At 72.5% G+C, this 52,324-nt stretch carries 48 protein-coding genes and 1 pseudogene; 29 read left to right on the top strand and 20 right to left on the bottom strand.

The genetic code is table 11. The features are described from left to right. Window positions 1-299: 299 nt before the first annotated feature. The gene (locus VF746_14005; protein ID HEX8693531.1) at window positions 300-1,667 is read left to right on the top strand and encodes a hypothetical protein; all 1,368 of its coding nucleotides are present in this window, start codon (window positions 300-302) and stop codon (window positions 1,665-1,667) included. Between the two features lie 314 nt (window positions 1,668-1,981). On the opposite strand, the gene VF746_14000 is transcribed toward VF746_14005, so the two are convergent. Then, window positions 1,982-2,686, bottom strand: coding sequence for a D-Ala-D-Ala carboxypeptidase family metallohydrolase (locus VF746_14000; protein HEX8693530.1), 705 nt, complete (start codon window positions 2,684-2,686; stop codon window positions 1,982-1,984). A gap of 733 nt (window positions 2,687-3,419) precedes the next feature. Here VF746_14000 and VF746_13995 point away from each other — a divergent pair. Continuing rightward, window positions 3,420-4,241: a GNAT family N-acetyltransferase gene (locus tag VF746_13995; GenBank protein ID HEX8693529.1), complete on the top strand. Its 822-nt coding sequence runs from the start codon at window positions 3,420-3,422 to the stop codon at window positions 4,239-4,241. Window positions 4,242-4,491: 250 nt separating this feature from the next. On the opposite strand, the gene VF746_13990 is transcribed toward VF746_13995, so the two are convergent. After that, window positions 4,492-4,989, bottom strand: coding sequence for a hypothetical protein (locus VF746_13990; GenBank protein HEX8693528.1), 498 nt, complete (start codon window positions 4,987-4,989; stop codon window positions 4,492-4,494). 194 nt (window positions 4,990-5,183) lie between these two features. Between VF746_13990 and VF746_13985 the strand changes: the two genes are divergently transcribed. Continuing rightward, on the top strand, window positions 5,184-7,787 hold the full coding sequence (locus VF746_13985; protein ID HEX8693527.1) for a PAS domain S-box protein: 2,604 nt from the start codon (window positions 5,184-5,186) through the stop codon (window positions 7,785-7,787). 111 nt (window positions 7,788-7,898) lie between these two features. Beyond that, window positions 7,899-8,384 (top strand): cupin domain-containing protein, encoded by a 486-nt coding sequence (locus VF746_13980; protein ID HEX8693526.1) that lies wholly within the window; start codon window positions 7,899-7,901, stop codon window positions 8,382-8,384. A gap of 173 nt (window positions 8,385-8,557) precedes the next feature. Here the strand turns inward: VF746_13980 and VF746_13975 are convergent, their stop codons facing one another. Continuing rightward, complete coding sequence (locus VF746_13975; GenBank protein ID HEX8693525.1) at window positions 8,558-9,160, bottom strand: hypothetical protein; 603 nt, start codon at window positions 9,158-9,160, stop codon at window positions 8,558-8,560. Window positions 9,161-9,278: 118 nt separating this feature from the next. On the opposite strand from VF746_13975, the gene VF746_13970 reads away from it, so the two are divergent. Further along, on the top strand, window positions 9,279-9,950 hold the full coding sequence (locus VF746_13970; protein HEX8693524.1) for a Crp/Fnr family transcriptional regulator: 672 nt from the start codon (window positions 9,279-9,281) through the stop codon (window positions 9,948-9,950). A 119-nt stretch (window positions 9,951-10,069) separates the two neighbouring features. On the opposite strand, the gene VF746_13965 is transcribed toward VF746_13970, so the two are convergent. From VF746_13965 to VF746_13950, 4 genes and pseudogenes are all read right to left on the bottom strand, one after another. Then, window positions 10,070-11,434 carry a DUF805 domain-containing protein gene (locus tag VF746_13965; protein ID HEX8693523.1) on the bottom strand — a complete coding sequence of 455 codons (1,365 nt, stop codon included), beginning with the start codon at window positions 11,432-11,434 and terminating at the stop codon, window positions 10,070-10,072. Between the two features lie 88 nt (window positions 11,435-11,522). After that, window positions 11,523-12,278, bottom strand: a complete 756-nt coding sequence (locus VF746_13960) for a TetR family transcriptional regulator (protein HEX8693522.1) — start codon at window positions 12,276-12,278, stop codon at window positions 11,523-11,525. A gap of 298 nt (window positions 12,279-12,576) precedes the next feature. Beyond that, window positions 12,577-13,644: a DUF885 domain-containing protein gene (locus VF746_13955; protein HEX8693521.1), complete on the bottom strand. Its 1,068-nt coding sequence runs from the start codon at window positions 13,642-13,644 to the stop codon at window positions 12,577-12,579. Window positions 13,645-13,727: 83 nt separating this feature from the next. After that, window positions 13,728-14,183 (bottom strand): annotated as a pseudogene (locus VF746_13950) (DUF885 family protein). Between the two features lie 549 nt (window positions 14,184-14,732). Between VF746_13950 and VF746_13945 the strand changes: the two are divergent. After that, window positions 14,733-16,415, top strand: coding sequence for a VWA domain-containing protein (locus VF746_13945; GenBank protein ID HEX8693520.1), 1,683 nt, complete (start codon window positions 14,733-14,735; stop codon window positions 16,413-16,415). A 132-nt stretch (window positions 16,416-16,547) separates the two neighbouring features. Here VF746_13945 and VF746_13940 read toward each other — a convergent pair whose 3' ends face one another. Then, window positions 16,548-17,108, bottom strand: coding sequence for a pyridoxamine 5'-phosphate oxidase family protein (locus VF746_13940; protein HEX8693519.1), 561 nt, complete (start codon window positions 17,106-17,108; stop codon window positions 16,548-16,550). A gap of 163 nt (window positions 17,109-17,271) precedes the next feature. Between VF746_13940 and VF746_13935 the strand changes: the two genes are divergently transcribed. Further along, window positions 17,272-18,147, top strand: a complete 876-nt coding sequence (locus VF746_13935; protein HEX8693518.1) for a DMT family transporter — start codon at window positions 17,272-17,274, stop codon at window positions 18,145-18,147. 353 nt (window positions 18,148-18,500) lie between these two features. Here the strand turns inward: VF746_13935 and VF746_13930 are convergent, their stop codons facing one another. Both VF746_13930 and VF746_13925 read right to left on the bottom strand, forming a co-directional pair. Next, window positions 18,501-18,800 (bottom strand): hypothetical protein, encoded by a 300-nt coding sequence (locus VF746_13930; GenBank protein ID HEX8693517.1) that lies wholly within the window; start codon window positions 18,798-18,800, stop codon window positions 18,501-18,503. Window positions 18,801-19,163: 363 nt separating this feature from the next. Further along, the gene (locus VF746_13925) at window positions 19,164-21,509 is read right to left on the bottom strand and encodes a prolyl oligopeptidase family serine peptidase (protein ID HEX8693516.1); all 2,346 of its coding nucleotides are present in this window, start codon (window positions 21,507-21,509) and stop codon (window positions 19,164-19,166) included. Between the two features lie 214 nt (window positions 21,510-21,723). Here VF746_13925 and VF746_13920 point away from each other — a divergent pair, with 214 nt between their 5' ends. The 3 genes from VF746_13920 (at window position 21,724) to VF746_13910 (ending at window position 23,666) form a co-directional block, all read left to right on the top strand. Continuing rightward, entirely contained in the window at window positions 21,724-22,500 is a 777-nt protein-coding gene (locus VF746_13920) for a hypothetical protein (protein HEX8693515.1), read from the top strand. Between the two features lie 123 nt (window positions 22,501-22,623). Further along, a complete protein-coding gene (locus VF746_13915; GenBank protein HEX8693514.1) occupies window positions 22,624-22,986 on the top strand; it encodes a DUF6665 family protein in 363 nt (120 codons plus the stop codon). Window positions 22,987-23,093: 107 nt separating this feature from the next. Continuing rightward, a complete protein-coding gene (locus tag VF746_13910; protein ID HEX8693513.1) occupies window positions 23,094-23,666 on the top strand; it encodes a DinB family protein in 573 nt (190 codons plus the stop codon). Between the two features lie 108 nt (window positions 23,667-23,774). Here the strand turns inward: VF746_13910 and corA are convergent, their stop codons facing one another. The 3 genes from corA to VF746_13895 form a co-directional block, all read right to left on the bottom strand. After that, window positions 23,775-24,845 carry a magnesium/cobalt transporter CorA gene (gene corA, locus VF746_13905; protein ID HEX8693512.1) on the bottom strand — a complete coding sequence of 357 codons (1,071 nt, stop codon included), beginning with the start codon at window positions 24,843-24,845 and terminating at the stop codon, window positions 23,775-23,777. After that, the gene (locus VF746_13900; protein ID HEX8693511.1) at window positions 24,823-25,185 is read right to left on the bottom strand and encodes an SPW repeat protein; all 363 of its coding nucleotides are present in this window, start codon (window positions 25,183-25,185) and stop codon (window positions 24,823-24,825) included. The genes corA and VF746_13900 overlap by 23 nt, the downstream gene beginning before the upstream one ends. A 147-nt stretch (window positions 25,186-25,332) precedes the next feature. Next, the gene (locus tag VF746_13895; GenBank protein ID HEX8693510.1) at window positions 25,333-26,241 is read right to left on the bottom strand and encodes a cobalamin-binding protein; all 909 of its coding nucleotides are present in this window, start codon (window positions 26,239-26,241) and stop codon (window positions 25,333-25,335) included. Between the two features lie 165 nt (window positions 26,242-26,406). On the opposite strand from VF746_13895, the gene VF746_13890 reads away from it, so the two are divergent. Continuing rightward, on the top strand, window positions 26,407-28,275 hold the full coding sequence (locus VF746_13890) for an FAD-dependent thymidylate synthase (protein ID HEX8693509.1): 1,869 nt from the start codon (window positions 26,407-26,409) through the stop codon (window positions 28,273-28,275). 66 nt (window positions 28,276-28,341) lie between these two features. Here the strand turns inward: VF746_13890 and VF746_13885 are convergent, their stop codons facing one another. Beyond that, window positions 28,342-28,887, bottom strand: a complete 546-nt coding sequence (locus VF746_13885) for a hypothetical protein (protein HEX8693508.1) — start codon at window positions 28,885-28,887, stop codon at window positions 28,342-28,344. Between the two features lie 208 nt (window positions 28,888-29,095). Here VF746_13885 and VF746_13880 point away from each other — a divergent pair, with 208 nt between their 5' ends. The 7 genes from VF746_13880 (at window position 29,096) to VF746_13850 (ending at window position 34,134) form a co-directional block, all read left to right on the top strand. After that, window positions 29,096-30,133: a serine hydrolase domain-containing protein gene (locus VF746_13880; protein HEX8693507.1), complete on the top strand. Its 1,038-nt coding sequence runs from the start codon at window positions 29,096-29,098 to the stop codon at window positions 30,131-30,133. A 250-nt stretch (window positions 30,134-30,383) separates the two neighbouring features. Further along, window positions 30,384-31,328, top strand: coding sequence for a Phenylacetic acid catabolic protein (locus VF746_13875; GenBank protein HEX8693506.1), 945 nt, complete (start codon window positions 30,384-30,386; stop codon window positions 31,326-31,328). 77 nt (window positions 31,329-31,405) lie between these two features. Further along, window positions 31,406-31,777 (top strand): metal-sulfur cluster assembly factor, encoded by a 372-nt coding sequence (locus VF746_13870; protein ID HEX8693505.1) that lies wholly within the window; start codon window positions 31,406-31,408, stop codon window positions 31,775-31,777. 36 nt (window positions 31,778-31,813) lie between these two features. Next, window positions 31,814-32,113, top strand: a complete 300-nt coding sequence (locus tag VF746_13865; GenBank protein ID HEX8693504.1) for a hypothetical protein — start codon at window positions 31,814-31,816, stop codon at window positions 32,111-32,113. After that, a complete protein-coding gene (locus VF746_13860; GenBank protein ID HEX8693503.1) occupies window positions 32,110-32,964 on the top strand; it encodes a Phenylacetic acid catabolic protein in 855 nt (284 codons plus the stop codon). Before VF746_13865 ends, VF746_13860 begins: the two co-directional genes overlap by 4 nt. Further along, window positions 32,964-33,158 carry a hypothetical protein gene (locus tag VF746_13855; protein HEX8693502.1) on the top strand — a complete coding sequence of 65 codons (195 nt, stop codon included), beginning with the start codon at window positions 32,964-32,966 and terminating at the stop codon, window positions 33,156-33,158. The genes VF746_13860 and VF746_13855 overlap by 1 nt, the downstream gene beginning before the upstream one ends. 310 nt (window positions 33,159-33,468) lie before the next feature. After that, on the top strand, window positions 33,469-34,134 hold the full coding sequence (locus VF746_13850; GenBank protein ID HEX8693501.1) for a hypothetical protein: 666 nt from the start codon (window positions 33,469-33,471) through the stop codon (window positions 34,132-34,134). Between the two features lie 87 nt (window positions 34,135-34,221). Here the strand turns inward: VF746_13850 and VF746_13845 are convergent, their stop codons facing one another. Both VF746_13845 and VF746_13840 read right to left on the bottom strand, forming a co-directional pair. Continuing rightward, window positions 34,222-34,512 (bottom strand): hypothetical protein, encoded by a 291-nt coding sequence (locus VF746_13845; GenBank protein HEX8693500.1) that lies wholly within the window; start codon window positions 34,510-34,512, stop codon window positions 34,222-34,224. Between the two features lie 106 nt (window positions 34,513-34,618). After that, window positions 34,619-35,800, bottom strand: a complete 1,182-nt coding sequence (locus tag VF746_13840) for a glycosyltransferase family 4 protein (GenBank protein ID HEX8693499.1) — start codon at window positions 35,798-35,800, stop codon at window positions 34,619-34,621. 259 nt (window positions 35,801-36,059) lie between these two features. Between VF746_13840 and VF746_13835 the strand changes: the two genes are divergently transcribed. Together VF746_13835 and VF746_13830 are read left to right on the top strand one after the other, a co-directional pair. Further along, the gene (locus tag VF746_13835) at window positions 36,060-36,881 is read left to right on the top strand and encodes a class I SAM-dependent methyltransferase (GenBank protein ID HEX8693498.1); all 822 of its coding nucleotides are present in this window, start codon (window positions 36,060-36,062) and stop codon (window positions 36,879-36,881) included. Window positions 36,882-37,078: 197 nt separating this feature from the next. Beyond that, window positions 37,079-38,299: an MFS transporter gene (locus VF746_13830; GenBank protein ID HEX8693497.1), complete on the top strand. Its 1,221-nt coding sequence runs from the start codon at window positions 37,079-37,081 to the stop codon at window positions 38,297-38,299. A gap of 28 nt (window positions 38,300-38,327) precedes the next feature. Here the strand turns inward: VF746_13830 and VF746_13825 are convergent, their stop codons facing one another. Next, a complete protein-coding gene (locus tag VF746_13825; protein ID HEX8693496.1) occupies window positions 38,328-38,783 on the bottom strand; it encodes an RES family NAD+ phosphorylase in 456 nt (151 codons plus the stop codon). Between the two features lie 6 nt (window positions 38,784-38,789). Next, window positions 38,790-39,215 (bottom strand): antitoxin Xre/MbcA/ParS toxin-binding domain-containing protein, encoded by a 426-nt coding sequence (locus tag VF746_13820; protein HEX8693495.1) that lies wholly within the window; start codon window positions 39,213-39,215, stop codon window positions 38,790-38,792. A gap of 372 nt (window positions 39,216-39,587) precedes the next feature. Between VF746_13820 and VF746_13815 the strand changes: the two genes are divergently transcribed. Continuing rightward, the gene (locus VF746_13815; protein HEX8693494.1) at window positions 39,588-39,959 is read left to right on the top strand and encodes a hypothetical protein; all 372 of its coding nucleotides are present in this window, start codon (window positions 39,588-39,590) and stop codon (window positions 39,957-39,959) included. Window positions 39,960-40,402: 443 nt separating this feature from the next. Here the strand turns inward: VF746_13815 and VF746_13810 are convergent, their stop codons facing one another. Further along, the gene (locus VF746_13810) at window positions 40,403-40,735 is read right to left on the bottom strand and encodes a DUF5335 family protein (protein HEX8693493.1); all 333 of its coding nucleotides are present in this window, start codon (window positions 40,733-40,735) and stop codon (window positions 40,403-40,405) included. Window positions 40,736-40,998: 263 nt separating this feature from the next. Here VF746_13810 and VF746_13805 point away from each other — a divergent pair, with 263 nt between their 5' ends. Next, window positions 40,999-43,089: a PAS domain S-box protein gene (locus VF746_13805; GenBank protein HEX8693492.1), complete on the top strand. Its 2,091-nt coding sequence runs from the start codon at window positions 40,999-41,001 to the stop codon at window positions 43,087-43,089. Between the two features lie 134 nt (window positions 43,090-43,223). Here VF746_13805 and VF746_13800 read toward each other — a convergent pair whose 3' ends face one another. Next, window positions 43,224-45,161, bottom strand: coding sequence for an ABC-F family ATP-binding cassette domain-containing protein (locus VF746_13800; protein HEX8693491.1), 1,938 nt, complete (start codon window positions 45,159-45,161; stop codon window positions 43,224-43,226). Window positions 45,162-45,468: 307 nt separating this feature from the next. On the opposite strand from VF746_13800, the gene VF746_13795 reads away from it, so the two are divergent. The 7 genes from VF746_13795 (at window position 45,469) to VF746_13765 (ending at window position 52,066) form a co-directional block, all read left to right on the top strand. Further along, entirely contained in the window at window positions 45,469-45,756 is a 288-nt protein-coding gene (locus VF746_13795; GenBank protein HEX8693490.1) for a hypothetical protein, read from the top strand. Between the two features lie 246 nt (window positions 45,757-46,002). Beyond that, on the top strand, window positions 46,003-47,190 hold the full coding sequence (locus VF746_13790; protein HEX8693489.1) for a TPM domain-containing protein: 1,188 nt from the start codon (window positions 46,003-46,005) through the stop codon (window positions 47,188-47,190). Between the two features lie 35 nt (window positions 47,191-47,225). After that, window positions 47,226-47,627, top strand: coding sequence for a hypothetical protein (locus VF746_13785; protein ID HEX8693488.1), 402 nt, complete (start codon window positions 47,226-47,228; stop codon window positions 47,625-47,627). Window positions 47,628-47,638: 11 nt separating this feature from the next. Next, on the top strand, window positions 47,639-48,475 hold the full coding sequence (locus VF746_13780) for a DUF4105 domain-containing protein (GenBank protein HEX8693487.1): 837 nt from the start codon (window positions 47,639-47,641) through the stop codon (window positions 48,473-48,475). A 491-nt stretch (window positions 48,476-48,966) separates the two neighbouring features. Further along, window positions 48,967-50,823 (top strand): M1 family metallopeptidase, encoded by a 1,857-nt coding sequence (locus VF746_13775; GenBank protein ID HEX8693486.1) that lies wholly within the window; start codon window positions 48,967-48,969, stop codon window positions 50,821-50,823. Between the two features lie 7 nt (window positions 50,824-50,830). Beyond that, the gene (gene crcB / locus VF746_13770) at window positions 50,831-51,220 is read left to right on the top strand and encodes a fluoride efflux transporter CrcB (protein ID HEX8693485.1); all 390 of its coding nucleotides are present in this window, start codon (window positions 50,831-50,833) and stop codon (window positions 51,218-51,220) included. 246 nt (window positions 51,221-51,466) lie between these two features. Beyond that, window positions 51,467-52,066, top strand: a complete 600-nt coding sequence (locus VF746_13765; GenBank protein HEX8693484.1) for a hypothetical protein — start codon at window positions 51,467-51,469, stop codon at window positions 52,064-52,066. Window positions 52,067-52,324 lie beyond the last annotated feature (258 nt).

Below are 52,324 nucleotides of genomic sequence, written 5' to 3'. Positions count from 1 at the left end.
AGAGACTATTGAGGAACCGCTCCTTTGGTGTTTCAGCACGCGAAATCAATCCCAAATCCGTGGCTGATTCCCTCTGCGGAGGCTCTGTAGACCACCCAGTAGGACCTCCGAGTGCGCCAAAGTGACGTTTCTCAAAAGTCTCTAAGGCGGCGGGTGAGGGCCCCCGCCGCCGCCCGGACTCACCCGCCGTCCCGCATCTCCCCCCTCGCTCGTTCTCTCCGGACGAACTTCCACCCAGCCGCGGCCGTGGACCGAAGCGTCCACGACGGCGAATCCGTCCATCCACCGGAGAAGCGAACATGGCCCGACGGCTCGACGCGCTGCTGGGGCCGCCGGCGCTCGGCGCGCTGGCGCTGCTGCTGCTGAACGACTTCGTCCTCAAGGCCGCCTTCCCGGGCGCGCTCACGGGCAAGCTCTCCGACTTCGCCGGCCTCTTCCTCTTCGCCGTCTTCTGGTCCGCGCTCTTCCCGCGGCACCGTGCCCAGGTCGCGCTCCTCGCCGCCGCCGGCTTCGTGCTCTGGAAGTCGCCCCTCGCGCAGCCGGCGATCGACGCCTGGAACGCTCTGGGCCCCTTCCCCGTCGCCCGCGTGGTGGACCCCACCGACCTTGTCGCCTTGCTCGTGCTCCCGCTCGCCTGCGCCTGGCGACCCGGGCCGCGCGTCGGCCCGGCGGCGCGGCGGCTGCTGGGCCCCGCGGCGGCCGCGATGTGCTTCTTCGCGTTCGCGGCCACCTCGCGGGCGCTGCCGCAGATCCTCGTCCCCGACGCCACCTACGACTTCCCCTTCTCCCGCGCGGAGCTGCTCCGGCGCATCTACGAGCTGCGGCTGTCGTACGAGGACCTGGGCACTCCCCCCGAAGCCAGTCCGGAAGGCCCCGACCGGTTCCTGCTCTCGCTGCCGCCCGTCGGCACCCCGCGGCAGGGCGGCCACGACCTGGACGCGGTGCTCCTGGAGCTGGAGGCGAGCAGCACGCCCACGGGGAGCGCCCTCTACGTGGTGAGCGCGGGGAGCTTCGGCGCCAGGCTCCACCCCGACTCGGTGCGCGCCGCCTTCGAGCGCCGGGTGGTGGAGCCGCTGCGCCGGGGCGAAGCCGCCACGGTGCACGCCGGGCCCGAGACCGCGGGCCGCGACGAGCACTTCCGCCCGCGGGTGCTTTCGCCCGCCGCGCTCACCGAGCCGCGCGGGCGCGTCACTGTCTCGCTGGCGCGGCCGGCGTACGTGGCGCTGGTGGAGGTCACCCCCGAGGAGCGCTGGCACCTGATCTACCCCACGGGCGACGCCGACAACCGGCTCCTCCCCGCCGGCACCCACACGCTCGTGACGACCTGCGCGAGCTCCACCGTCCGGCCGATCCCCCCCGAGCAGGACGTGCCGGTGTGCGGCGTGGCCCGGCCGGTGAGGCCCGAGGAGGTCCGCCTCCGCACCGCGAGCCTCCGGCACTGCACGCAGGCCGGACCGCCGCGGGGGCGCGTCGTCTGGCCCGGGAAGCTGATGATGCTGGCGGCCGAGAAGCCGATCCGCCGCGAAGAGCTCGCGCGTGCCGTCGAGGGGCGCTGCCTGACCAGCCTGATGGTGGAGAACGTCGGCGTCGGCGGCCCGCTCCACATCCTCGGCAAGCGTGCCGACGCCGGGGCCTGGGCGGGGGCGGAGTACGTGCTGCGCCGCTGATCCCATTTTGCGGAGGATCGTTCGGAATCGAGATCCGTAACGGAATGCCTCACACGGAGGAAACGGGGAAATCGGCGCGGGTGCCGAAAACGCTTGTAAATCCTTGATGTTCCGGAAGGCCTACCGGACTTTCCGCGCTGAAATGCCGCGTTTTCGCGGCAAACCTATCCTAGGACCTATCCCATCAAGGCCGCGATTCGCGTCTCGGACCACCGGTGCGCGGGGGCGGCGGGGACAAAGCCCCTTCGCGCCCGTCGGAACATCCCACACCGCGGCGCATCCACGAGATCGGCCGGGCGCGATGAATCGCGCCGCTACTTATGATATCGGGTGATTTTCCCGATCTCGGGACCTCTGGATGGAGCCGGGACGTCGTTGGCCCGACAGGGAAATGAAGCACCGCGATGATCGGCGCCCCAACCGCGATAGCTGCGCGCGTCGATATGAAAACGCCGGCCGCCATAGATTCCAAGGCCAATCCCAGCGCGTGCGCCTTCTCGCTGGTGAATGGCGCACAATGTGGAAATCAAACGATCACGCGTGACCGCGCGGTCTACGGGAAGCAGATCGATGGCATAGAATTCCTTGTGTGCACTGGCCGGCGCCCCGCCCACGCAGGCATTGAACGCCGGATCGCGATAGGCCGAGACGACCCGCACATCACCAATCGCCGGCTCGACGTGATCGCGGATGAAGCGCAGCACCGGGATAATGTTCGGCCAGTCCTTGTCGGGTGGAGCGACAAAGGGCTCGACGAGGCACTTCGGTTTCAAACGGTCGGCGATCCACAGATCGTACGCAGGAACGACGCCTCCCACGCCAAGCGCGCTCAGCATTGCCTCGAAACGAGCAAAGGCTTCAGCCCTGGCGGGGGCCTCACTGCTCCACCGGCGGAACTCAGCCTCGGTCGCCACGGGACGGCGCGCCGCGACACACCCTGCAGCGAGCACCGCGAGCAACACAACCCATCGCGACCATCGGCGTTCGCGCATCAAATCCCCCTGTTCCAGCCGCTCCACCTTCCGCGCGAGCCACATCTGGCAATGACGCGTCAGCCGTTCCGCCGCCCCCGCCGTAGCCGACGAATATCTCCGCCTGGTGACGGAAACGCCGTGGTTTGATCTGAATCGAACGAGCATGGTAGACGCTGCAAAGAACCGATGAACGCTCCGCCTCCGTCTCGAGCACCTCCGACGTGTGCTCGTCGGGGAAGCAGAAGTGCATGTCCGCGCCCAAGTGCTACACCAGCCGTACACCGGCTCTGCAGGCGGCGGTAGCAGGGGCGCGCGTCCAGCGCTCGCGGTCCACCGCGCCGAGCAGCCTCCCGGTTCCCGGCGCCACCACCAGCAGGAAGCGGCTGCATCCGCTCCGCCACCCGGGGCCCCCGTGCGGCCTCCGGCACTCGCAGGGGCGCGGGCGGCAGAGGCGCGCCGCAGCATGCGGGCCTTTCTCACCGAGGCCGAGCGAGGCCAAAAGAAAGCCGCATGAACCTATCCCATACCTATCCCAGCCCGGCTGGGTGCCGGATTGTTCCGGGTGGCGCAAGTTGCGGCCAGAGCGCTGCTTAGCGGGTTGCGGAGCGATTGCTGAAACGGGTTCGGCGGTGACACGGAGTCAACGGAGTTGACGGAGGAACTTCATTGCTGTTCTCCGTTGACTCCGTTAACTCCGTGTGAGACCCCTATGATCCGTCACCGTAGGCGGGAAGGGGTATCGTCAGCTCCTTCCTCTCATGCGCGAGGAGAGCAAGCGGTGGAATTCAGGAGAGCGAGCGAGTACGGCGCGAACGAGCTGCTGGCGCTGTGGAACGCGGGGTACACGGGCTACTTCGTGCCGGCCGAAGCCACGGCCGAGCGGTTCGCGCGGCACTTCGAGTGTGCGCCGGCTGACCTGGAGCGCTCGGTGGTGATGACGGTGGAGGGGCGGCCGGCGGGGTTCTCGTACCTGGCGCAGCGCGGCCACCGCGGGTGGATCGCCGGGGTGGGGATCGCGCCGGAGTTCCGCGGGCGCGGGCTGTCGTACCCGCTGATGGAGGAGCACGTCCGCCACTTCCGCGCGTGGGGGCTGCGCCACGTCCAGCTCGAGGTCTTCGTGCAGAACTGGGCGGCGCGCGTCTACGAGCGCGTGGGCTTCCGCGCCACCCGCCGCCTGCCGCTCCTGCGGGGCGCCACGCCGGTGGCGGGCGAGGCGCTCCCGGCCGTCCCGCTGGCCGCGGCGCTGGAGCACCACGCGCGGCTGCACGGCGAGTGGCCGGCGAGCTGGAACCGCGAGCCGCCCTGGCTCGCCTGCGCGGCGGGGATGAACGCCCCGCCGCACGTCGTCGTAACGGGCCCGGAGGAGCGGCCGGCGGGCTATCTGGCGGCGGCGGCCGAAAGTGACCCGCTGTGGATCATGGACGCCGCCGCCCTGGACGAGGCCGCCGCGGCGCGCCTGCTCGCCTCGCTGGGCGCCGCGCACCCGGGCCGGCCGGCGGTGATCGTCAACGAGCCGGAGGGAAGCCCCGTGCACCGCGCCCTCCTCGCCGCCGGGTGGGCGGAGGAGTCTGCGCAGCTCGAGATGCACTGGACGGGGTGAGACTCACGGGTTGCCCTCTCGGAGCCACGGGAGAAGGAGACACCTGGAAGGCGCGCGGCGAAACGGATGCGGAAGGGGATGCGGTTGAAGCCTCGCGGGGTCTGCGAGGCTTTCCGTTGTCCCGGCGGGTGTCTTCAGGCACTCGCCGCCGGGACACTCGCGCGCCCCGGCATTCGCGCCAGGCGCGGAGGACGCGTCCGAACGAGCGGTTTGCGGGGGCCCTTGCACTTCGCCTTGCCGGACCCGCCGCTCAGCCCCGCGCGTTCCGGACCGCGATCATGGCGTTCTCGTGGCGGGCGCGCGAGGCGTCGGAGAGCGTCTGGAAGCGGCGGCTCTCCTGCTGGATCGCCTCCTGGAGCGCCAGGAACTCGCGGCTGAGCTCCGCGACCCGGCGCGCCGTCTCCCGCGGGTCCGGCGCGGTGTCCGGGGCGCGGCCGGCCGGCGGCTCCACCAGGGCGGCCAGGGCGGCCGCGTGCTCGCCCAGGCGGCGGCGCACGTCCGCGAGCCAGCGCATGTGCCGGGCGTCGCGCGGGCCCTGGCGGGAGTCCAGGCCGGGCACCGGCCGCAGCAGGCTGTCGAGCGCGGCCACCGCGGCGCGCAGCGACTCCAGCCGCGCGCGGGCCGAGTCGAGCGCGGCCTGCGTCTGCGGCGAGGCGGTCCGCTGGGCCGCCGCGCGGGCGGGCAGCGCGGCTAGAAGCGCGAGCGCCGCCGGGATTGCGGCGCGGAGCAGGGACCGGGACGTGGGCATGAAGACCTCCGGGAGGGAAGCGGACGCGAGCGTCCCGGGGCAAAGGTAGTCCGTTTCCAGGGGAGGGGCCAGCTTCCGCACGGGCGCCCCGTCCCCGACTCCGCCGCGGGGCACGCCCGGATCTTGCAGGACGTTCCGCCCTTCCCAACGGGCTCCTGCCCTCTCCCACCGACGGATCAGCGCACCGACGGAAAATGACCGACGCGCCCGCGGCCTCGGACGCAACCCCCTCTGCCGGCCCTCCTTCCGCCGGCCCGCACCGCCTCGCGGACCTCCCCCGCACTCCCGCGCTCGCCTGGGTCGCGGCGGTCCTCGCACCCGCGGCCGCCCTGGGAGTGGCGCTGGTGCTCCCCGGCGTCTTCGAGACCAACTTCTTCTTCCTCTTCCTGGCCGGCGTGGTGGTGTCCGCCTGGCTGGGCGGGCTGGGCCCGGGGCTGCTGGCCACGCTCCTCTCGGCGCTGGCCATCCCCTTCCTCCTGGAGCCGCGCCACCGCTTCGCCATCCACGACGCAGGCGATGTGGGAAAGCTGGCCGCCCTGGCGGTGCTGGGCGGGATCGTCTCCCTCCTCTGCGACCGCATGCGCCGGGCGTGGCAAAGCGCGGAGCGGCAGGCGGAGGAGAACGCGCGGCTGGCGATGCAGCTCCAGGAGCAGACGGTGGAGCTGGAGACGCAGAGCGAAGAGGCCCAGGCGCTCAACGAGGAGCTGGAGCAGCAGATCGAGGAGGCCACCGCGCTCCGGCTGGAGCTGGAGGCGGCCAACCGGCAGCTGCGCGCCGCCGGCGCCGAGGCCGACGCGTCGCGGCTCAGGCTGGCGAGCGTCCTGGAGACGATGGTGGAGGGGGTGGCGCTGGTGGACCCGGAGGGGCGCATCACCTACGCCAACGCGGCCGCCGCGCGCATCCTGGGCGCCGAGCGGCCGCGCGAGCTGCACGGGGTGCGCTTCGACGACCCGCGCTTCCACCCCGCGGGGCCCGACGGCGCGCCGCTTCCCTCCGACCAGGCCCCGGTGGCGCGGGTGCTCAGCACCGGCCGGCCCGTGGCGGCACAGGAGGTGGAGATGCGCGCCGACGCTCGCCGCTCGTTCCTGCGCGTGGGCGCCGCCCCGCTCCGGGGTTCCGAGGGGGCGCTCACCGGCGTGGTGGTCTCGTTCGACGACGTGACGGCCGATCGCGAGGCGGAGGCCGCGCTGCGCGAGAGCGAGGCCCGCTTCCGCGCCATGGCCGACAGCGCCCCGGTGCTGATCTGGACCGCCGGGCCCGACGGGCGCTGCGACTACTTCAACCGCCCCTGGCTGGAGTTCACAGGCCGCGCCCTGGAGCAGGAGCTGGGCGACGGGTGGATCGAGGGGGTGCACCCGGACGACCGCCCGCGCTGCCTGGCCCTCTACCGTTCCGGCATCGAGGCGCGGCGCGCGTTCCAGGTGGAGTACCGCCTGCGCCGCCGGGACGGCGAGTACCGCTGGGTGCTGGACCACGGGGCGCCGCGCTTCGCGCCCGACGGCTCGTTCGCGGGCTTCATCGGCAGCTGCATCGACATCACCGAGCGCCGCGAGGCCGAAGAGCGGCAGCGCTTCCTGGCCGAGGCGGGCACCGTGCTGGCCTCGTCGCTCGAGTACGAGGAGACGCTGCGCCAGGTGTGCCGCCTGTCGGTGCCGGCCGTGGGCGACTTCGTGATCGTGGACCTGCTGGACGACGACGGGGGAGTGCACCGGGTGGACGCCGTGCACGCCGACCCCGCCGCGGAGCCGCTGATGGCGGTGCTGCGCCGCCATCCTCCCGACCTCTCGCGCGGCTCGGGGCACCCGGCGGCCGGGGTGCTGCGCACGGGGGTGCCGAAGGTGGCCAACGACCTCGCCCCGGGCGCGCTGGACCCGGTGCTGGGCGACCCGGAGCACCGCGCCGCGATCCGGCGGCTGGCGCCCACGGCGTACATGGTGGTGCCGCTGGTGGCGCGGGGGCGCATCCTGGAGGCCATCACCTTCTCGGCGGCCGGCTCGGCTCGGCGCTACGACGAGGCCGAGCTGGTGCGGGCCGAGGAGCTGGCGCGGCGGGCGGCGTTCGCCATTGACAACGCGCGGCTGTACGAGCGGGCGGTGGAGGCCAACCGCGCCAAGGCCGACTTCCTGGCGGTGATGAGCCACGAGCTGCGCACGCCGCTGAACGCCATCATCGGCTACACCGACCTCTTCCTGTACGGCGTGCCGGCGCCGCTCCCCGACGCGATGCGCCCGCAGATGGAGCGGGTGAAGAGCGCCGCCCGCCACCTGCTGGAGCTGATCGAGGAGATCCTGACCTTCGCGCGGCTGGAGGCGGGGCAGGAGGAGGTGCGCGCGGCCCGCGTGAGCGCGGCGGCCGTCGTGCAGGAGGCGGCCGCGCTGGTGGAGCCGCTGGCGCTGGAGCGGGGGATCGCCTTCCGGGTGGAGGGCCCCGAGCCCGACTTCGCGATGGTGGCCGACGCCCGCAAGGTGCGGCAGGTCCTGGGCAACCTGCTGGGCAACGCGGTGAAGTTCACCGAGCGCGGCCGCGCGCTCCTCCAGGTCCGCCGCGAGGGCGGCGAGGCCGTGTTCGTGGTGAGCGACACGGGGATCGGCATCGCCCCCGGGCAGATGGAGCGCATCTTCGAGCCCTTCTGGCAGGCCGACCAGGGGCTGATGCGCTCGCACGGCGGCGCGGGGCTGGGCCTGAGCGTCGCGCGCCGCCTCGCGCGCCTCATGGGCGGCGACGTCACCGCGGAGAGCGCCGTCGGCGAGGGGAGCCGGTTCACGCTGCGGCTGCCGGTCGAGTACGGAAGTACGTGAGTACGGAAGTACGAGGTACGGGGTACGAAGTACGGGGTACGAGACTGCACCTCCACCCGGACACCTCGCCTCGCCTAAATTCGCACTTCGCACTTCGCACTTCGTACCCTTATGCACCCCCGCGCCGCCAGCCTGATCCGCGAGCTCGCGCTCCAGCCGCACCCCGAGGGCGGGTTCTACCGCGAGGTGTTCCGCTCCGCGCTGGGCGTGCGGCCCGACGACGGGCGGCCGGCGCGCTCGGCGCTCACGGTGATCTACTTCCTGCTCGCCGGAGGCGGGCACAGCCGCTGGCACCGGGTGGCCTCGGACGAGGCGTGGTGCTGGATCGAAGGCGACCCTCTGGAGCTGTTCCGCGTCGACGCCGACGGGGAGGACTGCATCCGGGAGATGCTGGGCGCGCCGGGCGAGGAGTGCGAGGGGGTGCGCGTGGTGCCCGCCGGCCAGTGGCAGGCGGCGCGGACCACGGGAGATTACACGCTCGTCTCCTGCGCGGTGGGCCCCGGGTTCGACTTCGCCGACTTCGCGCTCCTCGCCGACCACCCGCTCGAGGCCGACGCCGTCCGCCACCGCTTCCCCCACGTCGCCGGGATGATCTGAGCGGATGGTGGGTGATCCGTAGGGGCGAGGCATGCCTCGACCGGCGGATGCCGGCTCACGCGCGGCAGGCGGCCTCTTGCGCAGGGGCCGCCTGTGCTCGGACTCGCATGCTCGCCCCTACGAGTCACAGCGCGTCCAGAAGGCAGGGCGCTAGCCTTCGCTTCCGCCCCGCGTCAGTGCTCCCGCCCGCCCGCGCGGTGGTCGCCGCGCTGGAAGGCCAGGAACTCGTGGACGGCCCGGAGCGCCTCGGGGTCGGCGGTGCGGATGCGGACCTCGCCGCCGCGCGGGAGGTCGCGGTAGGTGTAGGTGATGACGCCGCGCCTGGCCGCCATCGACGCCGCGCCGGGGACCTCGCGCATGTGCACCGCCGCCGGCGCGCTGAAGTCGCCCCGCGAGAAAGCGCCGGCGATCTCCCGGAGGTGCCGGCGGATCGTCGCGACCCCTTCCGGATCGTCCGCGTCGCGCTGCAGCTCGATGCGGCCGCCGTCCGGCAGCGCGTCGAAGCAGTGCGTCGACGTGTACTGGTCCACGCCCATCACGATCTTCCCCCGCGCCTGCACCCCGGCGAAGGCGCTGTCCGCCGCCCCGCCCGCGTGCTGGTGGCCGCCCTGCGCGTGCGCCGCGTGCCCGGCGTGGGCCGCGTGATCCGCGTGGCTCATGCTCCCGCCCTCCCCCTGCATCCCGCCGCACCCGCCCGTGTGCCCCCCGTGCTCCTGCGCGGCGGCGGGGGCGGCGGCCAGCAGGAGCGCGGCGGCCAGCGTCAGTGTCGTCCGCATCGAGATCTCTCCGGATCGAAGTCTTCGTTCAGGTTCGCATGCGCCGGGCCTTTCGTCCCGCGCGATCCCGAATGTAGACTGCGGGGCCCCGTCGCGAAGGAACCTGGGTTCCATCCCCGTGATCGACGAGACGCTGCTGGACCGCGCGCGGATCTTCCGCGACCTGAACGCCGCCGCCCGCCGCGAGCTGGCCGCGCGCGGCGTGGCGCGGCGCTTCGCGGCGGGGGAGCTGCTGTGGGCCGAGGGGACGCCGGCGCGCGGGCTGTTCGTGGTGCTCGCCGGCCGCGTGCGCGTGGTGCGCGCGCCCGGCGGACGGCAGCACGTGATCCACGCGGAGGGAGCGGGCGCCACGCTCGGCGAGCTGCCGCTCTTCGAGGGCGGCGCCTACCCGGCCACGGCCGTCGCCGCCGAGCCGACGCTCTGCCTGGTGCTGGACCGCGCGACGATCGAGGCCGCCATCGCCGCGGACCCGTCGCTCGCGTTCGCGCTGCTGCAGGGGCTCGCCCGCCGCGTCCGCACGCTCATCGCGCGCCTGGGCGCCGTGCGCGGTAAGAGCGTGCGCGCGCGGCTGGCCGGCTGGATCGTGCACCGCGCGGAAGCGGAGGGCGCCTTCACCCTCGGCGCCACCCAGGCCGAAGTCGCCGAAGAGCTGGGCACCGTCCGCGAGGTGGTGGTCAAGGAGCTGCGCGCCCTCCGCGCCGCGGGCATCCTCCGCTCCGCCGGCCGGGGCCGCTGGGAAGTGGCCGACCCCGCTCGGCTGCGGGAGATCGCGCGCGACGGCGAAGGCTGAGCATCCCACGAAAAGACAACCGCATTTCTCACGCAGAGTCAGCAGAGGAAGCAGAGAGCTCACCGCTTTCTGTGGTTCTCCTCTGCTACCTCTGCTTCCTCTGCGTGAGGCAAGGCCGTTCAGCCGTTGACGGCAGCCTCCGACTCGCGCTCCACCTGCTGCAGCACGCGGGCGTGGATGCGGTGCAGGAGCCACTCCGCGATCGGCCGCCAGTACGCCTGCGGGTGGATGTCGAGCGTGTACCAGGTGCTCCCCTCCAGCCGCGTCCGCCCCCCGGGGAGCTCCACCAGCCGGAACTCGCCCCGCACCGAGCGGAAGAAGCCCCGCACGTGCGGCGCGTAGACCGTGCGGTACGGGCTCCACTCCTCCAGCGCGGGCGGCTGCTCGGTCACGTCGAACGCCAGGCGGCGGGGCGCCTCCCACGCCGTGATCGGCTCCACGAAGGCGCCCGTCGAGAACTCGCAGTGCCGCACCGCGCCCACCCCCGAGCCCACGATCCGCGCGCGGACCGGGTACGCCACCCCCAGCCGGAAGGGGAGCCCGGGGCGCGCCTCGATCTCGCGGAAGCGGATCACGTTCTCCCACACCCGCTCCGGCGGCGCCTCCACCACGATGCTGGTCACCGCCTCGTAGACCGGCGGGGGCGGCGCCGCCCGGTCGCCCACCGCCGCCATGGGGAGGAGCAGGAGGCTGTACGCCGTGCTCGCCGGACGCACCCGGCCGTGGACGGCCACCGCCCGCCCCACCGCGCCGCCCAGCAGCCCCACCACCGCGCAGATGGGGAACGCCATCACCAGGCACACCGCCCCCTCCAGCGCGAAGAGGATGAGCGAGCCGCCCACCAGGAATAGGCTCAGCAGCACCACGCTCCGGGTCTCCCGGCGCGTGCGCGGGTGGCCGTGGTTGTGGATGTAGGCCGAGAGCAGCCCCAGCACGAACGGCGTGGCCAGGAAGAGCGAGAGCCCGTAGCTCTCCAGCGCCAGCGCGTTCAGCGCCACCGCGGCCACGCCCACCCCGATGCTGACCGCGACGGCCAGCAGCGCGCTCCGGAAGCGGTCCGCCACGGTGTCGGGAGCGGGGTGCATCGCCCACACGACGCCGGGGCGGCCGGGCGCCGCCGCCAGCCACAGCATCAGCGCGTAGTTGGCCACCGGCGCGAAGAAGAGCAGCGCCAGCCACGGCGAGTGCCCCGCGTCCACCGCGCGCCTGAGCGTCATGCTCACCCCGATCCACACGAAGGGGAGCGACCACGCCACCAGCGCCACCGCCAGCCAGGCGGGGAACGCCGCCACCTTCTCGGAGCGCAGGCTCATCAGCGGGCTCAGGTAGTCCAGCGGCGTCCACACCTGCCGCGTCACCAGCCAGACCACCCCGGCGTCCACCGCGTACTTCGCCAGCATCAGCGACGCGCCCGTGGTCAGGTACATCCGCCGATCGACGCGCTCACGGAAGCCGAAATAGCGCTGCAGGGCTCGCGTGGTCACAAATTCCTCCCGGTCAGCTTGGAAGAATCAACTGCGGTTCTGGGCGTGTCCCTCCGCTGCGCTCCGGGCCGGGCTGCGCGCGCATCCCTCACGCGGGTGGCACATCCGCAGGTATCGTCGTGGGAGCGGCCGGCCCTGTCCCGTCGTCGCGCAGCTCGCGCAGCAGGCGCAGCGTCGTCTTGCGCAGCGGAGCCAGCAGCAGGTTGCCGGCCAGCCTCACCAGCCGGGCGACCAGCTCCACCGTGCGCTCCATGAGCCTCCAGGTGCGCGCCCGCCCCGGCGAGGCGTCGTGGATCCAGAAGAGCACGATCCCCATGTGCCAGGTCCACAAGAGGCCGGGGAGCTCCGCCGCCAGGTCCGCCGGCACGCGCACGTCGTCCGCGCCGCGCACCACCTCCGCGAACAGCGCCGTGGCCTCGGCGCGCACCGCGGCGGACTCGGGGCTGAAGGGGTTGAGCGGGCTCTTCGGGTCGGCGGCGGTCTTGAAGAGGATCCCCGCGAAGCGGTGGTACGGCTCGATCGTCTCCAGCTTGGCGCGCATCAGCCCCAGCAGCCGCCGCTGGAAGCCGCGCTCCCCCGCCAGCACCCCCCGCGACGCCTCCAGGTGCTCCTGGTGCGTGCGGGCGTAGAAGCCCTGGATCAGCTCCTCCTTGCTGCGGAAGTAGTAGTACGCGCTCCCCAGGGCCACCCCCGCGCGCTCGGCGATGGCGCGCATGGTGGTCTCCTCGTAACCGCGGTCGCGGAACAGCTCCAGCGCCGTCTCCAGGATCAGCGCCCGCGTCTGCTCCCCGCGAACCGTCCGGGCGGCCGTCGTCGCCGTCTCCGTCGTGCTCGAGTCGACCAACTGGCCCTCTCCTGATTTTGAACACGTTCAACTCTCCCGGCACGCAGGATAATGCGCGCTCTCGCCGAGGTCAAGAATTCTGTTGAACGCGTTCAAGCCCATCCCCTGACCCCTTCCGAAACGCGAACGCCGCCCCCGCGGGGACGGCGTTCCGTGATGGCCATCGTCGCGCACTCGAAGTTGAAGCCTCGCCCGCACCGAATCCCGCGTTGCACGGAACCCGGCCAGGCGAGGCTTTCTGCAGTGGTTGCCGCGGCTTCAGCCGCCTTCGACCATCTCTTCCCCCGCCCTCACCCCTCTACAGCGACGGCCCCGTGTCCCCCGGGATCATCACCTGCCGGGCGAGGGAGACCGGGAGCCCCAGACGCAGGAAGCGGTCGTGGAACTCGCGCAGGCTGAAGCGCTGGCCGCGCGACTCCAGCCAGCGCCGGTAGTCCTCGCGCAGCTTCAGGATCTGCATCCTCCCCAGCGCATAGTAGAGGTAGGTGGGGTCGCCGGTGCCGCGCTGCGTCTCGCGCAGCGCCGGGAAGGGGGCGAAGAAGGCGATCTCCTCGAAGCGCTTCGCCGCGTCCTCCACCGAGCCGCCGAAGGCGTGCATGGAGAGCCCCGCGTGCCAGCGCGCGTGCCGCTGCAGCGCGCGCCGCAGCTGCGCCAGCCGCACCGCCGGGTCGCCCCCGCCCAGGCCCTCGTCCACCATCATCTGCTCCGCGTAGTGCGCCCACCCCTCCACCACCGAGGCGGGGATGAACACCTTGCGCACCTCGGTGGGGATCTGCGGCATGTACAGCAGCTGCACGAAGTGGCCGGGCATCGCCTCGTGCACCGTGATCCCCAGCAGCCCCGGGTAGTTGAAGTAGGTGAGGTGCTGCTCCTTCTGCTCGGGCGTCCAGGCCGGGTCCACGTTGGTGATGTTGAAGAACGCCTCGGTGGCCACCGTCTCGAAGGGCCCCGGCGTGTCCATCGAGGCGAAGCCCAGCCGCGCGTACGGCGGCGTCTCGCGCACCACCGGCATGCGCTCCGACGGCAGGGTGACGATGCCGCGCCGCACGATGAACGCCTTGATCGAGTCCAGCTGCCGGCGGGCGGTGGGGATCAGCTCCTCGGGCGTGGGGTGCACGCGGACCAGGGAGTCCATCACCTGCGCCGGAGTCCGCCGCGGGTCGATGCGGGCCGCCTCGCGCGCCACCCGGGCGTGGTAGTCGCGGATGGCGCCCTCGTTGATGCCCTGCAGCTCCTCGGCGGTGAGCGCCACGTGCTCGTCGTAGCGGAGCTTGCGCTCGAAGAGGTCCTTCCCCAGCCGGAAGTCGCCCTCCGCGCGCGGCACCACCTCCAGCTCGATCCACCCCGCGAAGCGCTCCAGCTGCACGATGGCCTGCCCCGCCGCCACCGACCAGCGGCGCCGGAGCTCCGGGTCGACCGTGGCAGCCCCTGCGCGGCGAGCGCCTGCTGCAGGTCGTCGCGGACGAACGTGGCGGTGCCGCGCACGTCGCCAACGGCCTGCTCGGCCCAGAGGCGGGGGACGGCGGCCGGGTCCAGGTTCTCGCGCGCGGCGGCGAGGATCGCGGGGAGCGCGGCCAGGCGCGCCATCATCGCCTCCAGCCGCTGGGGGAGCGGCGCGAACTCGCGCGAGGAGAGGGTCGAGATCCCGTACGCCACCTGGCTGTTGTAGAAGCCGGGGTCCTTCCGCCAGGGGCGCACCTCCTCCACATCCAGCAGCTGCGCGCGGATGGCGTGGTCGAGGATCTGGTAGTCGAGCGCGGCGTCGCCCGCGAGCGCCGCCCGGTCGATCCGCCCCAGCCGCTCCAGCCACCCGCGCAGCTCCGCCGTGCGCCGCTCGATCCCGGCGCGCGAGACGTCCGGCATCCGCGCGTCGTGGGCGTGGACGCCCAGCGAGGTCGCCTCCACCGGGTTGCTGGCGTAGTGCCAGTCCAGGAACTCGCGGGCGAAGCGCTCGTACTCCGCCTGCGCGGCGCCGGGCGCGGCCGGCGCCGGGGCCGCGGGCGCCGCCGCGGCGCGCTCCGGCCGAGGGGAGGCGCACGCGGCGGCCAGCAGGAGCGCGGCGAGCGTGGATGCGAGTCGGAGCCTCACGGATCTTCCCTTCCGGTGGTCGAGAATCGTGACGGGGATCCGCGGAAGCGCGCCGGCTGTCCCCTGTCCCCTGTCCCCTGAAGTTAGCCGTCCCGCGCCCGCCCGCCACCCGCGTCAGATCGAGGCGCCCCTCTGCGTTCATTGAACGCGACCCGGGTCCACTGAACACCGTCCGAACGCCGCGGGCAGCGGCCGCGCCCGCGGGGCCAGATCACACGCAAGTGCTGGAGGACGCAGGAGTTGCGGGCGTCCGCGCCGGAGGGCCGGCGCGGGTACGCCCGATGCCCCCTCGCGCGCCGCTCCGCCGCGGCATCGACCCCGGCGGGAGGCGCCAGCCCGACTCCCACTCGAACGGAGAAGGCACCGATGTGGACCAAACGACACCTCACGCCCCTGCTGCTGGCCGGGGCGCTCGCCGTCCTGGGCGCCTGCGCCTCCGAGCGCGGCCGCTCCGACACCGCCACCGTCACCCAGGAGAGCGTGGGTGCGGCCGCCCCGCAGCCCATGGTCGCCGCCGACATGATGGAGGTCGCGCCGCCCGTGGACTACGACGCCGCCGTGCGTGGCGTGCCCGGCGCGGCCGACACCGCCGGGTTCAATCGAGAAGGGTACCGCCTCATCCGCGAGAACGAGTTCCAGGACGTGACGCTGCACCCGCTCTCCACCTTCGCCATCGACGTCGACGCGGCCTCGTACAGCAACGTGCGGCGCTTCCTGACCGAGGGGCGGCTGCCGCCGGCCGACGCGGTGCGCCTGGAGGAGCTGATCAACTACTTCGAGTACGACTACCCCGACCCCGAGGGCGAGCACCCCTTCTCCATCACCACCGAGGTGTCGGCGGCGCCGTGGAACCCCGCGCACCGGCTGGTGCACGTGGGGCTGCAGGGCCGGCGCATGGAGCGGCACAGCCTCCCGCCCGGGAACCTGGTGCTCCTGGTCGACGTCTCCGGCTCGATGGACGAGCCCAACAAGCTGCCGCTGGTCAAGGAGAGCCTGCGCCTGCTGGTGGAGCAGCTCCGCCCGCAGGACCGCGTCTCCATCGTGGTGTACGCGGGCGCCGCCGGGCTGGTGCTGCCGCCCACGGCGGGCTCCGAGAAGGGGCGGATCATGCGGGCGATCGACGACCTGCAGGCGGGCGGCTCCACCGCGGGCGGCGAGGGGATCGTGCTGGCCTACCGCACCGCGCGCGAGGCGTTCATCCAGGGCGGCAACAACCGGGTGATCCTGGCCACCGACGGCGACTTCAACGTGGGCGTCTCCAGCGACGCCGAGCTGGTGCGGCTGATCGAGCGCGAGCGCGAGGCCGGCGTCTTCCTGACCGTGCTGGGCTTCGGGACGGGGAACTACCAGGACGCCAAGATGGAGCAGCTGGCCGACGCCGGGAACGGCAACTACGCCTACGTGGACGGCGAGGCCGAGGCGCGCAAGGTGCTGGTGCGCGAGATGGGCGGCACGCTGCTGACCATCGCCAAGGACGTGAAGGTGCAGGTGGAGTTCAACCCGGCGCGGGTGCGGGCGTACCGGCTGATCGGCTACGAGAACCGCGCGCTGGCGCCGGAAGACTTCCAGGACGACAAAAAGGACGCGGGCGAGCTGGGCGCCGGCCACTCGGTGACGGCGCTGTACGAGGTGGTCCCCGTGGGCGCGCCCACCCCGGTGCGGGGCGCGGGCCCGCTGCGCTACCAGGAGACGCGCCCGCGCGCCGGCACGCGCCAGACCGGCGAGCTGCTGACGGTGGCGCTGCGCTACAAGCAGCCCGACGGCGAGACGAGCCGGCTGATCGAGCGCCCGGTGGCCGACCGCGGCGCCGCGCTGGAGCGCACCTCCGACGACTTCCGCTTCGCCGCGGCGGTGGCCCAGTGGGGGCTGCTGCTGCGCGACTCGAAGTTCAAGGGCACGTCCAGCTGGTCCGGCGTGCTGGGGCTGGCCCGCGGCGCCCTGGCCGACGACCCGGGCGGCTACCGCGCCGAGTTCGTGGGCCTGGTGGAGCAGAGCCGCCAGATCGCCGCCCGCGAGCGGCGGGATGAGGATCGAGTCGCGGGGAACTGATCAGTACGGAAGTACGGAAGTACGGAAGTACGTGAGTACGAGGCCGGTCGGCGCGAGGAGGGACGCTCCTCGCGTCGACCGGTTTCGCTGTTCGTACTTTCGTACTTTCGTACTTTCGTACTTCCGTAATTCCTACCGGTGCAGCTCGGCGTGGTCCAGCGTGCGCACCGAGCCGATGCGGGGCTCCTGGCCGGTGACGATCCCCTTCACCACCTCGAAGAGGACGACCGGGCGCGGGGTGTCGCTCTTCATGTAGACCACGCTCTCGGCCTCCACCAGCACCAGGGTGATGCGCGGGTCCTCGGGGCCGCCGTCCCGCTCGCCGCCCTCGTCGGCGAACCAGGCGCGCCAGTCGGGCTGGTAGAGGCGCCGCACCAGCTCGCGGTCGCGGGTCGCGCGGGCCGTGCCGCTCACCGACACCCACTCGCGGGTGCGGTCGCGGTAGTAGGCCAGGTTCACGTGCGGGTCGTGCTCCAGCTCGTCCAGCTTGCTCGCATCGCCGTCGGTCACGAACCAGAAGTCCGCCACGCCGTCGCGCTCCTGCGTCTGCATCGGGCGCGAGACCAGGTGCCCGTCGGGGCGGCGGGTGGTGAACATGGCCACCTCGATCCCGTCCACCAGCGCGTAGAGATCCTCCAGCTTCTTGTCGGTCGGGACCGCCTCGGCCCCGTGCGGCGCTTCGTCCATAGCCATCGTACATTCCGCCTGTTTAATGTTTGCCAAACGTTGTGAGGACGAAGACTGTCGCAGCATGCGTGCCGGGCGCGGTCCAGCCTTGCCGCGGGACGGCGGGCCGAGCATCGTACCGCCTCGCCGCGCGACCGAACCCCCACCGCCGAACCGGACTCCAGCCGCCGTGGCATCCATCCGACACCGACTCGAGATCCTGGGGGCCGCGCTCCTCTTCTCCACCGGCGGCGCGGCGGTGAAGGCCACCGAGCTCACCGGCTGGCAGGTGGCGGGGTTCCGCTCGGGGGTGGCGGCGCTGGCGCTCTTGCTGCTGGTGCCGGCCGCGCGGCGCGGGTGGACGTGGCACGCGCTCCCGGTGGGCGCGGCGTACGCCGCCACGCTGGTGCTCTTCGTCACGGCCAACAAGCTGACCACGGCGGCCAACGCCATCTTCCTGCAGGCCGCGGCGCCGCTCTACGTGCTGCTGCTGTCGCCGCTGCTGCTGCGCGAGCCGATCCGGCGGCGCGACCTGGCGTTCATGGCGGTGGTGGTGGCGGGGCTGGTGGTGTTCTTCGTGGGCGCCGAGGAGCCGGCCGTCACGGCGCCCGACCCGCGCACGGGGAACGTGCTGGGGTTCCTGAGCGGCGTCTGCTACGCGCTCACGCTGATGGGGCTGCGCTGGATGGGCCGCCGCGGCGAGGACGGCAACGGGCTCCCCACGGTGGCGGCGGGGAACGTGATCGCCTTCCTGGCGTGCCTGCCGATGGCGCTGCCGGCGGCGGCGCGCCCGGTGGACTGGGCGGTGGTGGGGTACCTGGGCGTCTTCCAGGTGGGGGCCGCGTACGTCCTGCTCACCGCGGGGATCCGCCACCTCTCGGCGCTGGAGGCGTCGGCGCTGCTGCTGCTGGAGCCCGCGCTCAGCCCGTTCTGGGCGTGGCTGGTGCACGGCGAGCGCCCCGGCGCCTGGGCGCTGGCGGGCGGCGCGCTGATCCTGGGCGCCACCACCGTGAAGACCTGGCAGGACGCCCGCCGCGCCCCCGAGCCGGACGCGGCGCCGGCGTAGAAGCCCCCTTCGGCGCCCGTCCGGCGGCTGCGCCGCCGGGGAGACCCCCTCCCCCGCGCGGTCCTCGGCTGCTCGTTCCTCGCAGCCAGAGGACGCGCTCCCCTCCCCCGCTGCGCGGTAGAGGGGAAACACCTCGGCGCTTCGCGCGACGAAACCGGGTGCGGTATTTGGGGTTACGCGGTTGAAGCCTCGCGGGGTTTGCGAGGCTTCTGCAGTTGTTGCCGCGGCTTCAGCCGCCCAGCACGCAAACGCAGCGGCGGCACCCGCCCGGGTGCCGCCGCTTTCCTCGTCGTCGAGGGAGAAGACCAGTTTTTTACCGTCCGGCGCCCGTCAGGGAGGGGGCGCCGCCGCCGTCAGACGCGGTCGTCGCGCATGGCGCCGGCCAGGATGCCCACGGCCCGGAAGCACTTGTGGCAGTACAGCGCGGCCGCGTACTCGCCCTCGGGGTTGGTCACCGAGGCGAACCCGTTCGGGTCGATCTGCGGCTCGATGAACGCCAGGACCTCGATGGTGTCGGGGCCGCAGAGCGGGCACGGCACGTCCGACGGGTCCTTGCGATACGCCATCAGCAGCTCCAGAGCCTCGGCATCGGTGAAAGGCCCCTTCGGCTGCGGCAGCGTCTCGGAGAGCTCCTTCGCGATGCGGTTGGTCATGGTCTTCCCTCCTCTAAAGAGGCCCTCGACTGCGGGTCCCTGAATCTCCCGTGTCGTCGTCTCCCGACCTTTCGCAACCCGCGTGCCACGCCCGGACCATCTAACCCCTTGCCTGACAACTGTTTGCTTCCTGAACAGCGAACGCGGGCGGGGCGTGTTCGCCCACCCGCGCGGTGCCCCCGACGCTCTCGCTATCTGTTGGACCGGAACGGCTATGCGTAAAGCGTGCCAATCAGGGCGTGTTCTAGAGTACGGGAGTACGAAAGTACGAGGTACGGAAGTACGAACGGCGGGCCGGCGCGACGCGAGGCTCGGCGCGCACCGAACCGCTTTCGTACTCACGTACTTCCGTACTTTCGTACTTCAGTTCCCTGCCGCCGCCGCCGGCGCCCCGGGCCGCAGCGTGCGCTCGAACAGCTCCAGGATCCGGCGGTACTCGTCGGTCCACGACTCGGGGCGGGTGAAGGCGTGGTCCTCCACCGGGTAGACGGCCAGCTCCCAGTTGGTCTTCCCCAGCTCGATCAGGCGCTCGGCCAGGCGCACCACGTCCTGGAAGTGCACGTTGACGTCCACCATCCCGTGCGCGATCAGCAGGTCGCCCTTGAGCCCCTCGGCGAAGTAGATCGGCGAGGAGCGGCGGTAGGCCAGGGTGTCGTCCTGCGGCTGGTTCAGGATGCGGCTGGTGTACCAGTGGTTGTAGTGCGCCCAGTCGGTCACCGAGCGCAGCGCCGCCCCCGAGCGGAAGACGTCGGGCTCGGTGAACATCGCCATCAGGGTGATGAACCCGCCGTACGAGCCGCCGTAGATCCCCACGCGCCGCGGGTCGACGCCCTCGTTCGCCACCAGCCAGCGCACGCCGTCCACGTGGTCGCTCAGGTCCTTGCCGCCCATGTGGCGGTAGATCCCCGTGCGCCACGCCGCGCCGTAGCCGGCCGAGCCGCGGTAGTCCACGTCCAGCACCGTGTAGCCGCGCGAGGCCAGCAGGTGGTGGAACATGTACTCGCGGTAGTAGGTGCTCCAGCCGCGGTGCGCGTTCTGGAGGTAGCCGGCGCCGTGGACGAAGAGCACCGCCGCGCCGTTGGGGGCCGCGCCCAGGTCGCGCGGGCGGAAGATGCGCGCGTGCACCCGCGCCCCGTCGCGCGCGGGGAAGGTGACCACCTCCGGGCGGATCCAGGGGCCCGCGCGGAACTCGGCGGTGGTGGAGCGCGTCACCCGGCGCGGCTGGGCCCCGGCGCGGTTGGGCATCAGGTACAGCTCGGGCGGCTCGTTGGCCGTGGAGTGCAGGAGCGCCACCCAGCGCTCGTCGGGCGAGACGAACGACTCGGTCCACCCCTCCAGCGGCGTCACCCGCGTCCGCGCGCCGCCGGCCGCGGACGCCGCGTACAGGGCCCGCTCGCCGCGGTGCGTCTCGCTGGTGGTGATCCAGAAGGTGCGCCCGTCGCGCGAGCGCTCGACGTCGGTCACCTCCCACTCGCCGGCGGTCACGGGGCGCGCGTCGCCGCCGCCGGAGGCGGCGGTGTAGAGGTGCGCCCAGCCGCTCCGCTCGGAGACGAACCAGACGCGCTCGTCGGGGAGCCAGCCGGCGGAGAAGAGACCGGGGCCGCCCACCCAGGCGTCGTCGCGCAGGTGGTCGACGGTGGCGGTCTTCCCGTCGGGGCCGGCCACGTAGATCCAGCGGTCCTTGTAGTCGAAGGGGATCCCCAGGAGCAGCGCCCGGTCGGAGCGCGGCGCCCAGCCGACGGCCGTGAGGGTCACCTTGCGCTCCTTGGCCTCGGGCTCCACCCAGGCGAGCTTTCCCGACGCCAGGTCGACCACGGCGACCTTCTGGAACGCCTGCACGTCGCCCACCTTGGTGCGCACGTTCTGCGGCTCGGTGTAGCCGGTCTCGGTGACGAAGTTGGGGACCAGCGTCTGCCGGTCGCCCTCGGCGCGCTCGCCGACGCCCAGCAGCAGGTAGCGGCCCGAGGGGGAGACCTCGGCCGAGGTCAGGGAGGCGTTCTTCCCCAGCCAGAGGGGCTGCACCTGGCGCCGGAGCGAGTCGACGGCCTCGCGGTGGAGGCGCTCCTCGCGGCGGTCGCGCACGGCGTCGAGCAGCTCGCGCTGCTGCTGCTCCAGGAAGCGCCGGTTCCCCTTCGCCGTGTCTGGCCGGGGGGCGGCGTCGAGCCGGATGTCGGTGAGCTGGCGCAGCGGGCCGCCGTCCACCTCCACCGCGAACAGGTTGTTGCTGGAGACGAAGTAGACGGTGCGCCCGTCGGGCGAGAGGTGCGGCCAGCGCTCGCGCACCGGGGTCTGCGTGATGCGCCGCTCACGGCCGGTGGCGTCGACCACGAAGACGTCGCCGCGGCGCTCGACGGCGCGGCGGGTGCGGTCCGCCGTCCAGCGCCCCTCCTGCGCGGGGGCGATGCGCTCGGCCACGGAGTCGGCCAGCGGCTCGGGGGCGCCGCCGGACGCCGCGGCGCGGTAGACGTGCGTGGCGGTGTCGCGCGCCTCGGGGTCGCGCCAGCGGAAGTAGACCCAGCGCGAGTCCTCGGACCAGCGCACCTCGTCGGGCGAGCGCCCCACCAGCAGCTCGCCGCGCATGATGTTGCGCACCGACAGGTCGAAGGTGCGCGCCGGCGCGGGCGCCGCCTGCTGGGCGCGCGCGGCGGAGGCGCAGCAGAGGACGGCGGCGGCCGCGAGCGCCGCGCGCGGGTGTCTCGGGAAGGTCATGGCCACTACAGAAATCGGGGGACGGGAAGCACTTCGGCCGGCAGTATACGGAATACGGGCGCCTGATACAACGAGCCCCCGCCGGGGTTCGCCGGGCGTGCGAAGAAGCTTGCGAGGAGGGGAACGGGCGATTAGAAGAACAGGAATCTCGCCGCGGGCCGCGCTCCACTCGCATCACGGCCCCGTCTCCCCACTCCACACCGGAGCGTCCGCCATGAACACCTACGACGCACTTCGGTCACTTTCCACGCGCGGAACGAGCCGCGCGGGCCTCGGCAGCCTGCTCTTCGCCGCGCTCCTCCTCGGCTCCGCGGGCTGCGGCGGGGACGACTCGGGGCAGGCGGACTCGCGGGAAAAGCGCACCGTCGGCGGGACGGCCGAGGGGACGGTGGAGGCGCCGAAGGAGGGGGCGGCGCTGGCCGAGAGCGGCGCCCGCGCGGCGGAGACGCGCACCTACACCAATGGGCGCGAGGCGCTGATCCCGAAGCTGGCGGAGAACTTCGTCCCCTTCTCGTTCGAGTACCCGGCCACCTGGAAGGTGCTGGAGCGCGGCGACCAGCCCGACGACGTCAACTTCGTGAAGGTGGAGCGCGGCACGCCGGACGGCTTCACCTCCGAGAACTTCGCGGTGGGCTACGTGTCGCTGCCGCCGGGGACCGAGCGGAACCCGGCGGTGCTGAAGCAGTTGCTGGACACGTTCGAGGCGCAGTTCAGCACGGGCTTCCCCAACTACCGCCGGGTGTCGGACGACCGGACGACCGTGGGCGGGCGCGAGGCCACGGGCTTCCGCTTCGCCGCGCACGCCGAGAACACCCCCCGCGGCCCGGTGGACCTGTGGGGCCGCATCCTGGTCCTCCCCGGCGACGACGGGCGCGGCGTGGTGCTGATGATGATCGGCAGCCCGGTCGAGTCGGTGCTGCGCGGCCCCGAGGACGTGGGCGAGAAGGGCGATCTTCCCACCATCCTGCGCTCGTTCCGCATGGGCCGGTAGGATACCGCCGGGGATCACCAGGACGCGCGCCGCCCGGCCCAGCCCGGGCGGCGCGCGGTTTTTGCCTCCACACGGGCTCGCGTCGCCACGTGTCGACGGTAGATCTCATGAGCAGGTGATCGGATGGTCTTCCGGAAGCCGCGCAACCTCCCGGTGCAGCCGGGCTCGGGAGGCTTCGACGTCCTGGAGTACGAGCTCCGCCAGGAGATGGCGGCGACGCTGGCGCGCCTGGGCCGGCGGCTGGACGCGGCGCTGAGGGAGCTGGAGGCGTTCGACGCGTCGCGGCGGGATGGTCGGACGCCCGCGGCGGGAGATGCATCTGAACGGGAGGCGCTGGTCGCCGCGGCGGGCGAGGCGCTGTGGTACTACGTGGTCCAGCGCGAGGTGTGCGGGATCGGGGGGACCGACGCGATGCTGCGGGAGCTGCGCGTCTCGCGGGAGGTGCAGCTGCGGATGGGGTTCTTCCCGAAGGACCGGGGCAGGTAGGTCGCGCCCCGTCCCACGTCCGAGCGCACCCTTGCGCTTCCCGGCCCCGTCGCTCGAGCTTGGGATCGTTACGATGGATTCCCGCTCCCCCGCCTCTGCCTGACGCCATGCTGAGCGTTGACCCACCGACCACCCGAGCGGAGATCGTCGCCGGGCTGGAGCGGCTGCACGAGGAGAGCACGCGCTACTGGAGCGCGTTCTCCACCGAGGCGTTCTTCCGCCCCCTCGGCGCCGCTTGGTCGCCAGCGGACAACGTGCGGCACCTCACGAAGGGGAACCGGGCGGTGGCGCGGGGGCTCTCGCTCCCGCGGCTCTTCGTCCTGGTCGCCTTCGGCCCGTCGTTCCGCCCGTCCCGCACGTACGCGGAGCTCGTCGAGACCTATCGCGCCGCGCTCGCCGCCGGGGGGCGGGCGGGCCGCTTCGCCCCGAGCCCGCGCACGCCGCCGGCCGACCTGGAGGAGTGGAGGGAGGAGATCATGCGGCACCGCGAAGAGGCCGCCCGGGCCCTGGTGCGCGGCGTCGAGCGCTGGAGCGAAAGGGCGCTGGACCGCTGCCGCCTCCCCCACCCGCTGCTGGGCAGGCTCACCGTCCGGGAGATGCTCTTCTTCACCCTCTACCACAACCTGCACCACGTCCACGTGGTCGAGCGGCGGAAGAGCGAGGCCGCGGCCGGCGCCTGACGATGCCTGCCGGTCGCGGTCGAAAAGCGGTTGAAGCCTCGCGGGGTTTGCGAGGCTTTCCGCCGTTGTAGCCGCGGCTTCAGCCGCCCGACACCCCTCGGCGACTCCTCAGAGCCAGCGCTTGCGGCGGAAGTAGAAGACGAGGACGGTCCCCACCACCAGCATCAGCCCCAGGGCCCACGGGTAGCCCGCCCGCCACTCCAGCTCCGGCATGTGGCGGAAGTTCATCCCGTAGATGCCGGCGATCCAGGCCATCGCCATCAGGATGATCGACCACGCCGCCATCAGCCGCATGGTGATGTTGAGCTGGTTCGAGGCGATGGAGAGCTGCCCCTCCATGGCGGCGGAAAGCAGGTCGCGCAGCGTGTCGAGCTCCTCCACCACGCGCATGGAGTGGTCGTGCACGTCCTGGAAGTAGAGGGTGAGCTCCGGGCTCAGGAAGGGCAGGTCGCGCCGCAGCATGGTGGAGAGCAGGTCGCGCTCGGGGCCCACCACCTTGCGGAAGAGCGTCAGCTCGCGCCGGATCGCCAGGATCTGGTCCAGCTCCGCGGTCTTGTCTTGGCGGAACACGTCCAGCTCCGCCTCCTCCACCCGCTCGGCGAAGTGGTCCAGGATCGGGAAGTAGTCGTCGACGATGGCGTCGATCAGCGCGTGCGCCAGCGGGCCCACGCTGCGGTAGCTGGCCGGGGCGGCCCGCCAGCGCGCCAGCACCTCGCCCAGCTCGCCGATCTTGTGGTCGTGCACGGTGACGATGTAGCGGCGCCCGAGGAACATGTGCACCTCGTGCAGCGCCATGCGGTTCCGCTCGCGGTTGATGGCCGCCGCGTACATCACCATGAAGTAGTAGCCCGGGTAGCGGTCCAGCTTGGGCCGCTGCCGCCCGCTGATGCAGTCCTCCACCGCCAGCGGGTGGAAGTGCAGCCGCTCGCGGAGGAAGACGGCCTCGGCCTCGCCGGGCGAGGCCACGTCGATCCACACGATCGGGATGTCCGTCTCGTCGGCCGAGCGCGCCTGCCGGCAGCGCTCGAAGCGCTCGAGCGCGTCGTCCAGCGGGATGGCGTGGACGCCGGTGGCGGTCTCGGCGTAGGCCTGGACGCGGGCGCGCGGCTCGGGGACCGCGGCGTCGGTGAGCTCGCCCTGCGCCAGGAGGAGGTCGTTAGCCTGCGCGGCGTCGGTCATAGGCGGGGATGGTGTCGGTGACCACCGCGGCGGCGATCTCGAAGGCGCCCACGACCACGTGCGGCACCCACACCTCGGTGTCGAAGCCGAGCGCCCAGGGCGAGACGGCCAGCAGCACGCCCGAGAGCCCGTCGAGCCAGAGGTGATAGGGCATCTGCAGCCGCTTCACCACGCCCAGCTCGTAGTCGGTGAAGAAGCTGTAGACCAGCGCCGCGGCGCCCAGGACCACGAAGATCCACGTCTGCGCCCCGCCGCCGAACCCCAGGAGGAAGGGGAGCGCGATCATGAGCGCCCCCACCGTGTAGTCCAGGATGCCGTGAGTGCGGGTGGGAAGCCGCATGCTCTTCATCTCCGTTGCGGTACGCGCGTTTTCGTCCGGACGCGCGTCGCGATTGCAAGGACAGTGCGAGAGTGCGGAGTGCGGGAGTGCGAGAGTACGGGGTACGAGGTACGGAGTACGGTCTCGGGGCGGCGCCGCCGCGGCCTCTCAGCTCCAGCGCTCGACGATGCCTTCCGCCGCTCCGCCGTCGAGCGCGTCCGGGTGCAGCGCGGCGGCGAGCGCCTCGATCCCGGCGACCACGCGCGGGCCGGAGCGGCTGAAGTACGCGCTGTGGCCGATCGCCGCGCGGCCCTCGCGGACGGCGCGCGGGGCGAGCGCGTGCAGGCGGGCGCGGGCGCGCGCGGCGTCGTCGCGGGCGTGGTCCAGGTCGTAGCCGCAGGGCACCAGCAGGAGGAAGTCCGGGTCGAGCCCCTCCACCTCCTCCCACGGGACCTCCACCGAGTGCCCGCCCGTCCTGCCGATCAGGCTCCGTCCGCCCGCCAGCTCGATCATCTCCGGGATCCAGTGCCCCGGCGCGAACGGCGGGTCCAGCCACTCCAGCGCCAGCACCCGCGGCCGCGGCCTCCCGGCCACCGCCCGGCGCACGCGGTCGATCCTTCCGCGCAACCGCGCGGCCGTCTCCCCGCCCCGCTCCGGCTCGCCCGCCGCGTCCGCCACCTGCCGCAGCGACTCCAGGATCTCTTCCAGCGTGTGCGAGTCGAGGGAGAGCACCCGCGGCTGGAACGGCAGCGCGGCGACCGCCTCGTTCACCGAGCCGGTGGGGACGGCGCACACCTCGCAGACGGCCTGGGTGAGGATCAGGTCCGGCCGCGCCTCGCGCAGCGCGTCCACGTCCACCTGGTAGACGCTGCCGTGCTCGGCCATGCAGCGGCGCACCTCGGCGTCGATCTCGCCGCTGGTGAGCCCCGCCGGGTCGAAGCGCGAGCGGGAGAGCCGCGGCAGCCGGAGCGCCTCGGGCGGCCAGTCGCACTCGTGCGAGATGGCCACCAGGCGGTCCTCGAGCCCCAGCTCGTAGACGATCTCCGTGGCGCTGGACAGGAGGGAGGCGATGCGCATGCGCGAAAGCTAACCCCGCGCCGCGCCGGAGCAACCTCGGCTGTAGAGGCGGAAGGGGGCGCCGTCCGCCGCATGCGTTCGGCCGGGTTCCCTTCGCCTTGCCGCCCGGGGGGCCGGCGTCTACGTTTTCGCCGCCGGCCGACCCCCACCTCCGGAGCGCCCCCGATGCAGATCATCCGCCAGCCCCGCGTCACCGTCATCGCCCGCCAGCAGTTCACCGTGCCGCCGCACATCCGCTGGCAGAGCGACAGCCAGGTGGCCGGCGAGGCGCTGGCGGAGTTCGCGGGACGGCTGTGCTACCTGAGCTTCGGGGCCGATGCGGGGCTGGAAGGCGGGCACAAGACGATCCCGGGGCGCACGACGAACGAGGCCTACCTGCACAACATCCTCCACACCAAGCACGGCTCCGTGCTGGAGCACGCGGTGTGGACCTTTCTCTTCGAGGGCGTCAGCCGCTCGCTCACCCACGAGCTGGTGCGGCACCGGGCCGGCATGGGATACTGCTTGACGGGAGACACGCGGGTCTACAGCGAGCACCGCCAGCGTGGAAAGCCGAATGGAACCAAGAAGCGTTCGATCCAGCGCCTGTTCGAGATGACGCAGACGCCGCATGGACGCTCCCGTCTGAAGCTGCTACGCCTGCGCTGCCTTGACGTGGTGAGCGGGACGTTTACTACGGGGCGGGTGCGCGCCGTCGTCCAGTCCGGGGCGAAGCCGGTTTTCCGCGTTGAGCTCGAGGATGGGAAATCGATCACCTGTTCGAAAGATCACCGATTCCTCACCGCGAACGGATGGAAGCCGCTGGACGAGATCGTCGGCGGGCTCGCCGTCTCGCCGGGAGGGCTGGCGACGTACGGGCGCTCAGGCGCCGAGATCATGGTCAACGGCCTTGCGGCCTACAAAGACCGGGACTGGCTGAAGCTTCACTACCACGACCGCAACCTCGACCAGAGCACGATCGCACAGCTTGCGGGTGTATCTCCACACACGATCCGTGCGTGGATCCGGAAGCACGGTTTGCAGAAGCCGGTCGGATCGTGGACCGTGGGTCGGAGCCCGTGGAACCGCGGCAAGCGCTACCATGCCGGATGGAGGCACACGCCCGAAACTCGCGCCCGCCTCTCGGCTCAGAAGACCGGTGAGGCCAACCCGCAGTGGAAGGGGGGAATCACTCCGCAGGGACTGGTCTTACGCAAGCCTTTGATGGATCGACGGGAGGAAATCTACGAGCGTGATCGGCATACCTGCCGGCGTTGCGGCGAGCGCGGAGGCACGCTGACGCTCCACCATGTTCTCCCGGTGTGGGCCCGGCCGGACCTTGCCGACGACGAGACGAACGTGGTAACCGTGTGCCATTCCTGTCACCTGACGTTGAACGGGCGCGAACTCGAATACGTAGAACGCTTCGACCGGTCACTCAGCGAGATCCCATCGAACGCCCGCCCGCCACGCGGACGCGGCAACGTTCTCGTCGCCCGTCCGGCACGGATCGCGAGCGTCACGTACGTGGGCGAGCAGATGACCTACGACCTGGAGATGGAAGGGCCGAACCACAACTTTGTCGCCAACGGGATTGTCACGCACAACTCGCAGTTGTCGCAGCGCTACGTCGACGAATCGGAGATCGGCTTCGTGCTGCCGCCGGAGATCGAGGAGGGGAGCGAGGCGTTCGAGGCATGGCGGCGGGCGTGCGAGCAGTCGCTGGAGGCGTACCGGGCGCTGCTCGCGGGCGTGACGGACAGGGTGGGCGAGAGCGGCACCGCCACCATGCGGAAGAAGCGGGCACGGCAGGCGGCGCGCGCGGTGCTCCCCAACTGCGCCGAGACCAAGATCGTGGTGACGGGCAACGCGCGCGCGTGGCGGCACTTCTGTGAGATGCGCGGCAGCCCCACCGCCGAGGTGGAGATCCGCCGCCTGGCCGTGGAGGTGCTGCGCCAGCTCCGCGAAGAGGCGCCGCACATCTTCGGCGACATGCAGGCCGTCGAGCACGAAGACGGCATCCCCGTGGTCGAGACGCCGCACAGCAAGGTCTGACGGCGGTGGAAGGCTGATGCACGGAGAGGAGCGGAGGGCGCCGGCCTTCCGCTCCTTCGTCTTCAGTCAGCCGCCCCGCCGCAGCGCCGCGAGCTCGCGGACGTGCGCCGCCAGCTCCGCCACGGCCTCGCCGACGGAGCGGCCGGCGGTGTCGACGATCGGCAGGCCCAGCGCGTCGGCCTGGCCGCGGAGGTAGGCGGCCCAGCAGTCCATCTGCCCGCACGCGAGCTCCGGCTGGCCGCGCGGACCCCGCAGGCGCTCGTTCCGCTCGTCGTGGCCGCAGTCGACCAGCACGATGCGCGCGTGGCGCACGCCCAGGCGCTCGAGCGCGGCGCGCACCTCGCTGGGCCGCGTCTGGCCGTCGAACACCGCCACCTCCACGCCGTCGTCGTTGCGCAGGAGGCGCTCGACCCAGTACTCCGTGGCGTGCGCCTGCCACTGCCCGGGCCCGCCCCAGCGGCGCTCCATCTCCTCCGGCGAGGGGACGCCGATCGAGTCCAGCTGGTAGCACCCCACGCCGGGGAGCCGCAGCGCCTCCAGCTCGCGCACGAGCGTGGTCTTCCCCGCGCCGGATGCGCCGGTCACCACGAGCAGGGCTGGCTGGTCCGTCATGCGCCGGCGGGAGACAGGGTTCGGAGGGCTGGAACGTGCCCGCCGTACGTCTAGCCCTGGCGGCGCGTTTCAATCACCGCGCCGCGGTGTGAGATTAGGATAACGTGAGCACGAGGGCGCGCTCGCCGGGACGGGCAACGGTGGACTCGAATGCCGTGCTCCAACCGGGCCGTGAGCCGAAACGTCCACCTCAAGGCTGAAGATTCTCATGCCGATCCGACCCTCGCTGCTCCTCGCCGCCGCGCTCCTGCCCGCGGCTTCGCTCGCCGCGCAGACGCCGCAGACGCCGCAGACGCCGATCTCGCAGGAAGAGCTGGTCCGCCGCCTGTCCGCCACGCTCGACTCCCTGGCCGCCCAGGACCGCTTCTCGGGCGTGGTGCTCCTGGCCCGCGGCGGCGCGCCCGTCTTCGAGCGCGCGTACGGCCTCGCCGACCGCGAGGGGCGGCGCGCGAACGACGTGGAGACCGCGTTCAACCTGGGCTCCATCAACAAGATGTTCACGCAGATCGCCATCCGGCAGCTCGAGGCGCAGGGGAAGATCCACCTCGACTCCACGCTCGCGCACCACTGGCCCGACTACCCGAACGCCGAAGTCGCCCGCCGCGTGACCGTCCGCCAGCTCCTGCAGCACCGCTCCGGGATCGGCGGCAACATCTTCGCCCCGCCCGCGGGCGGCACCATGGGCGACCTCCGCCACAACCGCGACTTCCTCCCCCTCTTCGCGAGCGAGCCGCTCCTGTTCGAGCCGGGGACGCAGAGCCGCTACTCCAACGCCGGCTACGTGGTCCTGGGGCTGCTGGTGGAGCGGCTCTCGGGCGAGGACTACTACGACTACGTGCGCCGCCACGTCTACGAGCCCGCGGGGATGGCGCGCACCGCGCACTACGCCTCCGACTCGCTCCCGCCCAACACCGCGCTCGGCTACACCCGCGGCGGCCCCGGCACCCCGGGGACGGGGCCGCTGCGGCGGAACGACGAGACGCTTCCCGGGCGGGGGAGCGCGGCCGGGGGCGGCTACTCCACCGCGCGCGACCTGCTGCGCTTCGTGCAGGCGCTCCGGGAGCGGCGCATCGCCAACGGGCCGCCGGCGGGGATCGGGATCGCCGGCGGCGCGCCCGGGATCAACGCCAGCCTCGACGGCGACCTCCCCGGCGGCTACGACCTGGTGGTGCTGGCCAACCTGGACCCGCCCGCCGCCGAGGCCATCGCCCGGCAGGTGCGCGCCTGGCTCGGCGCGCAGGATTGATTCGCTCCCCGCCGTCCCGGCCCCGCCGCCGTCCCGCCGCGCCGGAGCTTGACAGGCCCCGGTGCGGCGGGATAGGTTTTTCGCCTCGAACGAGCGTTCGAACGAGAAGCGCCGCCGGAAGGCCGGACGACCGGCACAGGGCTCGCAGCAGGCACGGGCCGGACGTAGAATACCGCCGTCCGCCGGGGAGCAGATCCCGGCGGACGGTGCACGCGCGCGGAGAAGGCACCATCCCCCACGGAGGCCACGGATGGCTCGCTACACGGAAGAGGAGCTGAAGGAGAAGGTCCACTCCGGCTTCATCGTCGAGTACCCCGACGAGATGACGGAGGGCTACAAGAGCGCGCTGATCGTGCAGCTCCTGGTGCAGGCGGACACGGAGCTGATCTCGGCGCCGGCGTACTATGGCGCGGCCAAGGACGCCCCGTCCACCAACACCATGGTCAGCGCCACGGCCATCATCCAGGACGAGCTGGCGCACGCCAACATCGCCTACCGGCTGCTGGAAGACCTGGGGCTCGACAAGGAGCAGCTGGTCTACGGGCGCGAGCCGCACGAGTTCAAGCACCCCTACGGCTTCGACCACCCGCTGGAGAACTGGGCCGAGCTGGTGGTGGCCAACGGGCTGTACGACCGCGCCGGCATCACCCTGCTGGGCGACGTCTACAAGAACACCAGCTACGGGCCGCTCAAGCGCGCGCTGGTGAAGGTGGACCAGGAGGAGACCTTCCACCTGCGCCACGGCGAGATGTGGATGAAGCGCCTCTCGGCCGCCGGAGGCGAGGCGAAGGAGAAGATCCGGCGCGCGGTGGACTGGATGTTCCCCATGGCCGTGGAGTGGTTCGGGCTCCCCGACGACATGAAGCGCCACTCGGGCCAGCTGGACTACAAGCTCAAGGGGATGACCAACGACGAGCTGCGGCAGACCTGGATGAAGTCCACGGTGCCGCTCTGCGAGGGGATCGGCATCCGGGTCCCCGCGCACTGGGACGACGGGCAGCAGAAGTTCGTGCTCGACTACCCCTTCCCCTGCGAGTACGACGAGGACGAGAAGCGCTGGCTCTTCGACGAGGGCGAGATCCCCTGGTCGCAGGTGTTCGAGCGCTGGAAGGGGCGCGGCCCGGCCAACTGGCGGTACGTGGAGATGATCCAGGAGGGCCGCGGCTTCCGCCGCCAGCTGGAGGTGGCGGCCTGATGGCCGGAGCCGCGGTGCGAAAGTGCGAGAGTGCGAGAGTGCGGGAGTGGGAGGCTCGCGCCCCCGCCGATTCGCGCTTGGAGGACGGTACGGGGACGGCGGTGCTGGAGGCGCCCGCCGCCTACCCGGTGCCCCCCGAGGCGCGCGTGGGCCCGCTGTGGGACGCGCTGCGCGAGGTGATGGACCCCGAGCTCCCGATCTCCCTGGTGGACCTGGGGCTGATCTACGACGTCCGGCGGGACGGCGGCGTGGTGGAGGTGGACCTCACCTTCACGGCCACGGCCTGCCCGTGCATGGCCTTCATCCACTTCGACATCCAGGACCGGCTGATGCGGGAGCCCGGCGTGGAGCGCGTCGAGGTGAGGGAGGTGTGGGACCCCGCGTGGACCAAGTCGCGCGTCAGTCCCCAAGGCCGCGAGATGCTGCGGCAGTTCGGCATCTCGATGTGACTTCCGTACTCTCGTACTTCTGACCGACGCACTTCCGTGAAAGAGCCCGTCTACGAAGTGTTCGCCCGCAAGACGCGCGAGGAGCCGCTCCGGCACATCGGCTACGTGAACGCGCTGGACGGCGACCTGGCCCGCGTCTGCGCCTGGAAGACGTACGACGAGCAGAACTGGGTGGAGATGTGCGTGGTCCCGCGCGCGGCCATCCTCCCCGTGGACCCCGAGGAGAGCCAGTTCGTGACCGCGGCCATGCTCCAGGACAGCGAGGACGAGATCGTGCACAGCGCGGGCACCGGCAGCTACGGCGGCGGCGACCTGGCCGTCAAGGAGGCGCGGTGACGGAGACCCTCCCCGCGGCCGCCGCCTTCGACCGGGCCGGCCAGCTCCCCGACGACGTGCGCGGACACCTGCGCGACCTGGTCCTGGCGCTGGCCGACAGCAAGCGCGTGCTGGGGCTGCGCTACAGCGACCGCATGCTGGGCGCCCCCACGCTGGAGACGGGGATCGCCGCCAGCTCCATGGCGCAGGACGAGTGGGGGCACGGCCGCCTCACCTACGCGCTCCTCTCCGACCTGGGCGACGACCCCAAGGCGCTGGAGCACGAGCGGCCCGGCGCCGAGTACCGGAGCATCGCCGCGCTCGACCGCGCCTTCTCCAGCTGGAGCGACCTGGTGGCCGCGGGGCTCCTGGTGGACACCGCGCTCACCGTTCAGTACGGCGCCCTGGCCGAGAGCCGCTACACGCCGGTGCGCAACCGCGTGCAGAAGCTGCTGGACGAGGAGCGCTTCCACTTCCAGTACGCCGCCGGCTGGGCCCGCCGCATCGCCGCGGTGCCGGGCCTGCGCGCGGAGCTGCGAGACTCGCTGGGGCGCTACCTCTCCGAGGCGGTGCGCTGGCTGGGGCGCGACGAGGCGCCCGGCGCCCGCCGGCTGGTGGAGGAGGGGATCGTGCGCGCGGAGCCGTCGGCGCTCCGGGCGCGCTTCCTCCAGCGGGTGGGGCCGGTGCTGGAGGAGGCCGGGATGGCCGAGCCGCTGGGGCTGGCCAGGGACGACGGGGGAGGGTGGACGTACGCGGGCCCCCTGGACTGGGCCGCGTGGGACGACGCGGCCCGCCGCGCGGGCGGCGCGCTGGACGAGGAGACCGCCGCGCGCGCCCGCGGCGACAAGAACCGCGCGATGCTGCTGGACTGATGCCCGGGCCCCTCCGCCCCGCCGCCGAGCCCGGCACCCTGCCGGACGCCGTCCCCTGCCCGTTCTGCGAGGGGACCGACACGCGGCTGCTCAACCCGTTCGGGGGGCAGCTCTCCGTGGCGCAGTACTGGTGCAACCGCTGCCGCACCGGCTTCGAGTACCTCAAGTGGGACGACGCGGACGAGCGGAACTGATCCTCGGAAGCGGTTTTGCCGCAACGGAGCGCCGGCCCGGGAAGGCCGGCGTTCTTCGTTCCAGGCCGCCCCCGGCCCGGAAGGAATCACATGGTCTCCAAGTGAGCGGAAGTGTCGTGCACGAGCGCGAGCGCCGCCTGGACTTGCTCCCCGTTGTTGCACGCCGTTTTCCACAACGAGTCCGGAAAGGTGAAGAAGGACGCGACGAGACACTTTACAAGCCGGTCATTTCGCGCTATGATGTTTTCGTGAATGTAGCGTCCGGAAGGGTGTGGACGCGCTCCCACCTCGAATTCCCAGGAAAACTCGCATGGAGTTGTTCGCTCCGCTCCCGGTGAGCGGCCGGGGGGCCGCGGCCGATTGGGTCTCCAGCCTGCCCGTGCGCCGCCCGGCCCGGGTGGCGGTGGCCGTCCGGGCCCGCGCGGCCGCGGCCGCGCAACGCGCCGGCGAGGCCGCGGCGCCCGGGGCCATGGTGCGGGGCGGCTGCGTCCGCTCGGTGCTGGCGGCGCTGGGGCCGTTCCAGCGGCGCGGGCAGTTGATGCTGGCCGAGCACGGGATCGGCGTGGTGGACGCGGAGGAGTGGTACCCGCTGGCCGCGTACGCCGCCGCGCTGGAGACCATCCGCGACACGCTGGGGCCCAACACGCTGGTCCAGATCGGCCGGCAGATCTCCCGCCACGTGCCGCTGCCGCCCGCCTGCGGATCGCTGCGCGAGGCGCTGGAGGCGATGGCGCACTGCTTCGAGGCCACCCACCGCGAGCTGGAGCCGGGGTCCGTGTCGGTGCGGGTCACCAGCCACCGCTCGGCGAGCGTGACCACCAGCGCGCCGTACCCCTGCGAGTTCGGGCTCGGGGCGATCGAGGGCTTCGTGGAGACGCTCCTGGGGACGCGGGCCACCGTCCGGCACGACCCCGGCGGCTGCCGGGAGTCCGGCACCGGCAGCTGCACCTACCTGGTGACGCTCCCGATCGACTGACCTGGCGGGGAATTGGACGACACGAGAGAGGGCGGGCGCCGCACCGGCGCCCGCCCTTCTCGCATTCTCGCGAATCGAGGCCGACGGCTAGCCGCCGGTGCCGATCCGCGGCGTCTCGGGCTGCTGCTCGGAGAGGCGGCGGTAGAACTCGCGCTCCTCGGCGAGGTGCTGCACCTCGCTGCGCACCGCCCCGAGCTCCTGCTCCAGGAGCGCCAGGCGCCGCTCCACGAGCTGCAGCTCCTCCGTCCCCTGCCTGGCCTGCATGTACTTGGCGAACGCCTCGGCCACCGGCTTCACCGCGATGCGCAGCGTGATGCCGGCCACGGGGACGAACACGACCAGGAAGGTGGCGACGATGGCGATGATGTCTTCATCCATGGCGGTCTAGCGGGGTCTCGGGTGGTGGGACGGCGGACGTCCGGGACCGATCGGGCTCACGATCCGAAGCACTTCGCACCTCGCACTTCGCACTTCGCACTTTCCCTCAGCGCCCGGACGCGGCCCGGGCCACGGGCGCGGGGCGGGCCTCGCCCAGCCGCTCGCGCAGCACCTCCACGAAGCGCTCGGCGACGGCGCTCCACGAGAAGTCGCGCGCGGTGCGGCGGGCGGCGGCGCGCGAGGCGGCGGCCAGCAGCTCGCGGCTGCCGCGGTAGCGGAGCACGGCCTCGGCGAAGGCGGCCGCGTCGCGGCTGGGGACCAGGTGGCCGTTCTCGCCCTCGCTCACCACGTCGCTGATCCCCTCCAGGTCGGCCGCCACCACCGGCATCCCGCACATCCCCGCCTCCAGCATCACCACGCCGAAGCCCTCGATGTCGCCGGGGACGTGCACGTTGGGCATCACGAACAGGTCGCCGCCGCGGTACAGCCGGCGCAGCATCTCCTCGGGCACCTTCCCCAGGAGCCGGGCGCGGCGGCCCAGCCCGTGCCGGTCGATGGCCGCCTGGATGTGCGGCGTCATCGGCCCCTCGCCCGTCACCAGGTAGAAGACGTCGGCGGGGAGCCGCGGCATCACCTGGTCGGCGAACCACTGGAAGCCCTTGCGCTCCTGGTGCCGCCCCACGCTCACCAGCAGGAGCGCGTCGTCGGGAACGGTCCCGGGCGACTCGCCGAGGGCCGCCAGCAGCTCGCGGCGGGCGGCGGCGCGGTCGCGCGGCGGCGAGAAGAGCTCCGTGTCGACGCCGCAGGGGATCACGCGCATGCGGGCCGGGTCCAGCCCGCGCGCCAGGCACTCGGCCCCCGTGGCGCGGCTGATCGGGAAGACCAGGTCGAGCGCGTGGAACACCTTCGGCACCAGCCACTGGTAGCCGGGCGTGGGGAGCGTCACGTCGCGCCCCACCGGGATCGCCGCCAGGAGCGTCCCCCGTCGGGCCAGGCGGCGGCGCAGCAGCGGGGCCAGCGCGGCGGTGACCATCGACGAGAAGAGGACCACGTCGGCCTCCTCGCGCTCCGCCACGCGCGGCACCGAGCGCAGCAGCCCGGCCAGGTAGCCGGGCATGCGGTACGGCGTGGCCTTCCACGAGGTTTCGAGCACCAGCGAGGAGAGCCGCACCCCGGGGTGCGCGGCGAGCGCGGCGTGCAGCCCGGCGGCCACGCGCTGCATCCCGCCCACGTTGGAGAGGGGCCGGCCCGGCAGCGGGAACGAGTGGGAGACGTAGAGAAGACGCAACGTTCTCGCGGTCCGTGCAGGGTGCGAGGGGTCTGGTGAGGTCCGGGTTAACCGCCGAACATACAGCGGGTTGCGCCGGGAGGCCACCCCTTCGTGGCGGCGGGGCTCGCGCGCGCGCCGCTCCCGATGCCGGCCGGCCGGCGGCCCGGCGCCGATGGGGCCGTACCGCGGAAAGGTGCGACGAAACATTGGACAGCGGGCCGCCGGCGCCGCATCCTCATGTCCGCACGGATCCGTCCTCCCGGCGAACAGGAGACCCATGCTGAAGCGGGCGTTCGACCTCGGCGTGTGTGCGTCCCCGGCCCTGAAGCGCGCGCTGATCCAGCGGCTGTACCACACGATCTCGACGCTCGACCGCGACGCCGACCTGCCGCTGATGAACTACGGCTACGCCTCGCTGAACGGCGGCCGGCCGCCGATCCTGCGCCCCGAGGACGAGGAGCACCGCCTCGGCATCCAGCTCTACCACCACTTGGCGGGCGCGGTGGAGCTGGCGGGGAAGGAGGTGCTCGAGGTGGGGTCCGGGCGCGGCGGCGGCGCGGCGTACGTCGCCCGCCACCTGGGCCCGAAGTCGCTGCTGGGGGTCGACCGTTGCCGGAAGGCGGTGGAGTTCTGCGCCCGCGCCTACGCGGTGGACGGCCTCTCCTTCCGCGAGGGCGACGCCGAGGCGCTCCCGGCGGCGGACGGCAGCTTCGACGTGGTGATGAACGTGGAGTCGTCGCACGGCTACGGCTCGCTGGCGCGCTTCCTGGCCGAGGTGCGCCGGGTGCTGCGGCCGGGCGGCCACTTCCTCTACGCCGACCACCGCAACCGGCACGAGCTGGAGGGGTGGCGGAAGCAGCTCGGCGCGTCGGGGCTCTCGCTGCTGAAGGAGGAGGAGATCACGCCGCAGGTGGTGCGGGCGCTGGAGCTCGACCACGACCGCAAGGCGCGGCTGATCGCGGAGAAGTGCCCGCGCTGGCTGCGGGGCGCCCTCCACGAGTTCGCCGCCACCCGGGACTCCAGGGCCTTCGAGCGCTTCCGGACCCGGGAGGTGCGCTACCTCAACTTCGTCTTCCAGAAGCCGGGCGGGGACGCGTAATCACCGGATCGGGTCCCGAGGCGTCCGGAAAACACCAGGCTCACGCGGAGCAGCAGAGTCAGCAGAGAACCCCTCCGCTGATCCTGCCGACCCCGCGTGAGATTGCTTTCCAGGTGCAGGATCATCCTTTCGCGTCCGGCGCGGCGCGCGTACTCTGTGCGGACCCTTTGCTCCCGACCCGCCGCCGCGATCCTTCCTTGCCTCCAGCCGTCCCCGAGCCCGACCGCGACCCCCGCCGCTGGCGCGTGCTGGCGCTGGTGGGCGCCGCCGAGCTGATCGGGATGTCGCTCTGGTTCACCGCCAGCGCCGTGGCGCCGCAGCTGCGCGCGCTGTGGGGGCTGGGCGAGTCGCAGGCGGGGTGGCTCACCGCCACGGTGCAGCTCGGCTTCGTGGCGGGGACGGCGCTGGCGGCGCTGCTCAACCTGGCCGACGTGCTCCCCAGCCGGGCGTACTTCGCCGCTTCGGCGCTGCTGGCGGCGGGCGCCAACGCGGGGCTGCTGGCGGCGGACGGGTACGGAGCGGCTCTCGCGTGGCGCTTCCTCACCGGCCTGTTCCTGGCCGGCGTCTACCCGCCCGCCATGAAGATGGTCTCCACCTGGTTCCGCTCCGGGCGCGGCCTGGCGATCGGCACCGTGGTGGGCGCGCTCACGGTGGGGAAGGCCACGCCGTACCTGCTGCGCGCCTTCCCCGCGCTCGGCTGGCGCGAGATCGTCGCCGCCGCGTCGGTGGGCGCGGTCGTCGCGGCCGTGCTGGTGGGGGCGGCGTACCGCGACGGGCCGTTCCCCTTCCCCCGCCGCCGCTTCTCGCCGGCGCTGCTGGGCGATGTGGTGCGGCACCGGCCCACGCGGCTGGCGGTGGGCGGCTACCTGGGGCACATGTGGGAGCTGTACGCGGTGTGGACCTTCATCGCTCTCTTTTTCCAGGACCTCTTCGCCGCGCGCGGGGCGGACCCGGCGGCGGCCGCGGCGCGCGCGGGGCTGGTGGGCTTCGGGGTGATCGCGATGGGCGGGGCGGGCTCGGTGCTGGCCGGGCGCTGGGCCGACCGGCTGGGGCGCGAGAAGGTCACCATCGGGGCGATGGCGGTGAGCGGCGCCTGCGCGCTCGTGGTCGGCTGGCTCTTCCGCGCGCCGGCGCCGCTGGTGATCGCGGTCGCCCTGGTGTGGGGCTTCGCCGTGGTGGCCGACTCGGCGCAGTTCAGCGCGGTGGTGACGGAGGTGGCCCCCGAGCACGCCGTGGGCACCGCGCTCACCTTCCAGACGGCGCTCGGCTTCCTGCTGACCACGGTGACCATCGCCGCCGTGCCGCACCTGCGCGACGCCGGCGGCTGGCCGCTGGCGTTCGGCATCCTGGCCCTGGGCCCGGCCGCGGGGATCGCCTCGATGCTGCGGCTCTGGCGGATGCGGGCGGCCGCGAGGTGAGGGGGCGGATCGGCGGGATCTGGCTGGATCACTCCAGCAGGCGGGGATCGAAGACGAAGTCCCGCACGGAGACAACCCTGATCCGCGCAGCGTCGGGATGCTTCGGGTTCAGCAGGTAGTTGGATTCGTGGGGAATGACGGCGGAAGGCGCGCGGAGCACCAGCGCCCTGCCGTCCCGAACCCAGCGGTCGCCGATGGAGGCGCAGGCGGGGTGGTCCTCGACCCGGTTCCAGTCCTCGGGCAGATCGTCGAGCCGGACCTCGTCCGCGGGCACGTCGTCCGGCACGTCGATCTCCAGCGCCACGAGGTCGGCCGGCGCTTCTTCGACGTCGACGTGCACCAGGTACTCCAGCGCGGCGAGGGAGAGCGCGAAGGAGGTGTACACGACCGCCACGCCCTCGGAGTTCCAGCGCCCGCCGTTCAGGCGGGCGCCCTCTCCGTCCAGCGCCTGGAACGGTCGCCTGGTGATCCGCCAGACGCGCATCCGGGGTCAGCTGTAGACGCCGTGCTCGATCCGGCCGAGGATCCGCTCGACGACCCGCGCGCCCGTGTCGCTCTCCAGCAGCTCGATGGGCCGCTTTCCGCCGAGCGCGCGGTTCTCCTTGCGCAGCCAGCGCGCCGCCTTCTCCACCGTGCCCAGCGCCTCTTCCGCGCGCACCAGTACGCGAACCACGCGCGCCAGGCGGTCGGACTGCTCCCGCGACAGGGTGTTCTGCTTCTCCTTCCGATGGGCGAGCGTCCGCCGCGGGATGACCAAGCCGTACAGCTCGGAAGCGTCCAGGAGCCCGGCCTTGAGGACGAAGTCCACGACGCGGATCGGGAACCCGGCGTGGATCACCTCGGCGAGCTCCAGGTCCGACCGGATGTCTCTCTGGAGCACCCTGGCTCCCCCGAGCTTCTCCGCAATCGCGTGCATGTCGTCGTCCTTTGCGCAAATGGCACCAGGACTATGCGCAGATGCCACTCACCACGTCAAGTGCTCCCACGCCGCCTGAGACGACGCGCACCAGCGGTTCCAGGTGTGGACCGCGGCGATTGAGGTGGGGCGGTGGGGCGATCTGACTTTCAGCATACCTGGAATAGACGGAGTTTACATTTCTCATGTTAGGGCGTATAATATCCGCGGCCAGGGGCTTTCCCAAGGAGAGCGCTCGGTGAGCGGGGGCAGGGCAGAAACGCAGAATCCCCGCGACGAGGCTCGTCGCGGGGATTCCAACCTCGGCGTCATGCCGCACCCGAAGGCGACTGCTCCAGCAGAGGACGACCCGAGGAATTACGCCTCCAATTTATGCCCAAAGCCGGTTCAGAACAACCCCTTTCCCTCCACGCGATCTACCACGCGTTCTCCATCGAGCGCCTGGACGCGTACCGCACAGCCGCGGATGCCGACGACCTGGACATGGTTGCGCGGTACTTCTGGAATGTGGCGCTGTCATGCGCATTCCATCCGACCTTGCACGCGCTGGAAATCACCTTCCGCAACGTGCTCTACAGCGGGTCCCTCAAGGTGCTGAGCGGCCGTTCACTCGCGTTCGCTGACATTCCATGCTGGCTTGACGCAACGCCGCCGCTGCTGATGCCACGCGAACAGGCTACGGTCGAGGAGGCGAAGGAACGGCTTCGCAAGCGTAGTCAAACGAAAAATCTTACGCCGGGGTGACTGATCGCGCAGCTCGGATTCGGTTTCTGGACCGCGCTCTGCCAGTCTCCCTATGAGCAGACACGCCGTTCGGGGCCCGGCCTGTGGCCGGAGATTCTAACGCACACCTTCGTTTTCGCACCCAGGTCCGTCCGGAGCCGCCCTGCGATCCTGCACCGCTTCGATGAGATCCGCGAGTTTCGGAACCGAATCTCACACCATGAGCCGATCTGGGATCAGGACCTTACAACCTGGCACGCGAAGATCCTGGAAACGCTGTCGTGGATGAACCAGAGCGTCGAGCGAGTCGTGCGTGCCGAGTCCGTGCTGGAGCCTGTCTTCAACGCGGGCCCGGACGCGTATCGCCCTCGGGCCGAAGCGTACTTCGGAGCGAAGAGGTGAACAAGAGCGGCCTCCCGGGATGACCGGAGAGGCCGCCGTGTCCGTCGTCCGGGCGCCGCGGGCTACGTGGCCGCGAGGCGCAGCAGGGTCTGGCCGCCGGGGTAGCCGATGCGCAGCACGCGGTCGCGCCCGTCGGCGCCCTGCCGGACGGCGATGTCCGTCACCGCCTCGATGCTGTGCGTGAGGGGGCCGGCGGGCCCGCCGCCGTCGACGAGCAGGATCTCCACCCGCCGGAAGCGCGGCTCGTACGCGGCCCCGCGGAAGCAGAGCTCCAGCTCGCTCCACTGCGCGCCCAGCTCGGGGTCGTCCACCTCCAGCCGGGAAGCGCGCCCCGCGTTCTTCCGGCTGAAGTCCCTGAGGATCTGCGGCCACTCGGACCGCTGCGCGATGGGCACGGGCTCCTCCACTCGTCTCGGATCTGCGGCGAGGACCCGCGGCGGAACGGCGGCGGGCTCTCCTGAGGTGGAAAGATGGGCGGGCGGCGCCGCCGCGTCTGTCGTCGGCGTATGGGGAGCCGCGTCGGGCCCGGGCCGCAGTATCTGTCGGGTGATTCCCGACGCGGGCGGGCTACCGGGCGGGTCCGGCCGCACGTAGGTTGGGACACCGTTCCCGGCTTTCCCGCCGATCCGCGACCACCCCGGCACCCGCGACGCCGCAGATGAGCACCGCCCCGCCCTTTCCCGCGCACGGGATCTCGCGCCTGCTGCTGGACGGCCTGCGCGACGAGGCCGTCTTCGCGCTGGACGCGGGCGGGCGCGTGGCGTTCTGGAACGCGGGGGCGGAAGCCGTGATCGGCTACCCCGCGGCCGAGGCGGCGGGGCTGCACTGCTCGGCGTTCTACGTTCCCGACGACGTGGCGCTGGGGATGCCCGAGCGCGACCTGCGCCGCGCCGCGCAGCACGGCTCGCTGGAGACGGAGGGGTGGCGCGTGCGGAGGGACGGCACGCGCTTCTGGGCGCAGGTGCTCACCACGGCGCTGCGCGATGAGGGGGGGCGGCTCACCGGCTACGCGCGGGTGGTGCGCGACGTCACCGAGCGCATCCGCGCCGAGGAGGCGCTCCGGCTCTCCGAGGCCAAGTTCTCGGGGATCATCTCCATCGCCACCGACGCGGTGGTCTCGGTGGACGAGGAGCAGCGCATCGTGCTCTTCAACCAGGGGGCGGAGCGGATCTTCGGCTGGACGGCCGCGGAGATCATCGGCCAGCCGCTCGCCGCGCTGCTGCCGGAGCGGGTGCGGGAGCGGCACGAGGGCCACCTCGAGCACTTCGGCCGCGGGCCCGTGGTGGCCAAGCGGATGGGGGAGCGGCAGGAGATCTTCGGCCGGCGCAGGAACGGCGAGGAGTTCCCGGCCGAGGCGTCGATCTCGCGGCTCGAGCTGGGGGGGCAGCGCCTCTTCACCGCGGTGCTGCGCGACATCACCGAGCGCAAGGAGGCCGAGCGGCGGGTGGCCGGGGCGCTCGCGCGCGAGACGGAGGCGCGCGCCGGGGCGGAGGCCGCGGAGCGGCGGATGCGCTTCCTGGCCGAGGCGGGCGCGCGGCTCTCGGAGTCGCTGGACCGCGAGGCGACGCTCGGCACGCTGGCCCGCGCGGCGGTGCCCGAGCTGGCGGACTGGTGCGTGGTGTTCCTGCGCGACGACGACGGCGGTGTCCGGCGCCTCGCGGCGGCGCACGGCGACCCGGCGCGCGAGGAGCTGGCGCGCGCGCTGCTGGGGCTGCCGGTCGACGCCGTGGCCGCCCACCCGGTGCTGCGCGCCCTGCAGGCGCGCGAGCCGGTGCTGGTCGAGGAGGCGGGGGAAGACTTCACCTCCTCGCTGGCGGGCGGCGAGCAGCGGCGTGTGATGGAGGAGCTGGGGATCCGCTCGGTGCTGGTGGTGCCGCTGGTGCTGCGCGACCAAGCGCTGGGCGCGCTGGAGCTGGTGATCTCGCGGTCCGGGCGCCGCTTCGACGCGGTGGCGGTGGAGACGGCGCGCGAGCTGGCCGGGCGGGCGGCGCTGGCGGTGGAGAACGCGCGCCTCTACGGCGCGGCGCAGGGCGCCATCCGCGCGCGCGAGGACGTGCTGCACGTGGTGTCGCACGACCTGGGCAACTCGCTCTCGGCCATCGTGATCACCACCACGGTGCTGCTGCGCACCCTGCCCGAGGACGGGGAGAACGCGGAGCTCAGGAAGCGCATCACGGGGATCCGCGACCTCGCGCGGCGGATGCAGCGGCTCCGGCAGGACCTGCTGGACGTGGCGAGCATCGAGGCGGGGCGCCTGGCGATCGAGTGGGACCGCTGGGATCCCGGGGCCCTGGCGCGCGAGTCGCTGGAGGCGTTCGCGCCGCTGGCGGCCGAGAAGCGCCTGCAGCTGGCGAGCGACATTCCCCCGGGGCTCCCCGCGCTGGAGGGCGACCGCGAGCGGGTGCTGCAGGTGCTGGCCAACCTGCTGGGCAACGCGGTGAAGTTCACCCCCGAGGGCGGGCGCGTGGAGCTCGCGGTGCGCGCGGACGAGGCCGAGGTGCGCTTCGCGGTGTCCGACACCGGCCCCGGCATCCCGCCCGAGCACCTGGGGCACGTCTTCGACCGCTTCTGGAAGGTGCGCTCGGCCAACCGCCAGGGCGCCGGGCTGGGCCTGGCCATCGCCCGGGGGATCGTGGAGGCGCACGACGGGCGCATCTGGGTCCGGAGCGCGCCGGGCGAGGGGAGCACCTTCTTCTTCACCCTGCCGCTGCGGCCCGAGTACGAGGAGATCGAGGACGAGGAGGAGTAGTCCTGGGCGGGTCCGCTGGCTATCGTCCTGGTCCCAGGCGCCTGACAATCGCACGCAGAGCAGCAGAGTCAGCAGAGAACTTCGGAGTTTCTCCGCTGACTCTGCTGCTCTGCGTGAGACATTCGGTTCGAATCCTACTTCGCGGCCGCGGCGGCGATCTCCTCCAGCTCGGCCCAGCGGGCGTAGAGGGCGTCCACGCGCTCGCCGGCCTCGCGGTACTCGGCGGTGAGGCGCGCCACCTCGCCGGGGGCCGAGGCGTAGAGCGCGGGGTCGGCCAGGCGGGCGCCCAGCTCCTCCTTCCGCGCCTCGGCCTCCAGGATCGCCGCCTCCATCCCCTCCAGCTCCTTCTGCTCCTTCCAGGTGAGCTTGCGCGGCCGGTCGGCCGAGGCGGCGGTCTTCGCCGTGGGGGGCGCGGCGGGCTTCTTCGGCGCGGCGGCGGACGCGGCGGCGGCTTCGGCGTCGCGCTGCTCCTTGAGGCGGCGGTACAGGTCGTAGCCGCCCGCGTGGCGCCGCAGCTCTCCGCCCCCCTCGAAGACGATGAGGCCGGTGGCCACCTTGTCCAGGAAGTAGCGGTCGTGCGTCACCATCAGCACGCACCCGGGCCAGCCGGCCAGCACCGACTCCAGCACCTGCAGCGTCACCAGGTCCAGGTCGTTGGTGGGCTCGTCCAGCACCAGCAGGTTGGCGTCCTTCAGGAACAGCTTGGCCAGCAGCAGCCGGTTGCGCTCGCCGCCGGAGAGCGAGGAGACCTTCTGCCGCTGCTGCTCGGGCGGGAAGAGGAAGCTCTCCAGGTAGCTGCGCAGGTGCATCCGCTCGCCGCCCACGCTCACCCAGTCCTGCCCGGCGGCGGCCTCGTAGACGCTCTTCTCGGGGTCCACGTCCTCGCGGCGCTGGTCGAAGTAGGCCACGCGCGTGTTCTTCCCCAGCTCCACCACGCCGGCGTCCGGCTCCTCCAGCCCCAGGACGATCCGCAGCAGCGTGGTCTTCCCCGCGCCGTTGGGCCCGATCACCCCGATGCGCTCGCCGGCCTGCAGGATGGTGCTGAAGTCGCGGATCAGCGTACGCCCGCCGTAGCCCTTGCCGACGTGGTGCAGCTCCAGCACCGTCCGCCCCAGCCGCGGCGCCTCGATCGGCGCGACCTCGACGGTGGTGCGCCGCGGGAGCCGCTTCTCGCGCTGCTCGGCCTGCAGCGCGGCCGCCCGGTCCAGGCGCGCCTTGGCCTTCCCCGTGCGCGCCGGCGGCGAGCGGCGCGCCCACTCCAGCTCCTGCTCGATCAGCCGCTTGCGCTTCTGCTCGGCCGCGGACGCCTGCGCCAGCCGCTCGGCCTTGGCCTCCAGGTACTCGGTGTAGCCGCCGGGGTAGGGCGCCAGCTCGCCGCGCGAGACCTCCAGCATCCGCGTGACCACGCGGTCCAGGAAGTAGCGGTCGTGGGTGATGAGCATCACCGTGCCGGGGTAGTCGAGCAGGTGCTCCTCCAGCCAGGCCACGGTGTCGGCGTCCAGGTGGTTGGTGGGCTCGTCCAGCAGGAGGAGCCCAGGCTCCTGGAGGAGGACGCGCGCCAGGGCCACGCGCTTCTGCTCGCCGCCGGAGAGGCCGGCCACGGGGCGCTCCCAGCGGTCCACGTCCAGGCGGGTCAGCAGCGCCTCCATGCGGTGCTCGTAGTCCCACCCGCCCAGCGCGGCGATCTTCGCCCCCGCCGCCTCCTGCCGGGCCAGCAGGCGGCCCGAATCCCCCCCGCCGCGCGCCAGCTCCTCGGCGACCGCGTGGTACTCGCCGATCGCCTCCATCAGCTCCGGGCGCCCCGAGGCGGCGGCGGAGAGGATCGTCGCCCCTTCCTCGAACTCCGGCTCCTGCGCCAGGTAGCCCACGCGGACGCCGCGCTGGAAGGCGAGCGTCCCCGCGTCGGCCCCCTCCACCCCGCCCACGATGCGGAAGAGCGTGGACTTCCCCGAGCCGTTGACGCCGATGAAGCCCACCTTCTCCCCCTCGTCCACGGCGAAGGAGACGCCGTCGAACACCACGCGGGGGCCGTACGACTTGTGCAGATCCTGGACGTTGAGGACGTTCGCCATCTACCGGTCTTGCGGGTGAAAGGAGCGGCGAATCTACACCCGCGCGGCGGGGGAGTGCGAGAGGGGCGGCGGGGAGTCGGCAGATGTTTCCGGAGCGGCACGGCGTTGGCGTCAGACGGGCGCCCGCTCGCCCGTTCCGGAGGGCGGACGGCGTGCGGGCGCCGGGCCGGCCCGTGGGGAATTTCCCTCTCCCGTGAGGGGCGGCCTCCGGATACTTTGAGAAGGAGGTCCGGAGAGCCTGCTTCTTGCACGGCGGGCGGACGGGCCGGCGCCGCGGCCGACGGGGCACTTCGATCAGGGCAGTCCCATGCTGACGTGGATCTTCCTCTTCTTCGTCGCCTTCGGCGCCAAGGTCCTCCTGGCGTTCGCGATGATCTACCTGATCTTCCCGGCGGACCGCGTCTGCAACGAGTGCGACGGGGAGACGCTCCCGATCCAGATGGGCCCCGTCGGCCGCTTCCTCTCCGCGCTCAGCCTGGGGCGCGTGCAGCGGCGCTGGTGCCCGCGCTGCGGCTGGGAGGGGCTCACCCGCACCGGCCGCCTCAACCGCCCCGCCTTCTCCGGCGTCAGCCGCGAGGCCACCACCCGCCGCTGACGGCGCTGCTTTCATCCCATGGAAGAACGCTCGCGGCCCGATCATTCCGGGCCGCGAAAACTTTTCGGCCGCATCCCTCGTAATCGGGCGCCGCTTCCGCGGGGGCTGTACGCGGACGGCGCGGAACGGTAGATTCGAGCGGAACTTAGGCGAAGCTGGGCAGTCCCCCTCCCGCCTTCCGCGGATCTCCCCTCCCGCCGCCGCGCGGCCTCCCTGATCTTCCCCCGCGAACGAGGAAGACCCGAGATGAAGCCGACTCCGCTGGCGCTCGCCGCCGCCGGCCTGCTCCTCGCCGCGCCCGCCCGCGCGCAAGGCGCGTATCCCGAGAACACCGGCGCGGCCGTCACCGACCTGGCCGAGGTGCTCACCCGGGCGCAGGAGGACAGCGTGCGCGCGCTGCTGGCCGGCGTGCGCAACTCGGGCGCGGACGTGCGGGTGGTCACCATCGGCAGCGTCCACGACTACTCGTCGGGCGCCGCCAGCATCGAGGCGTTCGCCACCGGGCTCTTCAACGCCTGGCGCGTGGGCGACCGGGCGGAGAACGACGGCGCGCTGCTGCTGGTGGCCGTCCGCGACCGCAGGGTGCGCATCGAGCTGGGCGACGGTGCGCCCCCCTCGTTCGACGCCCGCGCGAAGCAGGCGATCGACGAGCGGATCGTCCCCGAGTTCCGCGCGGGCCACTTCGCGGCCGGGATCCTCGCCGGCGCGGGGGAGATCGCGCGCTGGTACCGCGAAGAGCCCGCGTCGTCCCCTGCCGCCCCGCCCGCGGGCGGCGGCTACGCGCCCGCGCGCGAGCCCTTCGCCGGACAGCCCGCGGCGCCGCAGCCGTACTACGTCCCGCCGCCGCGCGACTCCAGGTCCCCGGACGGGGCGGGCGGGGGAATCGGCCTGCTGCTGGGGCTCGGCGGCCTCGGCGCGGCCGCGGTCGGCGCGGCGGCGTACGCGCGGAACCGCAAGCGGAAGTGCCCGGGCTGCGGCACCGAGATGGAGCGGCTGGACGAGGTGTCCGACGACGTGTACCTGGATTCCGGGCAGAAGATGGAGGAGTGGCTGAAGTCGGTGGACTACGACGTGTGGAAGTGCGGGAGCTGCGGCAACCACCTGCTCCTGCCGTACAACGCGTGGTTCACCTCGGCCAAGCCGTGCCCGGGGTGCCGCTACCGCACCTGCCAGGTGAGCCGCCGCACCCTGGAGCGGCCGACCTACCACTCCACCGGCACCGACCAGGTCACCCAGCACTGCCGCCACTGCGGCTACCACCACGAGCACCTGGTGACGCTGCCGCGCCTGACCCCGCCGCCCGAGCGCGAGGAGTCCTCGTCGTCGTGGAGCAGCGGGTCGTCGTCCGGTCGCGGCGCCTCGGGCGGCTGGTCGTCGAGTGGGTCGTCCGGGGGGAGCCACTCGTCCGGGCGCGGCGCCAGCGGGAGCTGGTGAGGGTTGGTTCGACATCGCACAACGGAGTCGAAATCATGCAAGACATGCGACAGCACCTGAAGATCGCCGGCTGGCTCAACATCGTGAACGGCGCGCTGGCCATCGGCATCGCCGTACTCGTCGCCACGCTGATGAGCGGCGCCGGGATCCTGGCCGCCGCCGAGGAGGGGGCGGGGATCTTCGCGCTCATGGCCGGCCTGGGATGGTTCATCGTGATCTTCATCGGCATCCTCGCCGTCCCCTCGATCATCGGGGGCTGGGGACTGCTCAACCACCGGCCCTGGGCGCGGATCCTGACGCTGATCGTGAGCTTCCTCAACCTCTTCAACTTCCCCCAGGGCACCCTGATCGGCGCCTACAGCATCTGGGTGCTGCTGGACGAACGGTCCCGCCTGCTGCTGGAGAGCGGCGGCCGACGGCAGATCGCCCCGTACTGAGGGCCGGGAGGATGCAGGGGAAGCGGATCAGGAAGCGCTGGATCGCCCTGGCGCTCGTGCTCCCGGCGGCCGGCTGGTGGGTGGCGATGGAGCCGTCGAACACGCGCGACTGGACGCCCGACAACGCGGTGCTCCCCTGGGCCGAGTTCCGGGGCGACAGCGTGCGCGTGCACAACGTGCGCAACGCCCGCTACGAGTCGAAGGACCGCTACACGGTGGCCCACGACGACCGCGCCTACGACCTGCGCGAGGTGGAGAGCGCGTGGTTCGTGGTGGAGCCGTTCGCCCGCGACTGGCGCGGCCTGGCGCACACGCTGGTGTCGTTCGGCTTCCGCGACGGGCGCTACCTGGCCGTCTCGGTGGAGGTCCGCAAGGAGAAGGGCGAGAAGTATTCGCCGCTCAAGGGGCTGCTGAACCAGTTCGAGGTCACCTACGTCGTCGCCGACGAGCGCGACGCGATCCGCCTGCGCACCAACTATCGGAAGGACCCCGTGCACCTGTACCCGGTGCGCGCCGAGCGGGCGCAGGTGCGCGCCATGCTGGTGGACATGCTGGAGCGGGCCAACGAGCTGCGCGAGCGCCCCGAGTTCTACAACACGCTCACCAACACCTGCACCACCAACCTGGTGCGGCACCTCAACCGCGTCTCGCCGCGGCGGGTGCGGCCGTACAGCCCCCGCGTGCTGCTGCCCGGCTACTCCGACGCGCTGGCCTACGAGCTGGGCCTGATCGACACCGACCTGCCGCTGGAGCGGGCGCGCGAGCGCTTCCTGATCACCCCCCGCGCCCAGCGCCTGGGCGACGCCCCCGACTTCTCCCGCCGCATCCGCGAGTTCGGCGCCCCCTGAGGGTTGTTTCCGGACGACGAAACCGCGAACGGCAGCCACGGCCCCGGGCGTGTCCCTCCGCTGCGCTCCGGGCCGGGCTGCGCGCGCGGTAGGGCACGATACCACTGTGCCCAACCGCGCCGGGCCACCGCCGCCACGAAACCCCTGTGGCGGCGGCGTCCCGGCCCTGTCGGGCGCGCATCCCTCACGCGGGGCATCGCCCGGGTGCCGGGTCGCGATGGGCTAAAGCCCCTCGCTGGAACCACGGAAAGCCTCGCAAACCCCGCGAGGCTTCACCTGCGTAACCCATCCCGATCGCAATCGATTTCGTCGCGCGCAGCGCCGAGGTGTTCCCCTCTACCGCGCAGCGGGGGAGGGGAGCGCGTCCTCTGGCTGCGAGGAACGAGCAGCCGAGGACCGCGCGGGGGAGGGGGCCACCCCGCCGGACGCACTTTCGCACTTTCGCACTTTCGCACTAAGTTCCGCCCCTCACTTCCGACCCGGCGGGGCGCATGACACGATCGATCCTGGCGGCCGCGGCGGCGGCGCTCCTGGCGCACGGGAGCGCGTGGGCGCAGGCGGCGCCGTATTTCCAGCAGGGCGTCGACTACCGCATCGAGGCGCGGCTGGAGGAGGGCACCGACGTGCTGCACGGGCGGGCGCGGCTGCGCTACACCAACCGCTCGCCCGCCACGCTCGACACCCTGTACGTCCACCAGCACCTGAACGCCTTCCGCCCCAACAGCGCCTGGGCGCGCCGCGAGCTGCAGTTCGGCAACCGCCGCTTCCAGGAGCTGGGGCCCAGCGAGCACGCCTTCGAGCGCTTCACCTCGGTGCGCGTGGACGGCCGCGAGGTGCGCCCCGCCTACCCCGGCGCGCCCGACTCCACCGTGGCCGCCCTCCCGCTCCCCGCCCCGCTCGCCCCCGGCGGGAGCGTGACGGTGGTGATGGACTGGGACGCGCGGCTCTCGACCCTGCCCCGGCGCCAGGGGCGGCGCGGGCGGCACTACGACTTCGCCCAGTGGTACCCGCGCATCGCCGTCTACGACCGCACCGGGTGGGCGTACCAGCCGCTCCTCCCCCAGGGCGAGTTCTACGGCGAGTTCGCCACCTACGACGTCACCCTCGACCTCCCCGCCGACCAGGTGGTGGGCGCCACCGGCGTGCCCGTCGAGGGGAACCCCGGGTGGACGGTGAGCGACTTCGAGCGCGGCTTCTACCGCGTGGGCGCGGCCGAACCACTCGGGCTCCTGGCCGGGGACGCCGGGCAGGGCCGCAAGCGCGTGCGCTTCCACGCCGACAGCGTGCACCACTTCGCCTGGGCCATCGACCCCGGGTTCCGCCACGAAGACGTCACCCGCTTCAACCTGCGCGAGGGCGGCGGGCGCGCGGGGCTCCCCACCATCCACGTCCTCTTCTGGCCCGGCGACACCGCCGCGTGGGGCAGCCACCAGGCCGCGCGCGTCACCTACGACGCGCTGGCGTGGCTGCAGGGGATGTTCGGGCCGTACCCCTGGCCGCAGCTCACCAACCTGCACCGGCTGGAGAGCGGCGGCACCGAGTTCCCCATGCTGGTGATGAACGGCTCGGCCAACCGGGGGCTCATCGTGCACGAGGTCACCCACCAGTACCTGCACGGCATCCTGGCCAACAACGAGTGGCGCGAGGGGTGGATGGACGAGGGCTTCACCTCGTTCGTCGAGGACTGGTTCACCGAGGACTTCACCCGCGACTCGCTGCGCTCCGCCGTCCCCGCCCTCGACCGGGCCGCGCTGGAAGACTCCGTCGCGGCCGTCGTCTGGGGCTCGACCATGCGCACGCTGGAGCGGCTGGAGCGCGCCGACTCGGTGCAGCCGGTCGCGCTCCCCGGGGCCGCCTACCCTTCGCCGCGGATCTACACGGCGATGACGTACACCAAGGCGTCCGCCGTCTTCCGCATGCTGCGCGACCTGGTGGGCGAGGACGCCTTCCGCCGCATCCTGCGCGAGCTCTACCGGCGGCACCGGCTGCAGCACGTCACCGGCGCCGACTTCCAGCGCGTGGCCGAGGAGGTGGGCCGGCGCGACCTGGACTGGTTCTTCGGCCAGTGGATCGAGCGCACCGACGGGCTGGACTACGGCGTCGCGAGCGCCGCCACCCGCCCCGCGGGCGGCGGCCGCTGGCGCACGCGCGTGGAGGTGCTGCGCACGGGCGCGGCCTGGATGCCCGTGGAGGTGAAGGTGGGCGACGTGCGGCGTCGGCTGGAGTCGCGCGCCCGCCGGCAGAGCGTGGAGGTGGTGACGCGGGAGAAGCCGGCCGAGGTGGTGCTCGACCCGCGCTGGGTGCTGATCGACCCCGACCGCTCGAACAACACCTTCCGCCTGCCGTAGGCCACGGATGCCGGAGCGCGGCCCGCTGGTGTGGCTGTACGTGGCGCTCGGCGGGGCGGCGGGCGCCATGGCCCGCTTCGCGCTCTCGGAGTGGCTGAGCGCCCGCTTCCCCGCCGCCTTCCCCTGGGGCACCTTCGCGGTGAACGCGCTGGGGTGCCTGGCGCTGGGCCTGCTGCTGGGCGCCTGGCCCGGCGCCGACGCCTGGCGGGCGCGCGCGCTCCTGGGCGTGGGCTTCTGCGGCGGCTTCACCACCTTCAGCACCTTCGGCTACGAGACCGTCGCCCTCCTGGAGGCCCGCTACTGGAGCGCGGCCGCCGCGTACGTCGGCGCCAGCCTGGCCGCCGGCCTCCTCGCCGTCTTCGCCGGCATGACGATCGGCCGCGCCCTCGCCGGCTGACCTTGTTGTTCTCCGACGAGGTCCCTACTCCCGCGCTCCGAACCTCGTGCTGCACCGACGGAGCCCGCGCAGGCGGGCTTTTCGCCGTTGTTGCTGCGGGTTCACCCGCCCCTGACCACCCCCTGGCAAGATTTTAGCATTCGGCTGCAACCAAGTCTCCGGCTTGGGCATCTCACCCCTTGCGTGCTCGTGGCGCGGGCTCTTCCGCGTCCACGGCCGGAGTCCTCGAACGAACGGAGGGGTGCCATGCGACGGATCTGCGTCGGAGTGCTGGGACTGCTGCTGTTGACCGCGGGCGAGCTGAGCGCCCAGCGCTGCCGGACCCACGGCCGGGTGACGGTCTGCGAGCGGGACCGCGACCGCGACCGCGATCGCGACCGGGAGCGCCGCCGCGGCCCCTGGCGCGACGCGGGCCCGATCGAGTTCGGCGTGCGGGGCGGGTACGACTTCGAGGAAGAGGGCGGGACGGCCGGCGCGCAGTTCCGCATCCCGCTGGTGCGGCAGCTCGCCATCGTCCCCAGCGCCGACGTGTTCTTCGACGACGACGAGTCCGCCTCGGAGTGGCAGATCAACGCCGACGCGGTGCTGCGCCCCGACGCGCTGGCCGGGCTCTACTTCGGCGCCGGCGCCGCCTTCCTGAACCGCGACTTCGACTTGGGGGATCTGGAGGAGGACAGCGACACCGAGGTGGGCTTCAACCTGCTGGTGGGGCTGGACGGCGGCCGCATCAGCGGCAGCAGCCTGCGCCCCTTCGTGGAGGGCCGCTGGACCAACGTCGACGACTACGACGCCTTCCGCCTGAACGTCGGCATCAACGTTCCCATCTCCGGCCGCGGCTGGTGGTAGCCGCCCGGCAGGCGGAAAGTCTCCCGAACACGAAGCGCCCCCGCGCCGGCAGCATCGGCGCGGGGGCGCTCCCTGTGCGGACTGCGAGGCTCGTTCGGGATCGAGATCCATAACCGAATGTCTCATACCATTTCGCAGGGAATCGTTCGGGTATCAGCCCTGAAAAGGTCTCACACAGAGGGCACAGAGAACACAGAGGAACAGCGGAGAGATTGAAGTTCTCTCCGTGTCCTCCGTGTCCTCTGTGTGATGCCAATC

It is taken from the genome of Longimicrobium sp. (assembly GCA_036389795.1).
Classification (GTDB): domain Bacteria; phylum Gemmatimonadota; class Gemmatimonadetes; order Longimicrobiales; family Longimicrobiaceae; genus Longimicrobium.
This window is presented reverse-complemented; position numbering and strand designations above follow the sequence as displayed.

Coding starts and splice junctions, on each gene's coding strand:
- VF746_13985 (HEX8693527.1), top strand. CDS start 5,184: ATGACCGACGCGCCCGCGGCCTCGGACGCAACCCCCTCTGCCGGCCCT.
- VF746_13895 (HEX8693510.1), bottom strand. CDS start 26,241: ATGCGCATCGCCTCCCTCCTGTCCAGCGCCACGGAGATCGTCTACGAG.
- VF746_13845 (HEX8693500.1), bottom strand. CDS start 34,512: ATGGATGAAGACATCATCGCCATCGTCGCCACCTTCCTGGTCGTGTTC.
- VF746_13780 (HEX8693487.1), top strand. CDS start 47,639: ATGCAGGGGAAGCGGATCAGGAAGCGCTGGATCGCCCTGGCGCTCGTG.
- VF746_13920 (HEX8693515.1), top strand. CDS start 21,724: ATGAACACCTACGACGCACTTCGGTCACTTTCCACGCGCGGAACGAGC.
- VF746_13900 (HEX8693511.1), bottom strand. CDS start 25,185: ATGCGGCTTCCCACCCGCACTCACGGCATCCTGGACTACACGGTGGGG.
- VF746_13930 (HEX8693517.1), bottom strand. CDS start 18,800: ATGACCAACCGCATCGCGAAGGAGCTCTCCGAGACGCTGCCGCAGCCG.
- VF746_13805 (HEX8693492.1), top strand. CDS start 40,999: ATGAGCACCGCCCCGCCCTTTCCCGCGCACGGGATCTCGCGCCTGCTG.
- VF746_13890 (HEX8693509.1), top strand. CDS start 26,407: ATGCAGATCATCCGCCAGCCCCGCGTCACCGTCATCGCCCGCCAGCAG.
- VF746_13875 (HEX8693506.1), top strand. CDS start 30,384: ATGGCTCGCTACACGGAAGAGGAGCTGAAGGAGAAGGTCCACTCCGGC.
- VF746_13775 (HEX8693486.1), top strand. CDS start 48,967: ATGACACGATCGATCCTGGCGGCCGCGGCGGCGGCGCTCCTGGCGCAC.
- VF746_13820 (HEX8693495.1), bottom strand. CDS start 39,215: ATGCACGCGATTGCGGAGAAGCTCGGGGGAGCCAGGGTGCTCCAGAGA.
- VF746_13790 (HEX8693489.1), top strand. CDS start 46,003: ATGAAGCCGACTCCGCTGGCGCTCGCCGCCGCCGGCCTGCTCCTCGCC.
- VF746_13835 (HEX8693498.1), top strand. CDS start 36,060: ATGCTGAAGCGGGCGTTCGACCTCGGCGTGTGTGCGTCCCCGGCCCTG.
- VF746_13940 (HEX8693519.1), bottom strand. CDS start 17,108: ATGGCTATGGACGAAGCGCCGCACGGGGCCGAGGCGGTCCCGACCGAC.
- VF746_13795 (HEX8693490.1), top strand. CDS start 45,469: ATGCTGACGTGGATCTTCCTCTTCTTCGTCGCCTTCGGCGCCAAGGTC.
- VF746_13825 (HEX8693496.1), bottom strand. CDS start 38,783: ATGCGCGTCTGGCGGATCACCAGGCGACCGTTCCAGGCGCTGGACGGA.
- VF746_13880 (HEX8693507.1), top strand. CDS start 29,096: ATGCCGATCCGACCCTCGCTGCTCCTCGCCGCCGCGCTCCTGCCCGCG.
- VF746_13765 (HEX8693484.1), top strand. CDS start 51,467: ATGCGACGGATCTGCGTCGGAGTGCTGGGACTGCTGCTGTTGACCGCG.
- VF746_13855 (HEX8693502.1), top strand. CDS start 32,964: ATGCCCGGGCCCCTCCGCCCCGCCGCCGAGCCCGGCACCCTGCCGGAC.
- VF746_13815 (HEX8693494.1), top strand. CDS start 39,588: ATGCCCAAAGCCGGTTCAGAACAACCCCTTTCCCTCCACGCGATCTAC.
- VF746_13800 (HEX8693491.1), bottom strand. CDS start 45,161: ATGGCGAACGTCCTCAACGTCCAGGATCTGCACAAGTCGTACGGCCCC.
- crcB (HEX8693485.1), top strand. CDS start 50,831: ATGCCGGAGCGCGGCCCGCTGGTGTGGCTGTACGTGGCGCTCGGCGGG.
- VF746_13945 (HEX8693520.1), top strand. CDS start 14,733: ATGTGGACCAAACGACACCTCACGCCCCTGCTGCTGGCCGGGGCGCTC.
- VF746_13885 (HEX8693508.1), bottom strand. CDS start 28,887: ATGACGGACCAGCCAGCCCTGCTCGTGGTGACCGGCGCATCCGGCGCG.
- VF746_13925 (HEX8693516.1), bottom strand. CDS start 21,509: ATGACCTTCCCGAGACACCCGCGCGCGGCGCTCGCGGCCGCCGCCGTC.
- VF746_13850 (HEX8693501.1), top strand. CDS start 33,469: ATGGAGTTGTTCGCTCCGCTCCCGGTGAGCGGCCGGGGGGCCGCGGCC.
- VF746_13990 (HEX8693528.1), bottom strand. CDS start 4,989: ATGCCCACGTCCCGGTCCCTGCTCCGCGCCGCAATCCCGGCGGCGCTC.
- corA (HEX8693512.1), bottom strand. CDS start 24,845: ATGACCGACGCCGCGCAGGCTAACGACCTCCTCCTGGCGCAGGGCGAG.
- VF746_14005 (HEX8693531.1), top strand. CDS start 300: ATGGCCCGACGGCTCGACGCGCTGCTGGGGCCGCCGGCGCTCGGCGCG.
- VF746_13910 (HEX8693513.1), top strand. CDS start 23,094: ATGCTGAGCGTTGACCCACCGACCACCCGAGCGGAGATCGTCGCCGGG.
- VF746_13980 (HEX8693526.1), top strand. CDS start 7,899: ATGCACCCCCGCGCCGCCAGCCTGATCCGCGAGCTCGCGCTCCAGCCG.
- VF746_13975 (HEX8693525.1), bottom strand. CDS start 9,160: ATGCGGACGACACTGACGCTGGCCGCCGCGCTCCTGCTGGCCGCCGCC.
- VF746_13785 (HEX8693488.1), top strand. CDS start 47,226: ATGCAAGACATGCGACAGCACCTGAAGATCGCCGGCTGGCTCAACATC.
- VF746_13915 (HEX8693514.1), top strand. CDS start 22,624: ATGGTCTTCCGGAAGCCGCGCAACCTCCCGGTGCAGCCGGGCTCGGGA.